Consider the following 57,671-nt stretch of genomic DNA (forward strand, 5'->3'; position numbering starts at 1 on the left):
AAGTAGTTCTAAGTCGAGCTTGGAAGGCAAAAGGAAGGGAGAGTCCATTCTTCAAAATTACAACCCAAACCCTGACTTTCACCAAATGTGACGATGAACCACGTTCACGCCATTTTACAGGATATGCTATGTCAATGAAAAATTTGGAAGAATTATTGGCAACTTTATCGCAATCCCGATAGATATCGGGATCGTTTTCAAAACATCTGTCCAAACTAAAGTGCAGATAAAGAAGCTAAAACCGCATATTGACCAAAGACTGCCAAACGCAAAATGGAATTTTGACCTTGAAGACATCGATAAAATTAACAGACATGGCACTTATTAATCCTTACATTCACTTCAACGGAAATGCCGAAGAAGCATTCACCTTTTACAAATCAGTATTTGGCGGAGAATTTACAAAAATGCTGCGTTACAAAGACCTGTCAAGCCCTGACTATCCGATACCTGAAAATGATGCCAATCGTTTGATGCACATTGCCTTGCCCATTGGCAAAAGTAATTCGTTAATAGGTAGTGACGTTATGGAAATGATGGGATGGGTAACGGAAAACGATAACAGAAACACCATCTCCATCAGTGCAGAGAGTCGTGAAGAAGCTGATAGATTATTCAACGGGCTTTCCGAAGGCGGTGCAGTTGAAATGCCCATTACCGACGGTCCTTTCGGTTCTTACTTTGGAATGTTTGCCGACAAATTTGGTGTTCAATGGATGGTGGACTTTACCCCAAACCGTTAGTCAGAAAGCTAAAGGGCCGAACAAACGGATAATGGCAGACAACAATGGACAACGACTGTTTGAGTTTTTGTTCGCTCAAAAGTAATTTACGTCTCCTCCAGGCGAAGGGGCAAAAGCCATGAAACAGTAAAAGTGAAGGTTGAACCGGTACTGTGAGTACGATTTTTAAAAATTAAACCGTACTCCCAAACTTACCTGCGGATGCAGAAAAAAAGGTTTTGATATTAATTCCACATAAAGGCCTGTTTCTAAAAATAGCGATAGCGGACTGCTGTCAACAAAATATTCGGCTCCAGCTAAACCTGTGCCTCCCAATGAAATCTTATCGTCAGATTCGTTTTGCCCAGGAGCATTTTTCGATTCGAAATAATAGCGTCGAGAGTTGATTTGTCCGCCAAATCCGTAATAAACTCGCACTTGCTCTTTCTTGAATAAAGCTGTATGCCATAGATAGTTAGCACGAAGAGAGAAGCCGGCATTTTGATAATAACCTTTTCCGTATTTACGGTCGCGGCCATAAAACAACCCGTACGTACCCACCGACACATCAAAGGCTTTGTTGTCTCCAAAATATTTTCGTGCGTTGATACCGGAAGGCTCGCCTAATTGAAATCCGATGGCCCAGTTGTTATATTGCGCAAACAAAGGGAAAAGAGAAAAGGCAGAAAGCAAGACGGTTAAAAAAAGCTTATTTTTCATATCAAGTGGGTTTGATTTATCTACATGACAACTCCGGGCGTTGAATCCCTTATTTTTAGGCCAAAATGGCAAACGCTTTCAAGGCGTCTACTAAAATTTTGTTCTCTTCTGCGGTGCCTACCGTTAGACGCAAACAGCCCTCGCAAAGTATCACTTTTGAACGATCTCGAACAATGATTTTTTCTTCTAATAAATACTTCATCACGGGCACGGCATCCTCAAATTGAACCAACAAAAAGTTGGAATCCGAAGGATATATCTTTTGAACTAACGGCAAGGTAGCCAAATTCGTACGCAAACGCTCACGCTCCGCCAAAATATGGCTTACCATGCTGTTCTTGGTTTCCACATGGTCGAGCGCTTCCAACAGCAACTGCTGAGTGGCACCGCTGAGGTTGTAAGGCGGCTTGATTTTGTTCAATACTTTGATGATTTCTTCCGAAGCAAAACATATCCCCAATCGCAAAGAAGCCAATCCCCACGCTTTGGAAAAGGTTTGTAAGACCACCAAATTGGGAAAATGGTCCAATTCAGTAACAAACGAAGGCTCATCGGCAAAATCAATATAAGCCTCATCCACCACAACCAACCCGCTGAAATTGTTCAGGATTTTAATAATCGCGTCTCGTTGCAACAGATTTCCGCTGGGATTATTAGGCGAGCAGACCCAGACGATTTTTGTTTGAGGAGTGATGCCTGCCAATACCTTCTCCGTATCAATCTGAAAGTCAGGGGTGAGCGGTACTCGAACTACAGGCACATCGTTGATATCGGCGCTTACCTGATACATGCCGTAGGTAGGCGGCATGAGCAGCATAGTATCTTTTTGGGGCGTACAGGTAGCACGGACCAACAGGTCAATGGGTTCATCGGAGCCGTTGCCCAGGAAAATCTGCAAAGGACGCACGCCTTTAATGGGGGCAAGTTTTTCTTTGATGGTCCACTGATAGGGGTCCGGATACCGATTCCAATGCTGACCGTTTACGCTTAGATAGGGATTTTCGTTGGCATCCAAAAAGACACCTTCTTTGCCCGTATATTCATCCCGCGCCGAGGAATACGGCACCAAATTTAAAATGTGTGGACGGAGGATTTTAGTTAAATCGAAAGTCATTGTGGTAAAAATTGGGAGAATTCTTTTAATAGAGTGTTGTTCTCTTGAACTATACAAATCTTGAATGCAGTAAAGGCTGATTGAGGACTTAATTTTCTGCGGATTCGTTGCTTTATTTCATTTTTCTCGTATTCCAGATACGTATCATCAAAATAATCACTTAATAGAACTCCAAAATCTCTAATTTCTTCAATTAATTTTTGCCTGATATTAGCCCCTTCTATCTCCTTATGATTGGTAGATCCATTGTATATCATTTGGAGTAACATGACTGTATTTTGAATAATTGGCTCATCAAAACGAGCGGTTATTTTGGCTTCTTCAAAAGGAAATGGTTTTATTTCAAATCGAATCATTTCTAAAATTTTATGCTTTGGATCTGTGCAATTGAGTATTAAGTCAAATTCTTTTTTCGCCAACTTTGTATTATTACAGTGCCCGCTTGACCAAAACAGATTGTTCCAATCAAATTTTAAATCTTTATTGCCTTTGTGCGGCTTAAAATGCTCTATATTAATTGTACTAATCCCCTTTTCTTCGCAGAGATAACATTTGTTGTGAAAATCGTTTTTGAGTCTTAGCTCAACATCATCGCAAGCATAACTGCCATCTTTTTTAGATTTCTCAATTTCTAAGCATTTAGGCTCGGGTTGAGAACGAACAATATTAATCATTAGGCCAATTTTGCTAATTTTATTTGTTGGATTTTAACTTGCAATTCAGGAGCTAAAAATTTAGGTAGTTCTTCAAAATACTTTTCAAGGAAATATAGTTTATCCGATTCATCATCATTTAAAACATCTTTTCCCATCAAGATCTCATATTCAGAAACTTGTCCTTTTAATTTCTCGGAGTATTTATCTTGCTCAAAATAACCTTCAATAATTCCATCTGCTGAATAACCTGACAAATCACTTATCCCTATTTGCTGTTTTTCCAAATCATAAATCACTGCATTATCAATCGAACTCAACACAAAAGGCGAATGTGTAGTAACAATGAATTGAATTTTTGGAAAGAAAGAAGTGAGAAAAGGAAGTATTTTCTTTTGTAAATCTATGTGTAAATGCGTTTCGATTTCGTCGATGAGAACAATACCTTGGAGGTCATACACTTGAGATGATTTATTTTCCATTCTCATAATGAGTTCTGAGACTATATCTAATATTGCAGCATAACCATCAGATAAATCAGTTAAATCAAACGAATCTCGATCTGGCAATTTTATTAGAAAATTGTAATTAAACCCTTTGCGGTCAAAACTCGTTTTTAAATTTGGCTCTCCAAAAATATCTTTCAATAAGTCCTCAAACTTTGTAAACCAAGTATCAATTTGACGAACCTTTTCGTAATCGTTTTCTTCGTGTGCAAATGATTTTTCTGTTCTTAAATAAACTAAGTAATCTAAAAAGATTCTATTTGCTGTTTCATGTTGGTGATAATAATCATTAATATTTATTTTCTTTATGGATTCTGAGCGATGATATTCAGGTTTACGTTTTGCCTTAAAGAAAGCAATAACAAATTCTTCTTTTGTTACTTTTTCTGGAAGTAATTCTACTTTATTGAAATAAAAAAAAGCATCCTCATTATCGTTAATATTAGTGCCGTATTGGATAATATCTTCTATTTTATCTGTATTACCTGAATCTATTTCATTCTGAACAAATTGCAAATTCGATAAATATATTAAATATAAACGTTCATTCAGCGCCTCCAAAATACTCGTCTTTCCACTCCCGTTCTTCCCCGTTAAAATCAAATGCTTACGCTCAGTTTCGGATAATGGAATTTCGAGATTCTCCAAATGGCGAACCTTGTTGATGCGGAGTTTGGTGACAAATATCTCTTCCATAGCGCTATTTATTCAAGTATATTGCAATTTACTACGCTCGTTTGCATTTGCAATGCGAACGCGGCGAGAAGGGCGTTTCAAACGCCCTTCTTAAAATTATTTCAAACTGCTCAAACGCAAACTCACGGCTCGCTTGTGGGCATGGAGAGATTCTGCTTCGGCCATGGCTTCTACCGTGGGACCCAAGGCTTTAAGACCTTCGGGGGTGATGTGTTGCACCGTAATTTTCTTTACAAAACTATCCAACGATACGCCGCTGTACGCCCGAGCGTGGCCGTTGGTCGGCAAGGTGTGATTTGTTCCCGAAGCATAATCGCCGCAGGATTCGGGAGTGTAATTTCCTAAGAAAATAGACCCGGCGTTGATGATTTTTTCACTGATTTCTTCGGCGTTATCTACGCTTAAAATCAAGTGCTCGGCCGCGTATTCGTTCAATAAATCAATGGCTTCGGCTTCATTTTCTACCAAAATGGCCTTGCTGTTTTCAATGGCTTTTCGGGCCAATTCCCTGCGCGGCAGATTTTCCAATTGGGTGGTAAGCGTAATGTTAACCGATGCAATGAATTTTTTGTCCGTCGAAACCAACAGCACTTGGCTATCGGCTCCGTGTTCGGCCTGTGACAATAAATCGGCAGCGACAAACGACGGAATGGCGGTACTGTCGGCATAAATCGCCACTTCCGACGGCCCCGCCGGCATGTCAATGGCGACTCCTTCTTTGGCCAAAAGCATCTTGGCTGCCGTTACGTATTGGTTGCCCGGTCCAAAAATTTTATACACTTTCGGAACGGACTCGGTTCCGTACGCCATGGCCGCAATCGCTTGTGCGCCACCTACTCTGAATAGCTTGGTAACACCCACCAACTGCGCGGCGTACAAAATCGCTGGGTGGTCGCTGGGGGTACAAAGCACAACTTCTTTGCAACCCGCCAACTGTGCCGGGACACCCAACATCAAAACCGTACTGAAAAGCGGTGCGGAACCTCCCGGAATGTATAATCCCACTTTCTCAATCCCCACGCTGCGCCGCCAACAGGTGACACCTGACATCGTTTCCACTTTCTCCACTGGTTGGTACTGGGTTTCGTGAAATTTACGAATATTGGCATACGCCTGCCGAATGGCTGCTTTCAGTTCTTCTGTCAATTTGGATTCTGCGGCCTCTACAACTGCTTTTGGCATCGAAATCTCAACGAGTTCGGTTTTGTCAAATTTCAACGCAAGTGCTCGCAATGCAGCATCTCCTTCTTTTTGCACTTTGGCAAGAATAGGAGCGACGTCTTTTTCGATGTTTGCAATGCTTTGCGTAGGTCGAGCCAGTAATTTTGGCCATTCACTGCGACTGGGGTAGGGTATAATTTGCATAATTAGCTTAAAAGAGACCTAATTCTTTTTTCATTTCTTCGTGAGAAACCCATTCCTTATTCTCCCGTTTTACCTTTTGTAAGTAAAGAAAATCCGTCAAATCTTCCACTGAATCAAAACCTCGAAGTAACTCTTCTAACGAAGCATAATCTTTGTAGGAAATAACCGCGAATTTAGGTTGATCATCCTCTTTTATGATTTGGGCTTGTAGTGTCATTGGTATATGTCTTTACGATGTCCAACATCTATCACATCAATAATTTTAAGTGTATCTTCCCTATCAAATAATACCCGATAGTTTCCAACTCTTAAACGATAACTGGATACAAAGTTATGAAGTGTTTTAACATTTGTTTTTAACTCAGGGGCTTCGGCAAGCTGCTCAATGGCCTCAATAATGCTCAAAACATCGGACTTAGGAAAATCCTTCAAACTTTTTACTGCTTTTTTTGTATACCTGATCCGGTAAGCCATACCTAAAGTATCAATAAATCATCTTCTCAATCGGAATCACCAAAATTCCTTCGGCACCGGCTTCGCGGATTTTTTCAATATTGGTCCAAAAATCATTTTCATTGATGACCGAATGAAGCGATACCCAACCTTCCGTTACCAAAGGTAACACGGTCGGTGCTTTCATGCCGGGAATGTATTGCATGATTTTTTCAACCGCATCGGCAGGGCAATTGAGCAGGATGTATTTGTTGTTTTGGGCTGCCTGCACCGCTTTGATGCGGAACATGACTTTGTCGAGCAACACTGCTTTTTCTTCGCTCAAATTGGGAGCAGCTATCAAGATAGCTTCCGAGCGATAAATCACTTCCACTTCTTTCAATCCATTGCTCAACAGCGTACTTCCCGAACTGACAATGTCACAAACGGCATCGGCCAATCCAATACTGGGAGCGATTTCGACTGAGCCGCTGATTTCGTGAATATCGGCTTCTACGCCGTTCTCTTTTAGGTAATTGCCCAAAATGCGCGGATAGGAAGTAGCGATGCCGCGACCATGAAGGTCCTGTACGCCATTCCATTGGGTGCCACGAGGAATAGCCAACGACAAGCGGCACTTTGAAAACCCTAATTTATGCACGACAGTCACTTCACGACCCGTTTCTACGTACACATTTTCGCCCACGATTCCCAAGTCGGCCACGCCGTCTTCTACGTAGCCCGGAATGTCGTCATCGCGTAAGAATAAAAATTCGGCGGGGAAATTGGCGGAAATAGATTTTAGTTTACCGGAAGAACTGCTGTCAAATTGAATACCGCATTCTTTGAATAATTTGATGGAATCATCGCTGAGACGTCCTGATTTTTGAATGGCAATGCGTAACATGAATTTGGAGTGAGGGGTGAAAAGTGAGTAGTGACACTGAGTCACTGCACGCTTAAAAGTATAAGTAAGTTTAATGAAAACGCATGAGCTGCATCAGTAAATCACGCGAAGGAAAAGTATCTACGCTCGCCCGCAGGCGTGATGGTGGTGATGTCGAAAAAAAGCGTAGTTCTGTGTTTTCACGAAGAATTGTACAAATTGATGCTGCAAATGTAGGGGAGCCACGCAGGATTGTCAAGGATTTGTACAAAAAAAGCAGAATTTACCCTAAAACAACCCCCAAATTCAGTTTTTGGGCTTTTCGGACCAGATAGCTTGCTACGGCTAAATCCTGAGCGGCATTGCCGACGGATTTAAAAACTGTTATTTCACCCGAAGAGGCACGTCCTGGTTTTGTTCCCAATACAATTTCTCCCAATTCAGCAAAAATAGAATCAGCTTCAAAAAGCCCTTCCTGAATGGGTAAAACTACATCGCCTGCTTCGGCTAACGCAGCGCTCCGTTGGTCAACTACTATTTTAGCGCTTTGCATGGTAAGTCCTGGAATTTCGCGGGCATCCGAACGATAAGAGCCAACGCCGTTGATATGAACGCCTTTTTTTAGGTATTGATGTTCAAAAACGGGAACGTTGGAGGTAGTAGCCGTGCAAATAATGTCGGCTTCGAGCAGTTGTTTGGGCTGAGAGGCAGCTTCCACGTTAATGCCCAATGTATTTTGCATTTCGATACAAAATGCCTCGGCCTTGGCCGTATTTTTTCCAAAAACCAATACTTTTTCCAGCGAACGAACTGCCGCGACTCCTTTTACTTGAGTTCGTGCCTGCGCACCGGTTCCAAAAACAGCCAGAACACTTGCGTCTTTTCGTGCCAACAAATCAGTTGCTAATCCGGACGCAGCGCCCGTCCGCAAAGCCGTTAAGTATTCTGCATCCAAGAGTGCCAACGGTTGCCCGTTTGTTCCGTCCATGATTAGCATCAGCCCGTGAATCAATGGAAGGTTTTGGATAGGGTTATCTCGAAAAATAGTCACCATTTTCAAACCCACCGCTTCTGTGGATGGCAGGTACACTGGCATAAACAAGGTTTGGGCATTTTGCTCCGGTTGCGGCAAATTGACCCGCAAAGGCACCACCGCCTCCCCCGACGAAAGACTCCGAAAAGCATCTTTCATCAGTTCGATGGCTTCCGACATGGTAAGAGCTTCTTCAACAACTTGGCGAGAGAAATAACGGAGAGTTTCCATTGGATAGAACACTGATTTTTAAGATTCTTATGATTGGTTAAGCCGTTACCTCAGAAAAAATCCCTTTCCCAACTCGTCGTCGGGGTCGAGTAAAAAAGTGTTTTTCCCACAAATATGGGCATTGCCTTCTACTTCGGGAACGATGGCTTCGTGTGGACCAAACGTAGTTATTGATTTGACCGAAGCTACGAATTTACTGCCAACAATACTCTCAATCACCATCGGTTGCCCCACCGCTAATTCTCCGCGTGCATGATGCAACGCTACCCGCCCGCTTACGCCCGTTCCTGTGGGGCTTCGGTCCACTTCGCCGTCGGCAAAAATGCAGACATTACGGCTGTCAGTGCCTTCAGAATGTCCTTTACCGTAAAATATAGTTCCGTAAAGAAAACTTAAATCCGGCTCAAACGGATGAACAATTTCAAATTGCTCCATAACCGCGTTTTTGATGGCCATTCCTTTTTCAATCAACGTGCGGTAATCGGCCATGGTCATCCCAATTCCTAATTTATTCGCATCCACGTAAGCATAAAAAGCCCCGCCGTAGACCACATCAAACAGCACATCTCCCAAGCCTTCTACAAATAGGATTTGGTCTTTGAGCAGTACAAATGAAGGAACATTTTCAAATTTGACGGATTGAACACAGCCGTTATTGATGTTGGCGAATGCTGTAATTAAACCGGCAGGTGCATCAATCCGGACTGTAGTGACGGGTTCCATTGGCTGAATCAAACCTAATTCAACGGCTACTTTGGTAACTGCGATAATTCCGTGACCACACATGGAGCTGTAGCCTTCATTATGCAGGAAAATGACCCCAAAATCTGCGTTTTCGGTCACGGGTTCGGTAAGGATACAACCGTACATATCGGCATGACCGCGCGGCTCCCACATCAACGCTTTCCGCAGGTAATCAAGGTTGTTTTTCAAGAAAGCGCGACGTTCCAAAATTGTTTTTCCTTCAATAACGGGCAGCCCACTCGTAATAATTCGCAAAGGTTCGCCGCCCGTGTGAGCATCAATCGCGGTGATTTGGAGCCAATGAGGAGGTGGATTCCAAAGATTTAGGGAAGCGAGGCGTTCAGAAAAAGAAATCATAAAAATAATCCTGTGTTGTACTATTTTTGAAAGTGAGTCGAAATAACTAAATTTCGGACACTTTCCTAAAAAACGTACAAGATGAAAATAGGTATTTTACCATTTAGCGTATTCATAACTCTTTTAATAAGCTATCAGTCAATGGCTCAATATGGGGGCTACGGCGGTGGCTATGGCGGCTACGGTGGTGGATACGGTCGTAACAGTGCGATGAACCAACTCCCTCAAACACCCAAAAAGCCACCTACCTCTGATCAAATTGCGGAAGAACAAACCAAGTGGATGAACAAAAAATTGAAGCTTACGGAAGATCAGGCAATATCCATAGAAATGGCCAATTTGGACCATGCTTTACAGTTGAGCGATTACCAAGAGGCATTTATGAAAACCCACGCTAACATACGCCCGACACCGCAGGAAATTCAACAGATCAGAACGACCGTTGATAAATGGCAGGCAGACAAAGACGCTAAATTTCAGACCATTCTGACTCCTGAACAGTGGGAAATTTACCAAAAGAAAAAGAAAGGGATGCCCCATACGACTCAATAAAGGCCTGATTTACGTAAACCGCAATGGATTAAAAGCATTGATATTCATTGCGGGGATTTTACCGGTCACTACCTCTGAAACGAGTTTACCCGTGGCTGGCCCCAGACTGACTCCCATCATGCCGTGTCCCGTGGCGAGAGTGACGTTATCAAACCCTTTGACCCTTCCAATGTAGGGCAGGCCGTCGGGAGAACAGGGGCGCAGGCCGCTCCATACTTTTTCTTTTTCAGGCAGAGCCACTTCGATTTCGGGGTAATAATTGTTAATGCCCTGCACTATCCCCCTGACCCGGTTCATGTTGACGGTCAAATCCGTTCCGGCCACTTCCAGCGTACCGGCAAAGCGCAAATCACCACCCATAGGAGTAGCGGTGGCACGCGCTTCGAGCATAATGGCAGGGACTTCAATGTTGTTTTTTACGTTTTTAAGCATAAAACTGTACCCTTTTCCTCCCTGTAAAGGCAACGAAATGCCCAGTTTCTCCGTTAAAATCGGAGACCAGGCACCGGCAGCAATGATAAGTTCTTCGGTTTCATGTTTGCTGTTTGCCGTTTGAACCGCCGTTATTTTATTACCTTTTCTCTCAAAGCCAATGACTTCTTCGTTTTCCAGTACGTTGACACCTTGCTTTTTTAAGTAAGCCAACAGGTTTTTAATCAACAAATTAGGAGTAATATGAGCATCGCCAGGGTAATACACGCCTCCTCTTACATCTACGCGTATGTGAGGTTCGAGGGCTTGTACCTGTTGGCCGTTCAGAATTTCTGCAACTACGCCCGCACGGTTAGCCAAATGAGCTTCTTCGGCCATTTCGTGTTCGGTGTCGGCATTTTTATACAGCATCAACAATCCGCGCTCGTGCCAGCCAAAATCGACCTCTCCCGAGGCTGCTAATTCTTGAAACAACGTTTTACTCAACAGACTGATGTCCCGTAAAATAGGAATGGAGCGCTGTACGTGTTCTTCGGTCGAATGTTTCCAAAACAACATCCCCCAACGCATCAAATCTAAACTCAATCGTGGTTTTACGTAAAATGGACTGGTGGATTTGAGCATCCATTGTAGGCCTTTGGAAATCATTCCTGGTTGAGCCAAGGGTACGATGTGGCTCGGAACAATCATCCCCGCGTTTCCAAAAGAACAGCCGTCAGAAAAATTGCCTTGTTCAATAATAGTGACCTGATGCCCTGCTTTTTGAAGGTAATAAGCCGAAAACAGGCCGCTTACGCCACCTCCGATGATTGTAACTGAGTTCATTCTTTTTGTTAGTTGGGATGTCGAATTTTCGGGGTCAAAGTTACAACGCTCCTCGGGAGTTTCGGTAGGCTATTTTTGATGAATTTTGATAAAATATTGACTTATCCTAAAGGAGTTATTTTATAAAATTGCTTGCCTTGTTCAGATTTGTCGTATTTTTTGCTAAACAGGGCAACAGATTTCCGATTGTCATTGAAAAAACGAAACCGTATCTCGACGCTGTTAAAGTAGTTTCCAACGATAAAGAATTGCCCATTCGAGTTGTTTTGGATGTTAGAGCAGGTCATGCGTTGATGTTGAACACCTCCATCAATAATTTACAACTTCCCCAAAAAGTAGTAAAAGCACAGTTGGGCGTAGGATTGGCAGGGGTTATTAACGGCCACATTGGGCGTGTGCCTAAAGTGCGCATTGGTAATTATGAACTGACCGACGTACTGACCACTTTTTCCGACAGCAGTGCATTTGGGGTGAAAATCACCGATCAATTTCCCCAAAGAGACAGCAATTTAGGAGGGGAGTTGTTGAGCCGTTTTAAGGTGACTTTCAATTACGAAGCGGGCTATATCGTCTTAAAACCTAACAAAAGACGATTTAAAGATGCTTTTGAACACGATATGAGCGGAATGGACGTGCGAGCTAAGGGAAATGGTTTTCGGCAATATTTTGTGGCCAATGTGGTCGAAAATTCACCGGCGTTTCTGGCAGGGTTGCAGGAAGGGGATGAGTTGCTTTTTATCAACAATGAATCGGTGGAAGAACTCGCGCTGTCAGAACTGTATCAACGGTTTCAGCGCAAAGAAGGAAAAGAAATGCACGTGGTTGTGCGCAGTAACGGGCGGTTGGTATCGGCCGATTTTGTGTTGAAACGTTTTATTTGAAAATCAATGGAAAGAAACCCTTAACGCATTAAATACACGGTTCCTCGTTTTTTATCTGTTTTGCCATTTAAATAACGCAATCCAATCAAGAACGAGTAAGGGCCATCTGCGGCTATTTTATCCTCGTACATACCGTCCCAAAGGGGAGTATCCACTGACATATCTTTGCCGGAATGAATTGGCTCACCCCATCTGTTGAATACAATAAATTGCTCAATTCGCTCTAAACAGCCGCAAAAAACTTTGAAAGTGTCGTTTTGTTTATCTCCATTTGGTGTAAAAACGTCCGGAAAGAAAAATGGGCAAGGTTTTACCGTCACTTTAATCGGAATACTCCTCTCGCATGACGTACCCTTATTGTAGGTAATGGTATAAGTAATATCATCCAGTGGTTTTACCATGATATCGGGGCAATTTATACACCCCACAGTAGGCAACCAATCATACGAAAAATCACCTGCGACGTTGGGCTTCCCGGTCAGCAAAACACTATCTCCCAACATCAAAGAATATTGGGTCTTTTTGATGAATTCTTTATCGGGAAGTGGTTCAAAAACTGTGAGATGAACGGTAACAAGGCTATCACAATCACGGGGACGCTTGACTCCTACGAGATGTACTCCACTTTTCTTCAAAGCTGTATTACCAACCATGAGGCTGTCTCCTTGGCAAATGGATTTTGAGATACCTATTCTTGGTAAAAGGCGTACACTAAGGTCAATTGTCGTAACACTGTCACAAAGGTTTGCTCGTTTTATTCGCCTTGTATAGACCCCTCCGTGCTTTATTGCTGTATCGCCCAGCATGTAAGTTTCTTCTTCACACATCGTTACCTTAGCGGCATATCGCGTGAGTGCTACAACCATTAGCGTAGTATTCACAATGCTGTCACATTGGTTTATCCTTTTTAAGGTATCACTGTAAACCCCTGATTTGTTGTAGGTACGGCTTCCTACTTTCACTACATCTCCTTCACATATCGTTAATTTTTGGTTTAAGAGTCCTCTTGAGTTTACTTTTAGGTGAACCGTAACGATAGAATCACAGTAACCCGCACGGGGTATCCTTACGTAGGTGGTTTCGCTTTTTGTCGCCCTGATTGTTTGTCCTGAAAGCTTTAAAATATCGCCTTCGCAAGCGGTAAAAGGATAAGACACCACTTGCACATCCGTAGCAGGGTTGAACTCAAACCGTATTTCGCAATTTTCGTCTAAGCTTGAAAAAGGCTTTACCTTCACAAATACCGCACTATTTTTATTGAATTTAGTCTTGATTTGGTTAGTCTTTTGGCCATTAAACCACTCATAAGCAGCAAAACCATCGGGCGCTTTGAGGATGATGGTAGAATCTTCCTGACAATATACTCCCGTTCTGATTTCTGACTTGATGAGCTCCGCGTCAAAATAGGCATAGCCCCAATGCCCACCTTCTGTACAGTCTTGCGCACGGATGGAAATGGTAATTTTTTTGCCAATATATTGGCGCAAATCAATGCTGCCTGTAGTCCAGTCTCGATAAATAAGGTTACTTTTTTCTTTAAATCCCGGGATTCCGCGCCCCGCAGCTACTTCATAAAATCCGCAGGGAGCCTTCTCTCCATCTATCTGTACAAGAATCGAAAAAGCAGGTTGTTTGAAAGTAGGATGACCGGGGTCTTGCAACACAACGGCAAACTTGTACTGAAAAAGGCTTTTTTCCTGCGTAGCAACAAATGTGGTACTGATCTTATCATAATAAGAACCCGTTGAAGAGTTTCCGATACGGGCTGAATAGCTACTCCCGGCCGCCACCGTGGCAATGCCAACTCTGGGATCCGGTCCGTCTGCCGCAGAAGTGATTTTATGCCCCATATTAAGCGTACCTGCTCTTTCATTACGAAACAGCGTTACAAATCCATTTTCATGCACATTTCCATATGATAAAGTCCATCCTTCAAATGTACCGCGTTCAAAACCGATGTTGTCTTGAGCCAGTGCGGCACACGAGGTCAAAACTGTCAAGAGCCAAGGAAGCGTTTTCATACGTAATTAGTTAAATTCCAACACAATGATAAAGCCAAGAGCGTACTTCAAAGGGCTTTTTCTTAGGACTGATTAAATTGGAGTCCTAAGTTTTTTAATTTCGTGGATAGCGGGTCATATGGCACGTGTCAGTATATCCAGAAAACCAAACCAGCCATTTACCTTCGTATTTTACAAAAGTTCCCAGATTAATTTTACTGGAAAATTCTTTGTTTTGATAGGTGAATTCCACAAAAACAGCAGGAATTGTCTTTGAAGGATCCACTTTGCTCCCGCCCATTGGCCTGAGATTGTAGGTCATTAGACCATACAGTAGGGAAGACCAGTTAGAAATTCCCTGTTGAGACAAACATTCACGGTGTTGGTCAAAACGCAGTAGCGATAAATAATCCTCTTCTACCCCATTGTCAGGGTGCATACAACGCATCCATGTCTTTTTATCATTATTCTTGAGGGCTTGCAACAGAATTTTTGCCAGTTCTTCAGGCGAGTTCGCTCCTAACAGACTCCCGCTTCTTACATAAGAAATGTTCTCGTTTTCATCGTCGTTCTCTTTCCCTTGAGTCTTTCTTTCAAGTGCAGTTTTTGACGCGTAAGAAACCCAATCGCCAAATCTTGGAGGCATCGTATATCTATCATTACTTTTAAAATCTGGACTTTCAGAAAATAAGAAGACCTGATTGTTATCTAAAATGCCTACATAAAGTATATCAGACTTGTGGTCAATTAACAACGCGGATTCATATCCTTCGCAGTTCTTTGTACGACAGGCGCTAATAAAAGTGTAATCATTTTCGGTCCGAATAGGTGTTTCCTTTTGAAAGTAACTCACAAACTTTTTAAATAATGATTCTCCAATCAGCCTTTTGATTCGTACAGGCAAGGAATATTTTTCCAATAAGCCGACTTCAGCGGGATATTTATTTTGATACCGTTCAATATAAGATAGCTTCTCACCCACAGGATTTATACTCGCTGTGGGTTCTTTAGTTTGAAAAACAGAGGGTGTTACAACTTGTTTGAACAAACCGCTATATTCTGCATTAATTAGGTGTTTAATCAGAGTATAGGGGATTTTAATACTCCATATTCCTTCCGAAAAAGATTTGGCTTCGTAGTTATTATAAATAAAATCAAGCGAGTTGTTGATCGTAGTAAAGTTGAGTGCCAATTCAAAGCGACATTTGTCAAACAGATAATTGTTGCAAAGCGAAGCGGTAGGGCTTAGTTTTTCGGTTTGGCGAAATACGCGTTCGGCGACTTGACGCAGTTCAGCATGACCACCTGCTATCAGAATCTCTTCCAATTTCAAGAATTGTTGACTGTTACGGTCATAAATGTGGTAAACTTCTCCATATTGAGCATGAGCAGCCCCGTCGTTGTCTTCGCTCCAATCAGCTTTAAAAAAAACAAATCGCGCATTTTGCCTGATGACTTTGATAGTGAGCGAGTAGCCTTGATTAAAACCTGATAATCCAAAATCTTCACCTTTGTAGTCAGAGGGGGTGTGTTCTGCCATATAAGCATCCGCTGCCGCTTCAAAAGATGTTTTTTTGATAAATTTATTTCTCAAAATGGCATTCAATCGCTCATCGTTAAACACGGGATATTCATAACTTACCGTGACAGCCCCTAATCCCTTTCCCGCTTTTTTGCTTTTTAGTTTGTGTTCCCGCTCCGCTTTGCGCATGGTGTAGGTAAGACCATTTGTAGTAGTAGCGGGAGTAGGCGGCAAAGAGCGGGTACTTGCTTTTTCCACTTCCACCAATTGCGTTTTTTTACCAATACTTTGGGTTGTACTGGTGGCTTCTATCTTAATTTTACTCAACTCTGCTACCCCTTCGAGAATAGATAAAGTATCAACGTGAATGGCTTCGTTACTCCTGTCTTGGCCGGTAGCAACCCGTAAATTCAACTCAAATCGCACCAAGTATTTCCCCGTTGCGCTTTTTCCTTGCACGGGTGCGGCCAATAGTGCCTGCTTGATGGATTGGTCAAACCCTAACTCACGGTAGCCGCAGGCCGCCTCTACTTTTGTCACTTTGCCGTCGGGGCTTACTTCAAAAAAAGCGTGGGCTCGGTCAGATACACCTTGCTGAATCGCCGCCTCGGGATAGCGTACGTTTTCGAGCAGGTATTTGCGGAAAGCATAATCGGTTTTGAGGGATTGACCAATTGCTTCAGAAAATAATAAAAGCAATAGGGCTAAAACAAGTACTGGTTTCATAAGATATTCTCTTAGAATTTATAAGAGTGCAATTATTATGATTGCAAAAATTGCGGTAATGAGAAGTGTGACAAAACCTAAGGCAATGCCTGTAATAGACCATCCCCGACCTGTGCCATTACCTTCACTTACCTGTTTTTTTCCAATAAATCCAAGAATGATGGAAGCTGCGGCGAATAAAATGCCAAGCACGATTGTTAACAAAAAAAGAACTACGCTCAAAATCCCAAAAATTCCTGCGAGTAACGCCATCGTGTTGACAGAGTCTCATTGAAGACGTTTTCCAGTAGTGGCTTTTTGTATCTTTCTGGCAATAATCTTCTTTGCTGTTTTTTCTTTGAAGGAAGGTTTTTTATTGATTTTGGGTTCTGTTTTTATTGCTTCCGGATAGTAAGCTGGTTGATTAGCAGAAGTGAAAGCGACTGGAACATTCTCTGTACTGCTTGCTATAAGTACAGGGGTATCATACTCAGCGTTTTTTTGATCATTTTTGGCATAAGTTACCTGTTTTTCTGGTAATGAAGCCTTTGCATTCACATAATGAAAGGTCGGAGCAGGAATTTGTTTCACGTAGTTGTGCTTTTGACAGCCAAATAGTAAAAGAAATACACCGATGGAAAGTGTTTGTAAATTTTTCACAACTTTAGGTTTAAAATTAAGTAAATGGTTGATTTTTAGCTATTTGTAGAATTCGACTGTTACTTCACATTGTTACGCAGTGAAAAATCATAGAGTTTCAACGACGAGGTGAATTCGCTTCCTTTGTTGTAGAAAAACGCGTATTCTCCCGCTGCAATTTCCTGATCGAAATAAATCTTATAGAGCGTATTGCTGATTTTTTTGAATCGAAACGGCACTGTCCCTTCCGAAAAACCCGAAGAACTGCTTACAGACGTTTCGCGGCCAATCACAAACTCGCGCCCACGGTTGTTAGGCTTGACGCGCATCAGCGTGAAGTCATTGGGACTGGCTACCCCGTCAAAGATAGATTCTGCCACTTCGTTCATATTTTTGCGCGTTGTGCCGCTAAACACAAAATAAAACACCGGGCGGTTGTCTTCAATGATAAAATTGGCGCTCGGATTCGCTAACCCTACGCGTTGCGAAGTTCCTGACAGCCCTTTGGTAGCGGAATTGGCCACCGCTTCACCTAATCCCCCCGATTTGGTTTGATTGGTGGTGGTAGGCTCCAGTTCTTCGTATTTAGGTAGATTGTTTTTGTACTCTTCATAATAAAGACCGGGGTCGCCAAACTTCCCACGGACAGGCACGGGAAAATCAGGGTGTGGGGCGAGTACTCCTGCAATCAGGTTCGGATTGTTGCTTTGCAGCGTAGCCCGTTTGGGGACCATCATCACTTTTACTAACTGATCAGGTACTTTGGCCGTTTTAAGACCAATGAGGGCTTCCGTCGTCAGGCTAAAGTCTGATTCTGAATACTGGATTTTTTTGGTAATCACCTCCCGCGACACCCCTCCTAAGTGCAGATCAATGATGTCTTGATTGCGCAAAATGGGTAACGGGGAGGAGGCCAGCATCATCGCATCAACCACTGCATCGGGCACTCGCGATTTTGTCAAATCAATGATACCCTTCGTAGTCATGTCAAAGCGAGCGGGGCTGAATTTGATTTTGTCTAAAATCAAATCGCGCGAAATTTTGGCCGTTACCATTGAAATTACGCTCTGGTTGTTGATGGTTTCCTGTGCGGTAGCAGTGAAAACAGACAAAGCGAAAAGAAGTAAAAAAACAGGCAGTTTCATAATAAAAAGAATGGTTAGGTGATATGTTTTAGGGTCGAAAATCAGAAATCGAAGAACGGTATCAGTCGGGCACTTTCTTGGTATTGTTGGCAATACTGACCAGGGCGCGCAGCATTTCGGCCAAAAAGCGGGTAAAAATAATGATGGCAAAACCTACGAGTGGCCACACAAAAATGAATAAAAAGCTACCGCCCGTCAGAAAACCGATGCCCATACTGCGGCCTAAATAATTACTTTCACTACCGAGTAAAACAGCAGTGATGATTGAAATCCCCGTACCGGCGATAGCAATGTAAGTACCCGTTGATTCGCCGGCGGTCTGGATATAGTGGGAAAACACGGGGGTAGCTATAAAGTCATCGCCTTGAAGGGTGGTAGCCAACACTTTGTCTTTTCTATCCCACCAAAGTTGAAAGATGATCCATGAAGTGAAAGACATGAGTGCCAATACGAGCAAAAAAGCAAGGGTAAACTTGAACGGCATATCGAAAATGTTATTTTTTAAGCCAACAAAAAGCAGTACCACCGGCAACAGTAATATGGAAATGGCATTGAGGGCATAGAACCAGTAAAAAGGCTTTCTGAAAAAATTCCCGCTGTCAATATAATCAAGATATGGCCGGATGAAATGAAAGAAAAAAGAGTGTTTCGTTTCAGTCGTTTCCATTAAGTTTTCGATGGACTCGCCCGCTTGCTGAAAACCCTCCGGCGAGATGTTTAACTGACTGACTGTGGCTTTGAGTTGGAAGGCCGTTTCCTTTAGGCCGGAGGCCGCATCCTGTAAATTGGAAAAATCGGGCATTTGCGCCGATAACGCCACGCGGTTCTGTCGTACTTCATGCGGATGAAGAAGCACTAAATAGGCCAAGGCCAATAAGGACAAAAGGTGCAGATAAAAGCCGAATTTGATAAAGTCAAAAACCCCCGGCGCAGGCGGTAGCGGCGGGGCAGCCGAAGGAATCAGTTGGCCGAGTGTACCGGATGTGGTTTTGAGGGCTGTCTCCAGTTTTGAAACGGCGGAAAATAAACTGTCATCTCCCAAAAAACCAATGAGTGATAGACCCAACAGAGCCACAAATGTCCACAAAGCCGCGTTCCAGGGAAGCCCTAACGCAAACACCACCATCAGAATAACAGCCCCTGCCATGTGCAGTATTCCTAAATCAGCATTTGCCAGTTTAAATTGGGTCATGGGAACGGAGAAACCGGCCATACCGGAATAATTCAAATCACCGTAGGGAATAAACAAACTGACCAGCAACAGCACCGAGGCAATCACGCCCGGTAGGTTGTGAATGAATTTGGTGGTAGCATATCCCTGATTTTTCGGCGGTGAGTCAAAAGGATGCGGGCGTAGTGATTCTGCGGAAGGAACAGAAACCGTAGGAGGGGCTGTTCCAATTACCACAATTTCTTTGGCCGAATTGCCCTGCGCCAAAAAATCAATTTCCTGTCCAATAGCGGGGACTATGCCGCCAAAACAATCCGCTTTGGAAAAATAGTAGCGATTGTTGTCGGCACCCCGGATAAATCCGGCATCTTGGGTGGGGTCATAAAAGAGGAGTGTTCCCTGCATGGTTCGAGGTTTAAAGAATAAATTATCCTTTGGTAATGACCATTTCAACGCGTCGATTGCGCTCGCAGGGGCTGGGGCACACCAAGCGCGTGTCGCCGTAGCCTTTCACCTCAATGCGTGTTCCGCTGATACCTTTTACTATCAAATATTCCCGCACGGCATTGACCCGCTCGCGGGAAAGTTGCAGGTTTTTAGCAGCATCGCCGATTTTGTCGGTATGCCCTTCCAGAAGAATAGACACGTTGGGGTTTTGGCGCATCCATTGGACGACTTCGTCCAGTTCGGCGTTGGATTGCGGGAGTAAGTCGGCTTTGGTCAGTTCAAAATAAACCGATAGATTGATGGGGATATTGAGTGACCTACCGGCAAATTTGCCGCTCTCAGGAGCAGATTGCTGTACCGGCGGCGGATTAGGGGCAGGTTTGGGAGCGGGCGGACTTGAACGGGTCGTAGGCGATGTGCGACGGGGTGCGCGTGCTCGTTTGGTGCTTCCCAGCAGATTAAATCCTAACCGGGCGGTGAGATTGAAAACCGCATTGCTATAGCTTACCCTATTTTCGCCGACAATGCGATTATTGGACACGAATGTATGCAGCTCGCTGAAAATGATCGGATTAATAATAGGCAAGTGGACAGACAAGGATAACTCTAGGGGAAACTGCTCAGCTGTTATACCAATCTCGGGAGTAATCAACCAATTATAGGGAGGAACATTATCGGACATTTTAATAATGGTACCGCTGCCATTATCTATATATCGAATCTCGGAACGGTCGGGCAGTGAAACAGAATTAGTACCTCGTAAATATCGAAATCGTTGTGTCCTAATCGCACCCACTCTTACAAATAATTGCATAGTACTCGTTCGTTCTACATTCCAATAACGCCCCACAGAAGCACTCACCCCCGTAGAACGCAGGTGCCGGCGGATGCTCGGTGTACAGGCCACCGGAATATAAAAGTTTCGGTTGGAAGGGTAGTTGAGCGTAAAGGTCTGGGCCTGTATCGATGCGTTGACAAATAACATCCAACCGGCCGTTTGATAACGATTGGACAAGCGATACATCAGCCCTGCGCCATAATGATTATTGACTCCCTTACAATCTACCAAGTTGCCTCTACTGTCATAACATTCAGGGTCTTCGATATTCTCCGGAATCAGGGTATAGCCCCCCCCAATGACTCGCACCTGCGGTAGGCTGAGGGTGTTGTTTACGCCATACATCCCCAAAACAGAGAACATCCCCCGCCGTGGAACGGTCGTTTGACCGTAAGTGAGCAGCGAATGAAGCAATAGTAAGGTAAATGTGAGTTTGCGGTTCATGGGTAAAGGTTATTTCTTCTTATACATATACACATCACAAGTGGGCTTATATTTAAAACCTACAGCCTCATACGCTTCGTGGGTGAAGACATCTAATATGGCATGAGCGCGGGGATCTTCATCCGGATTTTTGTAATCGTACGTCCCCATCGTATTGTCACCGTAGGTATTTATCAACTTCTTGGTAGTACGACTGTAAGCACATTGAGAATTTTTGACATCATCACTTTTACCTCTGAACAAATAATGACCTCCATGAAAACAATCAGCGGTAAATGCATTTTCCAAAAAACCATAGTCCCACACATTTCCTTCTTCATCTTTTACCTCTCCTTTTTTAATCGTTGGCACTTCAGGCATTACTTCCGGGCAGCGGTTACAGTAGTTTCGATCTTCATGTTGCTTGCGACTCATTGTAACGATATTAACCAAAAAATGGCCTGTGTTGTCAGAAGGGTTTTGGTCATTAATTTCAAACTCAATGATACCATCTCGGTCAGCAATGAAATAATTTCCATATTCTTCATCCAGATTGTAATTATCAATAACTGCTTGAGTCCCACTGCACTTTTTGCCATTGGACATTAAACTATAATTGTCAGCAGCAATAAGCCTTCCGTTAAACCGCATCAGCAGTTGGCCAAACCGATAATCAGCGTACTTCTTCCAAGCTGAAGTGTAGGTAAAATAGACACTTCCCGGATCGCTTAATACTTTCGTGATATCAAACCCCTTATTTGTTCCATTACCATTCACTGAAGTGCCGTGTTTTTTGTCAACCAATACCAAACTTTCTGTCCCAAAAAATACAAACTCACCTGCCTTTACACGAATACTGGTAGTAAACTTACCATCAAGATTTGCCGCTATCAGTCGGGATGTGTTTAAATCGTTTAATGTTATTGTATCACACCCACCCGTACAGCCCTCCTCCGGGCAATCCACTTGAATATCCCAGAGCGTTTCACCTTCGCAGCCCGACATATAAATCTCCAATTCACGGCTTTTTGCGGGATCATAATTCACGGTAAGCGTGCCTGTGCCTGGCACATAACCGGCAGCTCGGTCAAAACAAGCTTTACTTGAAACCGGCGGTCCAGGCTTGGTATCGGTAGAGGCTACCCACTGACCATTGTAGCGAATGTCCAACCGGTCGGGCAGGTTATACATTTGGTAATGGATTCGCACCTTACCGGCTTTATTTCCCAATACCAGCGTTTTTTGGTGCAAACCGCGTGAGCCGTTGGCTTTGTAGGGTTCGTCAGCACTGCAAATGTTTTGACTGGAGGTAATCTCCGTATCCATCTGAATGGCGTTGGAGGTTCGGCCGTTGCGGTCGTAAGCAGCATATACCAAAATCGTATTTCCATCCAACACATTCTTCGGAAAATTGACCGAAAATACGTAGGTATCGGTGGTTAATTGACCACCCGAAGCGGCCAAATTCCAATGGTTGTCGGCCCCCTTTACCTGTAGATAAATCCCGGCAACGGGCAGTGTACTGCTGAATACAAACGGCACGTATAGTGAAGCACCTTTGGTGGCACTGGCCGATGGTTGTGCCTTCGTAATTCGAAACGAAGTACTGACATTCAGGGGCATATCTCCACCTTTGTTGGTGCCGTCTATGCGCAGGGAGCGGCTAAACCCGCTGGGGTCTTTGGCTGGGTCAATAGGCTTTTCGTAAGGTAGTCGCACATCATTCGTTTTGCACGATAAAAGGCAACTCAGTACCACAAGACAGATGCGTGAGATAGATTTCATAATCTGGAAGGAAGATTTATGCTGTAAAGAATTCCCAAATGAACTACCGCGTTTTTTACCTGACTTCCAGTATTGAATAGATTGTACGTAGCCTGTGTGTTTAGCCGTACATGCCAGTGAGGCTGGAAGCTATACAACACACTCATTTGAGCGGAAGGAACTATTTTGGTCGTAGATTCCCACAACGGATACTCATCTCGCTCTTTTGGCGTACTTTCTTCGCGGTCTGTTTTTCCGTTTGTAGTTACCTTGTATTGACTTTTTGCAATTTGTTTGGCATTATGGTCCGAAAAAGCCGCAGCAATACCTATTCCGAGTCCCCATTGCCATTTTCGACTGATTTGCCAATTGATTTCTGCAGGCACGTCTAGCACATCAATTCGGTACTGATTTTTGGTTGTCAGACGGGTATCATACTGGACTTCGGGGTGACGGTAATTGTCCTGTCGCGTATAGGTGAGTCCCCGCTGCGTGTAAAGTATGCCCGTCGTAAACCGAAACGAAGGGTTGAGTCGGATGCTTACCAGCAAACCCGTATGCAGCGTGAAACGCGGCCAAATACTGCCTTTGAAGCGGTGCGCCGAATCACCGCTCGGTTGCTGTAGTTGTTTGCGGAGGGTATCTATCTCCCGTCCAAACGGATAAGCTGCACTCGGGCCTACTATGCCGTATAGGGTTACTTTCGGCATAGTAGCAGTGCCAGCATATTGCTTTTTCTGCTTTGTTTTGTTCACAGAAATTTGCTGTTGAGGTGATGGCGATGGAGGAATGGCTGTAGCAGGCGCAGCCACCGCAGCAGCCTGCTGACTTCTTTCGATTCGCTCTACTGCAATACGCCGAATGGCACGCACCTTGTTGGGTGCATCGGTGAGGAGCCGATAGCTGATTTCCTGGCTGTTTTCCGATAAAATCGTACACTCAATCACCGCCTTATCGGTGCGGTAAATGAAATCTGGTTTACTGACTTTAGGTATTGCCGGCGATTGAGCTATACTTACGCGGGTTGCCAATAGAGAAAACAGTAGGAGCAGTAGATAGTTTTTCATTTGTTATAGTGTGTTAAGCTACCTACACAAAACTCGGCCCGCCGGCCTTCCGCAAAGCCACCGATAAGCGTTGCATAAATTCTTTAGCGTGGTCAAATGAATTACCTCCTGAGAATTTAACCTTATGGATGGGATACTGTAAATCATCCATTTCGATAAGGACTGTACCCGTCCGAAGCCATCGTTCCCCCTTAGGTTGATGCGTTTCCGAGCGAATACCTGTCACTTGACTGACTGGGTAAGTACGCCCATTGATAGTAATTTGCCCTGCTGAAAAGTTTACACTAACACCGTTTTGAGCGAATGTATTTTCGTCTAACGTGACGGTAGGTTTGGGCTGATGGTTTTTGAAAAGAATGATGATGAAAACAAGGACGACGATAAAGATTAAGGCTTCCATTGGAGTAGTGGTTGGGTCTAAATTGAAATGGGATTTAACTGACGGTCAAATTGTTATATAGACAAGATGAGAGTTCATTGCTTATCATATTTAATTCTGAATTTACCATTTGTGACCGAAACCTTTGTACGCTTGGTTGTATTACAATTATCAAAATATGCAGTATTCCCTAAAGCTTCAAAGGAGAATTCACCCTCAATGATATTTTCACTATCATTAAATTTTGTAACAGTTAATATACCTGGGTTGGTATCTCTTGTCCAGTATCTGTCTAACAGGCAATTGCCTAAATACAAGGCTTCTCCATTACCAAGAATAGTAGGTGAGGTTGTAGTAAAATCGAATAAGTCAAACGTAATTCCGTCAAGGTTAAAATCTTTACCGGCAGTTGCTTCAATCTTCAATTCACGAAATCGTGAATAATAATTTGCTTTTATTGTAGCTGCTTTAAAATCTACTCCATTTGCTTTCCATGTCATAAAAAACTCTTTATCGACTGATTCATTTTTAGAACAGCCGCTTACAATACAAAAGGCAATTAACGTGATAAACACTAAAATTTTATTCATAGCTACAAGAGTTTAAAAGTGAAAAATGGTTTTAGCAACAAATTGAAAACTGATCTCATTTTTAGGTAAATAACTCGTTATCATTTCACCGCAAAGAAATACGCCGCCCGAATCCCCACGGTAATGTGTCGCCCATAGTAATCAGAAGAATTGGCCGGTATGGGTACCCAATTAGAGAGTGAAGGCTGCAAGTTGATAGAAAGCTCCAAGATTTGCTCTCCGACCGACCATTGTTTGGCAATGTTCAGATTGGCACTCACGTCAAACGGTTTGACGGTATCCACCAAAGGGTCATTGCCGATATTGAGCTTTTCTGAATTAGTGTCTGATTCTCCACCTCCCGTAATCAAAACAAATGATTTAGCACTCACAGCCACTCCGATACTTGGGCCTATACGTACTTTTACTCCGCTTTTCCCCAGCCCTACCCCCACCAAAAGAGGTATTTCCAAATACGTAATGTTCGTTTTGGCAGATAGCTTACCTGTCACAGATGTACCCCATACACTGCTGAACTTAGTCACCATTTTGGCGCCGCGAAGATTCATCAACAGGCCGGTTTGAAAACTTAGCCAATCATTTGGCGAATACTCCAGTAGCGCACCCGTTTGGGCACGTATCACAGGCATGAAGACAGTCGTTCCTCTAATTCCTGCGGCCTGATACAATGCATTGGAGTAATCGTTCTGAGTAGCTTTTGATAGCCCCGGATAGCTGCCGTTGAGGCCGACAATCGGCGCAATTTTGACTTCCTGCGCCAAGGAGACGAGGCTGAAGATTGTTACTAACGAGAGAAGTAAGAGGTTTTTCATGATTTTTATTGTTTTATATGCTTCAACAAGTCAAAACTAACCGCCTCTCCTTCCTCCCACAACCACCCTTGAGTATTCGCTGGGTTTGGGTAAGTAAGTGCCCCATTTGCCGTTGTAAGCGTTTTTTAAAGCCACGGACACACTGTTAAAGAGGACGATGACTCTAAAGTAAAAAACATCATATTGTGACGGCGGAAGAACTTCCCAACAGCGCTATATTATTTCCGAAAAGGGGGGATTTATTTCCGAATCGAATGAGTCCGGAAAAACTTTTGTAAAATCAAGGTTGAGTGGCGTTGTAACGGTAAAAATTTTTCAAATAAGAGTGGCTTACTATTGCTTCGGATTGCTTAAATTTACTCAAACCTTGTCAGAGGTTCTGTTTCTTCCCTTAACACAAAGCCTTATGACTCGATTCTTCTTTCTCTTGGTGGTTGTCTGCCTTCGGGCATTTGCTGTAAATGCCCAAACCGCTAATAAGCCTATAAACCCCAAAAGCCCCTACGGACGACTGCTTGAAACCCAAAAGGAGTACGAAGCCGCCATGAAAAAGGGGGACTCATTAGAAGTAGCCGAGATGTGCTATATTATGGGGAAGCGGTATATTGGTCTTAAAGATTATACAAAAGCCCAGCAGTGGTTTTTAAGAGCATTGCGTATCAGAGAGCCGCTGGGTCTGTCGGAAGACATCGGGAAAATATATATACAAATGACCGGATTCCCCGTCCATTCGCCGCTTTCGGCTACCGCCTTACACTATCAATATGTAGCCTATCTCAATTTCCGGGCGGGCAAATCGCTACGCAGTCAAATGGAAGCCAACAAACTGTTAAGTCATTTTCATGTAGATACTTGGAAACTTGGCCGGCCACTTCCTTATTCTACCTCTATAGGTTCATTAGACAGTGCCGTTTATTATGCGGAGCGGTATCTCCACTTCGCAAAAATTGAAGCTGATTCCTTTAACGTTGGGGCTTCTTACGGTCTTTTAGGCTACCTATGGAAGTTGAAAAACAACCCACATAAAAGCAATGAATATCGGCAAAAAGAACTGGAAATATTCACCAAAGCAAAACTGGTGAATAATATTATGGGTCTTTACATGGGTATAGGGGAAGATTGGTTGAAACAAAATAAACCTTCATTAGCCAAGCCGTGGCTGGATAAGGCATCTGCTTTGTCCGGAAGCGTTTCAGATCATACCTTGGATGAACTGTTGACGAAGGTATATGGTCTTTATTATGAACAAACTGGACAATGGGACAAGGCGTTTCGGTATCAAAAGAAAAATCTGGAACTGAAAACCCGGGAGTTTGATATACAATTGAGCCAAGTCGTTCAAAATTTAATTTTGCTGGATGAGTACGAAAAAAAGAAAGCACAGTTTGCCGCGCAGCAAAAAGAAATGGCGTTGCAAAAAAAACTCAGCATCGTCATCGCTTTCATGTTTTTAGGTGCTGCCTTATCGGGGTTCTTGTTTTATTTGTTGTTTGCCAAATACAGAAAGATAAGCCGGCACAATGCGCTGCTGGTGCGGGAGCAAAGCCACCGCACAAAAAACAACCTGCAATCCGTTTTTGACTTGTTGAACCTGCAACTCTACCAACTCACCGACCCCATAGCGGTGAAAGCCTTGGAAGAAAGCCTGATGCGCGTAGAGGCCATGTTATTGGTGCACCAAAGGCTGTATCAGGGCAGTAAGTTGATGGAGGTCAATCTTCAAAAATACCTCCCTGACCTGATAAAGAGTGTGTTGAGAAGCTATCATTTGGAGGCCACCGACCTCGTTTGTAAAATAGACCCGATTTGGCTTCATACCGACAAAGCCATTCCGTTGGGCTTGATTGTCAACGAACTGACGACCAATGCCTGCAAGTATGCCTTGACGGACAATCCCCGTCCGGTACTCAAAGCAAGCTGTTTTTTGAAGGGTGGGAAGGTCATGCTTCATTTTTCAGACAACGGCCTTGGGTTTGTCCCCCATCCGCTTCAAGACTCCTTCGGTCTGAACCTGATCGGTATGCTGACCGACAAACTGAATGCTGACGGAAAATTCAGCAAAAACAAGGGTTGTTGCTTTGCATTATCTTTTGAGCATAAAATAACACCAGTGGTGGATAAAGGAGAACAAACGTTAGAAAATCAACTTACTTAGCGTGATGGAACCCGGAAAAAATGTGCTGGTGGTGGAAGACGACCGCCTGCTTGCAGAAAACATCAAACAAACCCTTAAAAAAGAAGGGTTTTCCGTTTCGGGCGTAGCGAGAAATTTGAAAGAGGCGGTCGACATTATGAAACGAAACGTGATTGACATTGCGTTGATTGACATTCAACTCGACGGCCCCGAGGATGGGGTAGCTACGGCTACTGAGTTGCTTCGGATTAAATGGATACCTATCATTTATATTACCGCCCATACTCCCCTCGAAATGGACGAGCGAATGAAGAAAACGCTGCCGGCGGCGTTTTTGGAAAAACCGTTGCGAGTAAGGGAATTAGCGGTACAGATTGAACTGGCCCTTCATAATTTCGGGGTGGGGAATCTGCCTTCCGCCTATCAACTTCCATCAGAACAACTGTTTCTGCCGGCAGACAAAGGCCATATCGGCGTGAAAATCAGGGAGATTCTGTATCTCAAAGCAGATCGGGTGTATTCCCAATTGTTTTTATCCGAAAAAGAGTTTTCCAGAATTTATCCCGGAAGGACGTATGGGCACGTGCTCATTTTATCCAATATGGGGAGTGTTTTTCGTCGGTTGCCCGCTGATTTTTATCTCTTGTCGCGTTCGCTGGTCATTAATCTAAATCATTTAGCCCGCGTTGATTCCAATCGGCTTTTTATGCAACAGCACGAAATCCCCATCCCCGAAGGAAGACGCAAGGATTTAATAGACCGCCTCGCAGTGGTAAAAAGCCAATAAACCCCTTTTATATGCCTATTTTTATACTGTTTGCAGTGACATTCTGCCTGATTTCGACCATATCAGTGGCACAATCCCCCTCGGAAATGGTAGATTCTCTTAAAAAAGAAGTACAAAAGCACCCTGCGCAAGATTCGCTGCAGGTCAATCGATTATTGACAATAGCCGATGGTTTAGCATACACTGAGCTTGATGAGGCCATGCAATACGCCAACCAAGCGGCGGAATTAGCCGAGAAGTTGCAATTGTATGGGGGACAGGCAGGCGCACAACGACAGAAAGCTGTCATTTATATGAACAAAGGGGATTACCTCAATGCCATTGATGCCTGTCATCGAGCGCTTCAATTATCTGATAAATTGTTTGAAAGAATCAAAGACGACAAAGGCCAAAGCCTGTTTAATGCTACAATCTACAATGCCTTAGGGGCAATCTATTTAGATATTGAGCAACTTGATAAGGCGATTGATAACTTTTCAAAATTGGTAACCATCGCCCATAGATTGAACGAGCCCCGAGAAGAAGCCGTAGGTTTAGGTAATATCGGAGAAGCCTATACACGCAAAGGAGCGTACAGGAAAGCCATTGCGTATTTCGATAAGGCGGTGACAATTGCTCAAAAAAGCAACGACTATTTAGTGTTGGCTTTTGTACTCGGCAACAAGGGGGTAGCCTTAAATTTCTTGGAGAAATACACGTCGGCTCTACCCGTATTTGAGGAAAGTATTAAAAACGCTGACCAAGTAAATGATGTCCGATTCAAAACCATATCAATAGCAGGGTTAGCACAGTGTTATTTTCATTTTAATCAATACGACCTGTCGGAGAAATACGCAAAAAGTGCCTATGAATTGGCCAAGCCAATGGGCTTGATACAACAGCAAAGAGACGCTGCCAAGGTGTTGAGCATGATTTACGAGAAGCAAAATAAAAGTATGCCTGCTCTATCTTATTTTAAAGAATCGGTCACCTTGAATGATAGCCTCATCAGCAAGGCGAAACAACTTGAACTGACGCGCCGGGATATGAAGTTTGAGCAGGAACAACGGGAAATAATACTTAATGCCGAAATCAAACAAAAACAAACCGAACGCAACGCTGTGTTGGGTATCGGAGCCATTTTGTTGGTAGCCGTAGCAGTAAGTGCCTTTTTTTATAAAAGTAAGCGCGATGCGGATTTAGCGACTTTGATTGCTTTTCAAAAGCAACAAGAAGCTGAATATCAAGCACGTTTTGCCGAATATCAGGCTTTGGTACTGGAAATTGAAAACAAAGTATTACGGGCGCAGATGAACCCCCATTTTATTTTTAATGCGTTAAATTCCATAAGCAGTTATATCACCAAGAATGACTCGGAAAATGCGAACGAATATTTGGCAAAGTTTGCGGAACTGATGCGCCTTGTTTTAGAAAATTCGGACGAGAAGTTAGTGTTACTGAACGAAGATTTAAAAGCATTGAGGCTTTACATGCAGTTGGAGACACTCCGCCTTCCGGGGAAATTCAGCTTCGAGATAACGGTTGACAAAAACATTGATTCTGACGAATTGTTGTTTCCGCCACTTATCCTTCAACCTTTGGTTGAAAATAGTATTTGGCACGGAATCGCCAATAAAGAAGGGACAGGGAAGATAAAAATAGTAATCAGTAAAGAAGGAGAGAAAATGTACTGTGCGGTAGAAGATAACGGGATAGGCCGTAAGAAAGCGGCCTCTTTGCGTTCTCCCGTACAATTGGGGAGAAAATCAATGGGAATTGAACTGACAAAAAAACGAATTGCCATTTACGACAACACGCAGAACCCTGAAAATACTATATCCTACACAGATTTAGAAGAAGGTACCAGAGCAGAGATTAAACTCCCGCTAACACTCCAATTTTAAACTTATGATAAGGGCAATTATTGTAGACGATGAACGACATTGTATAGAGCAACTCAGCTATCTACTGGCCAGACATTGCGCTGAAAGCGTCAATTTAATGGGTGCCTTTGAGTCCGTAGAAGAAGGCGCACAGGCTATCCGTCAACTTAAACCTGAGTTGATATTTCTGGATGTGCAAATCAAAGGCAAAACAGGATTTGATTTGCTAGAAGAATTTTCTGAAATCAACTTTGAAGTGATTTTCATTACAGCTTATGAAAAGTATGCCCTTCTGGCATTTAAGTTCAGTGCGGTTGATTATTTATTAAAGCCTGTTCAGGGAGAGTATTTAGAGAAAGCAGTTGAAAAACTACAACATAAGTTTTTACTCAGGGATACTGCAAAAGCCAATGTTGAAGCTCTTCTTTTTAATATGCAAAGTAAGTCTTTCAAGTCTAGGCGTTTGGCAATTCCAAATATAAAGGGATTTGAAATGATTGAGATTGACGACATAATTTACTGCGAAGCAGACAACCGTTATACTGATATTTTTTTTAAAAGTAAACCAAAAATTACCTCTACAAGACTTTTGAAAGAGTATGAAGAGCAGCTATCCTATTACGATTTTTTCAGGGTTCACCAGTCGTATTTAGTCAGTTTCAAATACGTAGCAAGCTATAATAGTAAAGCTGGTATTGTTAAAATGACAAATGACAAAGAAATTGATGTTTCTTTGAGAAAGCGAAAGGAATTTAACGACTGGATAGAGGCACATTGATAAAGTGCCAAAAACAATGGAATTACTGCACCGGAGGACGGCGCACGACTCGTAAACTTTAAAATTTACCTTACCGACATTTCGCTCCCTTTGTCTAAGTCCCTGACTTTTCCAATCTTTGTCTTTTCAACTTCAACTCAGTAAGAATGCTCAAAGCCCGCCAAATTGTCCGTAACTACGGAAGTTTACCCGTTTTAAAAGGAATTGATTTAGAAATAGCCAAGGGCGAATTAGTGACTATCGTTGGTGCTTCGGGAGCAGGGAAAAGTACATTGCTGCATATTTTAGGCACACTCGACCGCCCCGATGCCGGGCAGGTATTTATCGGTGATACGGATGTGTTTGCCCTCAAAGAGAAAGACTTAGCGACTTTTCGTAACCAAAAAATCGGGTTTGTTTTTCAGTTCCATAATCTTTTGCCCGAATTTACGGCACTCGAAAATGTGTGTATGCCGGGCTTTATTGGAGTCAGAATTCAGGAGTCAGAAGTAAGGAGAAAAGGAGGGGAGCTTTTGAAAATGTTGGGATTGAAAGACCGCCTCAATCACTTGCCGTCGCAACTTTCGGGGGGAGAGCAACAACGGGTGGCAGTTGCAAGAGCTTTAATTAATGACCCTGCCATCATTTTTGCCGATGAGCCCAGCGGAAACTTAGATTCTCGCAATGCCGAAGATCTTCACCAACTTTTTTTTCGCCTGCGAAATGAACTCCATCAAACTTTCGTGATTGTAACGCACAACGAACACTTAGCCGCCTTGGCCGACCGAAAACTGGAAATGGTGGATGGGGGGATTAGTTTATAAGTTTGCAGTTTATACGTTTAGGGTTTACAGTTTACGGTTTAGAGATAACGGTAAACTGTAAACTTAAAAACAGTAAACTAATTAGTGCTCTCCGCTCAACTGCATCATGGCTTTTCGAATGGCTTCGTTTTTGTGCTTGCGTTGAAGTACCGTTGGGGCGGCCATGCGCTCTTTGCAGTCGAAAGACGGGCAGCGTTCGCAGGTTTCATTTACTTCGCGTTGGGGGATTTCAGAAGCGTTCAGAAATTTAATTTTAGCCCGCACATTATCGTCCAATCGAATTCCCATCGATACACTTACGTTCAGATTAGGCGTTGGCGACATGGGTTTGGCAAAAGACACCACAAAATACTTGTCTTGGGTATCCATGTAGTGCGAAACCTGGGTCCGGCAAAGCGTATGGGCATACTGTCCTTTTTCCTGTAATTCAGCCAATTCCTGTAAAATCGTCAACGCAACCCAACGGCGACAGTAATGTTCATCGCGCACGGTATGCGGGTTGTGCTTGCGTGCGATGTGCATTTCTTTGGTCAAATCGAATCGATTTTGTCCCGCAAAATTATTGAAACGTAAAAAGAACAATTGGCTTATGCCGAAATACTTAGGTAAGATATTGCTCAGGCGATAGCAGAAAGATTCGGGAGTACTGTTAAAATAGGCAATCATATTGACCAATGCTTCGCCGTCAAAATGAGGTTGCTCAAAAAACGCAGCTAATTTTTTCGCTAAAATAGGGCCTTTGATGATAATTGCACTGGCAAAATAAGATGCTTTGTAGTTGTTGAGAAGTTGTTCAAAGGATTCGGCCTCCACCAAATGCGTGGTGTTCAGGCGATTTTTGAGCTTCATGTATTGATACCCCAGCTCGCGTCCGTAAATAAATGCGCGTTGGTTGGCGTCCAACTGTGGGCTTATTAACAGCCGTAGTTTATCGCTTCTCTGAACCAATAACGACCGAATCCCGACGAGTTCGGGATATTTCTTTTCGTCTATGAACTGTATTTCGTAGGGATAATTTTTGACCAACAAATCAGCCAGGTACTTATCATCCAAAATCACTTCTTCGGGGACTTCGTAGTGCGCCAAAAACTGCTCGGCTTCCTGCTCTAAATCCTCAAAATAGTTGTCGTACATCTCCTGATACGTTCGCAACGCCGAGAAGTAAAACTGCTCGACTGACATGTTGTAATTTCGGGCAATTTCAATCAGGGTGCCGATAAAGGCACTGAGTTTGGTAGGAGCATCCGACAGCATTTCCAGCAAATCGGCAGGATCTATACCAAATAAATCAAGCGGAAGTTCGGTTAGGATATTGGATTGCAATAATTCTGAAATAGGCTCTAATTTTTTGCTTAGTTTTATCGAGACCAATGAATCATACTCTACATCAAAAGCCCTCGCAAGGGCGATAATTTTGTCAGATTTTGGATATTTTTTCCCTTTTTCAATTTCGTTGATATAGGAGATAGAAAGCCCAGTTAGCTGAGACAAGTCACTGAGAGAAAGAGACTTGTCAAGGCGAAGTTGTTTGAGTTTAAGCCCGAAAACGAGGCGGATATTGTCTTGGTTAAGTGGCACTTTTGAGAATTGTAAGTTAGGGTTTTTGAACTGGAATGGATATGAATTCTATTTCAATAGGATGATAAAGGTAAAATTAGTACTTTTTCCTAAAAACGTAGTATTTTAAACGTGTTTCCCATATCCTCCTCCTCCCGGAGTTTCAATGCAAAGACGGTCGCCTGCTTCTACCATGATACTGCAAATTCCGCTTAGTGTTTCGGCGGAGCCATCGCTTCGAGTAAGTGTCTGACGTCCTATAAGTCCGTTTTCACCTCCCTGCAACCCATACGGAGAAACCACACGGTGTTGGGTAATGAGCGTGACACGGAGCGGAGCCAGAAACTCAACGTGCCGTACGACGCCATCGCCGCCTTGCCACTGGCCTTGGCCGCCCGAATTTTTTCTCACCGAAAATTCGCGTAAACGGACGGGATATCGGCGTTCCAATTCTTCGGGGTCGGTAATGCGCGTATTGGTCATGTGTTGGTGGACTGCCGACCGACCGTTAGCGCCTTCGCTTGCACCCGTGCCGCCGCAGATGGTTTCGTAGTAGCCAAAGCCGGTACTGCCGAACAAAAAATTGTTCATCGTTCCCTGACTGCACGCGGCCAACCCAAAGGCTTTCAATAATGTATCTACCAATCGCTGACTTACTTCGGTATTGCCGCCTACTACAGCAGGGCATTGCGTGGCGTCATCGCTGAAAACAGGATGCAGAAAACTGTCGTCGGGCAAAATGACTTTTACGCCCTGCATCAAACCTTCGTTAAGTGGAATGTTTTGATTGACCAACAATCGTAACACGTACAAAATGGCGCTGTAAATGATGGATATATTGGCATTGAGATTGTTGGGATGGCGAGAGGATGTGCCCGTAAAATCGAAAACTAAATCCGATAGAGACCGGTTTATGGATACGTTTATTTCATATCCGTCATCAAGCGATTCATTGGCGGTAAATGTTTGATTTTGAAAAGGTTTAAGCACTTCCTGCAATGCTTCAAAAGCACTGTTTTTCAGCAGTTGCATGTATAGATGTACTTTTGTCAGGCCATGCTGAGCAACTAAGCTTTGCAGAGCACTTTCTCCCGAGCGCAGGGACGCTAACGCCGCGTTGATGTCGGCGATGTTTTCGGTGAGAGCACGAGTTGGATAAGGGCCTTGGGTAAACAATTCTTTCATTGTTTCCCATTGCATTTCGCCGTTTTTGACCAAATAAGTTGGTAAAATGACCACGCCTTCTTCGGTTAAAGAAGTAGCGTCGGGCGGCATAGAGCCTGGCGTTCGACCGCCGATTTCGGCGTGGTGAGCGCGGTTGATAACGTAGCCAATGAGTTCATTTTCGGGAGTAAAAACGCCTGAAAGTAACGTTACATCGGGCAAATGCGAACCGCCATATTTGGGATGATTGGTAATAATGACATCTCCGACTTCAATTGCGATTTTCTCGCGTACGAGCCGCGCACATACGCCCAGACTTCCCAAGTGCACGGGGATATGGGGGGCATTGACCAACAATTCGGCATCTGAATCCAGTAAGGCACACGAAAAATCCAGTCGCTCTTTGACGTTGACGGAAAAAGCGGTACGCTGTAATTGCGCGCCCATTTCTTCGGCAATCGCCATAAAACGATTGGTAAAAAGCTCTAATTCGATGGTTTGGTTTTGTGTTTTTGAGGAGCGAGTGCCGCCCCAGTGCAAATCCGGAACAGCGTCGCGCAAATCACGACCGGTAAATTCCACTACGGCATCTAAAGTGGGTGTGATCACCACTTGCCAGCCTTCGGGAATGAAACTTGTAGAAGAGGGATTGAGCAACACCGCAGGCCCATTAAAATAATCTCCCGCACCAAGTTGGCTCCAATCATAAACCTTACAGGTTTCCGAAAACCTGTAAGGTTTGGCTTCTTGCTGCGGACTGTAAAGCGGAACGCCGCCCGCCGTAAACTGTAAAGCGGAACGCCGCCCGCCGTAAACTGCCTTTTCTGCAATAATTACCTTTAAACTCTCTACTTCGATCACCAGATTGTCGGGACAGTAACCGAAAATCTGACGGTATTTTTCGTAAAATGCAGTTTGTAAGTCATTCCATTGGTACTCACTTTTCCAGGAAACTTCAATGGTGCTTTCCTGTCCTTTGAAGCGGAGATAAAACAAAACAAGATTGTTTTTATCGTCAAATTCAGTGACGCCTTCCTCCGAAAGCAAGTTTTTACCTTCGGTTATCAGAGTAGAAAGGAGGGGTTCAAAAGCACTTTCAAATTCGGTAAACGGTTTTAAGATTTGCCTGGAAACAATGCGTTGAGCACGCGCCTGCCCCATACCGAAAGCACTCAATAAACCGGCATCATAGGGTAAAATAACAGTATTAATCCCCAGAATTTCGGCCAGTTGGCAGCCGTGCAAACCTCCCGCTCCTCCAAAAGTAAGCAAAGGATATTCTTTTGGGTCAAAGCCTTTGGTAACCGAAATGCGTCGAATGGCCTCGGCCATTTTTTCGTTGGCAATTTGCTCAAAACCACGTAACAACTCCATTACTGGAAGCTGGTGTTGAGTTTGCGTAAAAATTTGAGTTTGAATGGTGGCTAATGCTTCCTGTGCTTTCTCAAGTCGAACCGGAATTCCGAAACGGGAAGTATCTAACTTACCCAAGAGCAAATTGACGTCAGTGATGGTAAGCGGACCGCCTCCGCCATAACAGGCCGGACCTGGATTGGCTCCCGCGCTTTCAGGTCCGACGCGCAGTTTATGACCGTCAAAATAGCAAATGGAACCTCCTCCTGCTGCCACGGTTTCAATGGCAAGCGTTGGGTTATGAAGTTCAATTCCTTCGATTCTTGTGATAAATTCTAAATCCAATTTCCCGTCAAAACGGGCCGTATCGGTACTGGTGCCGCCCATGTCGAAAGTCAGACAGCGCTCAAAACCAAGACGTTGAGCAATGGCTGCCGCACCTACCATGCCACCCGCAGGGCCACTTAACAAGCTGTCCTTGGCAGAAAAAGCAGCGGCACTTACTAATCCACCAGCACTCGTCATGACTTTTACAACCCCATCCGTTTTTTTTAATAAGTCCTCCTTCACAGGGGTAGATTTAGACGATCTGCTGCGCGGTGGGGTTTGAAAGGAACGGGTGATATTGGTGAGATAATCGGATAGAATGGGCTGCAAATACGCATTGACCAACGCCGTTTGGGTCCGTTTGAGGTAGTTAATACCCGCGTATAGTTCCGCAGAGCTGCTTATGTATTCGTGTCCCTGTTCTTGGAAACAGTGCTGAAGTTGTTGTTCGTGAATAGGGTTCAAATAACTGTGCAACAGCGAAATAGCTATCGAATTGTCTTTGGGTTGAGTTAGTTTGGTTACATCAAGGGGCTGTAACACGTGCCCCGCAGCGTCCAAGCGTTCTTCTATTTCTACCACTTCATTGTACAAAAGAGTAGGTTCTGGAATGGCGAGTTGAAATAAATTGGGCCGTTGTTGGGTGCCGATGCGGAGTAAATCTTTGAAGCCTTGGGTAACAAACAGCGTCACTTTGGCTCCTTTTCGTTCCAAAAGTGCATTCGTTCCTTTCGTAGTGCCAAGGCGCATGGAAAGCGGTGGAAATGCAGCTGAAAGAAGGGTTTCAGTGACAATACGCGTAGCCAGCACAGGTGCTTCTTCGTGCGTAGTGATTTCAAAGTCAACTTCTTCTGAATATGCGTCCGACGGTTTTGAACCGTCAGACGCATATAAATCATGCGCTAAAATCAATGTATTTCCCTGAACATCGGCAATCTTGATGAACTCATTTTGACCAACCACCCGAAAAGAAAACCCTTTGACAAGTTCAGTGTCGAATGCCCACGAAGTAATAATTTGGAAAGTAGTTGGCGAGATTTTTTTTGCAATTCTACCCCTTAAAAAACTACTGCTGAGTACTTTGGTGCGTTTGAGTTCGCCCGAAGGGCTGAGCGCCAAACAATCAGTAAAAGTACCACCTGTATCAATCCAAATTTGCCACATAAGTATTAATTGTGAATGACGGGGCCGCCCGTGCGGTGATTAATTTTTTAATTGCCAATCGCTAAATGTAAACTGAATAGTGTTTATGCGTGGCGTTTAAAGCAAAGTGAGAAAGCACTGAAGTAAATAAAAAACGCAGATTTACACGGATTTTTGAATCTATGCAAATCTGCGTTTTTAAGATTTTAAATTTATTGTCGCCTTCCTGCAATTCGGTTTTGGGTAAACCACAAAAACAAACCCGTCACGCTGAGAAGATAGACTACATTGCGGGAATCTATCAAACCGCGCCCTAAATCGGCGTATTGTTGGTCCAGCGAAATCCAAGAAAGAGGATAAGCAAATTCACCCCAAAAATCCAGGCGAGCGACTGCCCCAATGCCTGCAAAAAGCAAAAAGCACACAAATACCGCAAGTACAAAGGCCACAATTTGGTTGTCGCTTAATGACGAAGCCCATAACCCTACCGCCACAAAAACCGCCCCCAACAGCAACAGGCCGATATAGGACCCAAATACAGCTCCTGTATCAATGTTTCCGACGGGGTTGCCAAGTTGGTAAACGGTATAGTAATAAAGAAGGGTAGGGGCGAGGGTAAGTACAACAAGAGCCCAATCGGCCAGAAACTTTCCGACAACCAATCCCCAATCACTCAGAGGTTTTGTGAGCAGCAATTCAATGGTACCATTCCGTACTTCTTCGGCCAACGACCGCATTGTAATGGCGGGAATCAGGAAAAGCAATACAAAAGGCGTTAAATTGAAAAAAGCGCCTAAATCAGCATAACCGTAGTTTAGAACGTTGGTGTCGGGGAAAACCCAAATCAAAAGCCCTACGGCCGTCAAAAAAACGGCCATCACAATGTAGGCCGTTAAAGAACTGAAAAAGGAGTTGATTTCTTTGTTGAAAATAGCAAACATAAAACAATGGACTGTTGACTGTAAACGGTGGACTTGCATTATTCTAACTCAAACGGTTTATCCTTCTTCATAATTGCGGAAATGATGAGAGAAACAACGAAACCAATAATAATGGACATAATAATTCCAATGACAAAGGTGATACCGGGACTTGTAAATTTGGCGGTCATCTCCATTGCCGCTTCGATTTGTGCATCGTCCATGCCTCTGTTTTCCAATTGTTCCCGCGACTTATCTAAAATTTGCTGCTGAATCGTCGAATCAATAAATTCGTTGTAAATGTATCCGTAAGTACCTGAAATAAATCCCGAAATACCTGTTAAAAGTGTTCCGATTCCCAGACCTTGTCCGTAGGTCATAAAGCCTCCGTTAGCAGTGCGAAACTCTTTCATAGCCAAGACAATTGCTACGATGGGAATGATGAGTCCCAAAGAAGAAATGCCCTGATTGGTCATTTGGCCGGTGACGTACAAAACAGTTAAAAAGACAATGGAGGCTACCCCTGAAATAAGACCCCATTTAAGAGAGGCACGAGCTGTAGTAAGTTGTTGTTCCATACGAATGAAGTTAAAAGGTTGATAGTTGGGGTAAAGGTAAAAATCCCGCAGGAATAAGTGAAAATTTATAGATGAATGGTCTAAACTTAAATGTGAAAGATTTAAAATTTCTCCGTGAAATACATTAATGCACAGCAAAATAGGACGTAAACGGAAAACGGGCCCGCTCGCGCGGTATAAAACTCTAAACCGACAACTGTTTTACTACACTTTCCGTTTGAGTTCAAAATGTTGGCCCAAATAGAGTCGTCGCACCTGAGGGTCGGCGGCAAGTTCTTCGGGAGTACCTTGTTTAAGGATTTTTCCTTCAAATAATAGGTAGGCACGGTCTGTAATGGAGAGCGTTTCGGATACATTGTGGTCAGTAATGAGAATTCCGATGTTTCTGTATTTCAATTTTGCCACAATCGTTTGAATATCTTCTACGGCAATGGGGTCAACTCCTGCAAAGGGCTCGTCCAATAAAATGAATTTGGGGTCAACGGCCAAGCATCGAGCGATTTCCGTGCGTCGCCGTTCTCCGCCTGACAGTACCATCCCTTTGTTTTTGCGAACATGATTCAGGCTGAATTCTTCCATCAATTCCTCGCATTTGGCTTTCTGTTCGGCTTTCGATAAATCAGTCATTTCCAACACGGCAATGATGTTTTCTTCTACCGTCAGTGAGCGAAAAATGGAAGCTTCCTGTGCCAAATAGCCGATACCCAATCGGGCTCGCTTGTACATGGGTAGGTCAGTAATGTCCTTGTCGTCCATGTAAACGTGGCCGCTGTTGGGTTTTACCAGCCCGGTGGCCATATAGAAGGAAGTTGTTTTGCCGGCACCGTTAGGGCCGAGCAGCCCTACAATTTCGCCTTGCCCTACTTGATAACTTACGTGGTCATTGACCAGTCGTGAGCCGTATTTTTTGATTAAATTTTCAGTTCTTAAAATCACAATATTGCTTGATTTTTACCTATAAATCGTCTCTTTCTATGCCGCATTCCTTGAGAATTCTGTAGAATAGCCCTTTTCCTAAATCCTTTCGTCCATGTATAGGTATCGGAACTGACTTTTTGAGAAGATCATTTTTGTAAATATGATGACTGCCTTTAATTCTGTCAAGATGCCATCCGTTTTCTTCCAACACTTTAATGATTTCTTTGGCATTGTACCCCATAATTAAACAGCGACAGAGTGAAAATGACCGGTATTACGTTCAATGGGGATGATTGTCTCAATTTTTGTTTTTTGCTGTTGTAATATTGCATTGTCATCAGGAATAGGATATCCGTTTTCCGATCGAGATTCGATGATACCTTCAATAGCCTCTTTTACCATTTCTATTGCTTCTTCCAGCGTTTCTCCGTAGGTAATACATGGGCTTAAGGTAGGGACTTCCGCTACATAAAACCCTTCGCTGTCATCTTTGGTAATAATTATTTTATACAACCTTGGCTTTTCCATGTCGTTCATTTTTTAATGAAATTAGTCTTCCCACTTCAAATCTTTCAAATACAGTTGTAACGTTGTCTTGTCCCGAAACGTATTTTCTTCGATGGTATAGGCAATAGAAAATGGTTGTCCCTTGACCAATTTTGGATAAAACTCGGCCATGCCAAAACCAATAGCGGTAAAAGGAGTGCTTCCCGGAGATGTTGTCTGAAATACCTCGAATTTGAGGTGTTTTTCCTTCATAATGGTAGGCGTGCCGCTCATTCTGACGTTATGGCTTGCAAAAATAGGAGTCATGTTTTCGGGGCCGAAAGGTGCCATTTGCTTCAGAATATTGTAAAATCGTCCCGTGATGGCATTCAAATCCAAATCCATATCAATGTCTACTAACGGAGTAAGTTGTTCGGGTAAAAGCCGTTGGCTGACTATCTCATTAAACCGTACCCGAAAGGCCGCTACATTGTCTACCGGTAACGAAAGCCCTGCGGCGAAGGTATGACCGCCAAATTGTTCCAATAAATCGGAACACGCCTCAATCGCTTCATACACATCAAATCCCGGTACCGACCGCGCCGACCCAGCCGCTTTTCCGTGTGAGTTGGTCAAAATAATGGTTGGGCGATAAAAATGTTCAATGCACCGACTCGCTACAATCCCCACTACGCCCTTGTGCCAATCTTCTTTGTAAAGGACCGTGCTGCTGGCATTCAGCAACCAATTGTCGTCCCGAATCATGTTCAGGGCTTCGTCGGTAATACTCGTGTCAAAAGTGCGGCGGTCGCTGTTGTGTTTGTTGATTTCTTGGGCAAAATCCTCTGCTTCGGCCTTGTCCTGGCAGAGTAACAGGCGAACGGCCTCTTTGGCGTGGGCAATGCGCCCGGCAGCGTTGATACGGGGAGCCAGTCCAAAAACTACATTGGTAATGTCAAGTTCGTTGCGCAGTCCGGCGATTTCGATAAGGGCGTTTAAACCTACCCGTTTGCGCTTATTGAGTTCTTTGAGTCCGAAAGCAGCCAATATTCGATTTTCCCCTGTAATGTGTACGATGTCGGCAGCGATACTGACTACCAACAAATCCAGCTGTTCCATGAGCTCCGTTTCCTCACCAAAACCCTGCTGACAAAGTGCCTGCAACAACTTGAAGCCTACGCCGCATCCAGTCAATTCTTTATAAGGATAGGGGCAGGCTTCGCGTTTGGGGTCGAGCACTGCTACCGCAGGAGGAAGGTTACTGTCGGGACGGTGGTGATCGCAGATGATAAAATCAATACCGCGTCGCTTGGCTTCAGCCACTTTGTCGGCCGATTTGATACCGCAGTCAAGGGTCACGATGAGTGTAAAACCATTGGCTTCGGCGTAGTCAATTCCTTGAGAAGATACTCCGTACCCTTCGATATAGCGATCCGGAATGTAGTATTCAAGGCGGGAATAATATTTTTTTAAAAATCCATAAAATACAGATACTGAGGTGGCTCCATCTACGTCATAGTCCCCGTAGATGATAATTTTTTCCTGTTTTTCAAAGGCTTGCAATAGCCTTTCCACGGCCTTGTCCATGTCTTTCATCAGGAAAGGATTGTGGAGTTGTTCGAGAGAAGGCCGAAAGAAAGCTTTGGCTTCTTCAAAATTATTAATTCCCCGTTGCAAGAGAAGTTGCCCTAAAAATGGATTAACATTAATGGATTTGGCAAGGGCATTCGCTTGTTCTTGTTGCTGTTGAGAAAGGGTTTTGCGGTATGTCCAACGTTTGGTATTCATATTTTGCAAAGTAACGAAAATCCGGGCAAATCCGTTAAATTCGTGTGGGCAGTGTTGTTCGTATTTAGATTTTTTAACGTAATATTGCCCAAATAACAAAGGATTTTTACTTTTGTTCTATAATGAATCCTAACTTCAAAAAACAGCTTGCCCGTTTGGCCTACCTGCGTAGTGCCTGTTCCTTTGTGCCTTAATTTTCCTTCTTTTTGTAACCCTGTAAGGGGCTAATTCCCTGTAATAAAGCCGCTTTTTTGCTTTAATTCATCTATTATTTTTACTTCCAAAAATCAACAAATTACCATGCAAAATGTATTAGTCATTGGCTTGGGTAAGGTGGGATCATTGGTAGCCACTTTACTTAGCAAACAGTTTAAAGTCAAGGGTTTGGATAAACGAAAGTCCTCTAATCCATTGCCTTTTGAAATCCTTGAAGGTGACGTAACCGACGAGGCTTTTATTGAAAAATCATTGGTTGGTTTCGACGCTGTGGTGTCGTGTATGCCGTATAATTTAAATCTGCCTATTGCGCGGGCTGCTTACCAACTCGGCATTCATTATTTTGACCTTACCGAAGACGTACCTACTACTGCGGCTATTCGAATCATGGCCGAAACGCACCGGGGCGTGATGGCGCCTCAATGCGGTTTGGCGCCGGGATTGATTGGAATTGTCGGAGCCGATTTGGCTAAACGATTTGATAAACTTCGTGACATTGAATTGCGAGTGGGGGCCTTGCCGTGTTATCCCAACGGGTTGTTGGGCTATTCGTTTACGTGGTCGCCAGCAGGGGTTATCAATGAATACATCAACGATGCGGAGGTGATTCACAACGGTGAGCAGAAAATGGTTTCTTCGCTTGATGGCATCGAAGTAATTAACATTGAAGGGCAGGAATTTGAGGCATTCAGTACATCGGGAGGGTTAGGAACCATGTGCGAAACCTATCTCGGAAAAGTGGATACGTTAAATTACAAAACCATTCGCTATCCCGGTCACGCCAAACTGATGCGGTTCCTGTTATATGAATTGATTTTGAAAAATCGACGCGAACAGTTGGAAGAAATTCTTACTGCGGCCAAGCCCCCCGTTAAAGAAGATGTCGTGTATGTGTATGCGGTAGTGGAAGGTTGGCAAGCCGACGGACTGGCGCGGGAAGAATTTTATCGTGCTTATCACCCACGCATGATAGACGGACAACATTGGCGTGCTATCTCTTGGACTACTGCTGCTTCCATTGCCGCCGTGGTGGAAATGGTCGCCGCAGGTACTCTTCCCCAACAAGGTTTTCTCAAACAGGAAGAGATTCCTTTTGAGGCATTTTTAGCCACAGAAAACGGGGCTTTTTTCAGAACAAATAATTGAAAACGTAGAGGGAGGGCAGGCCCTCCCTCTACACAAGAGTAAATATCTTTTTCATCAACATCCATTTTTCGCCTTCTTTGGCCATCGGAAGAGCCTGTTGGTAGTTCCACATCAGGTTTTCCCATTCCTGTACGTTGGGGTCGGCTGCATCAGCGGCGGCTTTTTCTTCAAATGAAAAATCATCGGTGGTTTCCATAATCATAAACAACCGATTGCCAATTCGGTAGATTTCCATGTTGGTAATTCCCGAATCGGTGATGCTTTTTTCTATTTCTGGCTGAAGTTTTACGTGGTATTTTTCGTATTCAGCAATGAGCGTTGGGTCGTCTTTCAGGTCAAGGGCAAGGCAATAGCGGAGCATGAATTCTAATGGTTTTGGTAAATACGTTATCTAAAAAAGCACCAAATAGATTTTCCTTACTTTTGTTTTCGTTCTTCAATACAAAAATCTTAAACCATTAAGGGATTAAGTGAATTGAGTTCTCAATGAATCTTCACTTCTTAATGGTTGACATAAGCTGTTTTATTCAGGTAAAGCCTTAAAAAATTCATTTACAAATGGTCTCATGCTTTTTGTAATATTGTCCGTAAAGAAATTTATAAGCAATCCCTGTGGCTTTTGGAGTAGCTTCATATAGGTTAATAATTGGGCTTCATGAACGGGTAAGAGATTTTCAATCGCTTTTAATTCCACTACAATACAATTATTGACCAACAAGTCTAATCGCAAGTCAACATCCATTATTAACTGGTCATAGACGACAGGTACGTTCATTTGCTGTTTGACTATACATCCGTTTTTTTCTAATTCATATTTCAGGCATTTTTCATAAACACTTTCAAGTAAACCCGGACCTAATGATTTATGAACTCGTATGGCCGCGCCTATAATTTCGCAGGAAAGTTGGGTAACTTGTTTTTTAGTCATTGTTGGGGGAAATTTAAATGAATATCAACAAGAGATTGAGACTCATTTCATCTTCAATGGTAATGACGAAACCCTAACAAATCCTTGGCAATTGCTCCCCTACTAACATATTGACAACGCGCTTGCCGCCAATTCTGCTTTGCCAAACCACCTGTTTGGGATGCTCAACAGTTACTTCTCCGATGATAGCTGCATTTTCACCGGGAGGAAGTTGCCGTAATTTGCTCAGAAAATCATCCGCAATCGCAGACGAAACAAAGGCGATAAATACACCTTCATTGGCCACATAGAGCGGATCCAAGCCCAATAATTCGCACGCGCCGTAGACCTCGTCAATGACCGGAATGTCTTTTTGGTGAATAGCCATGCCCAATCGGGCATCACGCGCAATTTCGTTGAGTGTGGTAGCTACTCCGCCTCGCGTGGGGTCGCGGAAGAGGTGAATATCAGTGCCAAATTCGTCCAAAAGTGCCTTGACTGTATGATTCAAACGGGTGGTATCGCTTTCAATGGAAGTTTCAAAATCCAACCCTTCCCGCACCGACATGATAGCAATACCGTGCGTCGCGATGTTTCCGCTTACAATGATTTTATCGCCCGATTTTAGATTATTGGCGGAGATATTGGCTTTGGGGTGTACCTGCCCAATGCCCGATGTGTTAATGAAAATTTTGTCACCTTTACCGCGCTCTACGACTTTGGTATCGCCCGTGACAATCTGAACGTCGGCTTTTTCGGCGGCGGTTTTGATGGAAACCAAAATCTCCCAAAATTCAGGCATGGTTAACCCTTCTTCCAGAATAAAACTAAGGGAAAGGTATTTGGGAATAGCGCCGCACATGGCCAAGTCATTAACGGTGCCGTTGACGGCTAATTCACCGATGTTTCCTCCTGGAAAAAATACGGGAGAGACGACGTAACTGTCTGTTGAAAAAGCCAATTGTCCTGATAATTCAAAGACGGCTCCGTCGTGGTGTTCGTCCAATAAAGGATTTTTGAGTAAATTAAATACGCCTGATTCAAGCAATTGATGGGTCAATATTCCGCCACTGCCGTGCCCTAACGTAATGACGTCAAAATCCAATTTGGGCATGGGACAGGAAAGATTAACAATGGAGTTTTTCATGGAAAGCAATGATTAAATTTCGACTTCTTCTACAGTTTCGGCAAAATGATAGTAGGCTGCACAGGCTCCTTCGGAAGAAACCATTGGGGCTTCCAACGGATTAAGCGGTGTACAGGCTTTACCAAATTGGGAACACTCAAACGGCTTTTTGATGCCTTTCAATACTTGCCCCGCAATGCAATCGGCGCATTCAAGGGCTTTGGGTATGTTGACGGAGAATTTTTTATTGGCGTTATATTCCGCTAATTCCCCTTTTACGCCCCAGCCGCTCATCGGGATAGTGCCTATGCCGCGCCATTCGCGATCTTCGGTTTCAAAAACCTGCCGAATCACTTTTTGAGCTTCCGGATTTCCTTCCGATTTGACCACGCGGCTGTACTGATTTTCGAGTTTGTATTCGCCTTTTTCCAGTTGGCGCACGACCATCAAAATTCCCTGCAATAAGTCAACGGGTTCAAAACCGGTGACGACCATCGGAATTTTATAGTTCTGAACAATAGGTTCGTATTTGCTGATTCCCATGATGGTACAGACATGGCCCGCAGCCAAAAATCCCTGAATTTGAGCCTCTTCATCGTTGATAACGGCTTCCATAGCGGGAGGTACCAAGACGTGCGATGCCAAAATGGAATAGTTTTTTAACCCCAAACGCTGCGCATGAATGACGGAAAGAGCATTAGCAGGGGCAGTAGTTTCAAAGCCTACGGCAAAAAAACCACCTCACGGTCCGGGTTTTGTTGGGCCACTTTGACGGCTTCGAGCGGAGAATACAGAATCCGAATATCAGCACCGTTGGCCTTGGCTTCAAGCAGGCTTCGTTGTGAGCCAAGAACGCGTATCATGTCGCCGTACGAGCATAGAATCACTCCTTTTTCTTCTGCCAAATACGGCGCTTTATCAATGAGATTTAACGGAGTAACACATACCGGGCAGCCGGGGCCATGCACCATTCGGATGAATTTGGGGAGGATATTGAGGATACCGTTTTTAACCAAACTGTGCGTTTGTCCTTCGCAAACTTCCATGATTGTCCACGGGCGTGTCGTAATTTTGTGTAATTCGTTGATGTATTGCTCAACGATTTCGGGGTTGCGGAATTCAGATAAATATTTCATGTTTTATCTTTACCATTAAGAAGTTAAGATTCATTAAGACGTTATAGCACGCTTATCTGTTAATGTTGCGGGAGAACGTATTTATTTTCCAACATGCCCACTGTCCAAAGGAACTGTTTTCATCGTTAGGAGAGAGTTGGCGGTGAAAATAAAGTTCAAATTCTGCGGAAGCATGGAGGTCGATTAAATCTACCAAAAGTGTATTTTGAAATACGCCGCCGCTGAATCCTATTCTTTTGATATTCAGTTTTTTAGCAATGTTTTTTATGTAAATGGCCAACGAATAATGAAATTTAGCGGCGATATACTCTACGGACTTTTGAGCCAAAATATCCATCACAATTTCCTTCATTAATGTTTGGGTTGGTATTTCATTTTCCCAACTTCTATGTCCTAAATAACTCGTTTGAAAAATGCTTCCGTGGTATTTGACATAGTGCTTGGCGCTGCTTTCCAGCCGAATAGCCGCTTCGCCTTCGTAGCTGATTTGGTCGGCTAAACCCAAGAGCGAGGCCACTGCATCGAAGAGCCGCCCTACGCTGGAGGTTTGGAGCGAAGAAGTGTTGCCCAAGGATTCGGTTATCATTTTTCGATATAATTTCCATTCGGTTGGGCTAAATTTTTTCGCTAAAATGGCCTCCGCTTCGATAATAGTGGCACAAGCAGCCAAGGCTGAAATTCGGGGTTGACGGGGCATTTTATCACCCAAAATGAACGGGAAATAATCGAAATGACTCTCCCGTGAGAATTTGTAGTTTTGGTAAACAAAGAACTCGCCTCCCCAGATATTTCCGTCAGTGCCCAATCCCGTTCCGTCCCAAATCACACCCAAAATCGGCTCAGAGGAATGAATTAAATTGTTTTCGGCAAGCACAGCTCCAAAATGCGCTTGGTGGTGTTGGATAGCCAGAACAGGAACGTTCCATCGCGCCGTTAGGTCTTTTCCCAATTGGGTAGAAAAATACTGCGGATGGCTGTCTGTTACAATTTGTGTTGGTTTAACCTCAAAAAGTGAAAGAAACCGGTTGAGGGTTTGGCGATAACTTTCCTGCGTATCATAACTTTCCAAATCACCTAAATATTGACTGACGTACAGGTTCTTTTGGTGCGTGAGGGTAAACGTACTTTTCATGTCAGCGCCCATGGCCAACACTGAATCTTGCGGTATGTCTAAGCTCGGATGGGTAAATGTGGGCGCAATTCCCCGTGAACGGCGGAGGATAATGGACCTGTTTTTTGAGAAAGTAACCACGCTGTCGTCTTGAGGTACCACAATTTCGCGGTTGTTTGTCACTATCCAATCCGCAATGGTACCAAGCTCATTGAGGGCTTTTTCGTCCGAAAAAATGATGGGTGAATGACTTACATTGCCGCTTGTGGCTACGACTGGTTTGCCAAATTTGCTCAGTAAAAGAGCGTATAAAGGTGTGTACGGTAACATAACACCTAATTGAGGCAAATGAGGCGCTATCTCGTCTTTTGCTAAACCCGACGCCAATTTCTCTTTTACATCTGCCAATACAATCGGACTTTCGGGACTGTTGAGTTGATTTAAAATAGAATCGGTCAGGTACACATCTTGGCTGAGTACTTCCGCATCGGGGTACATCAAGGCAAAAGGTTTGCTCGGGCGGCACTTGCGTTGTCGTAAGGTTTTTATCACTTCCGACTGAGTAGCATCGCAGGTGAGCAGGTAGCCGCCAACGCCTTTAATGGCCACGATTTCACCTCTTTGCCAAGCGCGCACCACTCGGTCTATAATCCAATGATTGTCATTGAGTTGCGAAGAAAATTGCGTTTTGGGGCTGAACAATTGCATCGTGATGCTGCAATTGTCGCAGGAAATGGTTTGGGCAAAATAACGTTTGTCCGTCGGCGTATTGTATTCGCTTTGGCATTCTGGGCACATCTCAAACGAGTGCATGGAGGTGTTGGGCCGGTCGTAAGGGAGTTTTTGAATCACCGAATACCGAGGCCCGCACAGCGTACACGTAATAAAAGAGTAACCGAATCGCCGATTGTTGGGGTCAAACAATTCATTTTTGCAACTTTCGCAAAGGGCAAAATCGGGACTTAAAAGCAAATTGGCTACGCCGGTTTCGTTGCTTTCCCGAATGGAAAATACCTCAAAAGACTTGGCCTTTACCTTCTCAAAATGATGATGTGTGATACGTGCCAAGGAGGGCGGATGCTGAATGAGGTGTTGGTAGAAATTGGAAATCACCTCTTCATTACCTGACACTTCAATATGTATACCGTCGAGTGAATTGTTGACCCAACCCGTTAGTTTCAGCAAATTGGCCAATTGATACACGAACGGTCGAAACCCCACTCCCTGTACTTGCCCGGAAATGTGAATTTTGAACGTAGAAAGAGGGACGGATGAAACAGATTCGTGCATGATCATTTGGGAAAACCAAAGATATTCTGCTATCAAAGAAGAATAAAAGACAAAAGTCAGGTTTAAAAAATAGTTGCCAAATCTGATTTTTGTCTTTTATTGAAAAATATTGCTTGATTTTCAGTTCAATGGATTATTGAGCGCTTGAGTTTTTTGCTGTGTTATTGAGCGCATCGATATTTCTGCCCTTGGGAAGTTTATAAATAAAAAACAGGAAGACAAATAGTGCCTTCCTGTTTTAAATATGAAGTTATTGGTTGATTATCTACCGAAAAGGCCACCCAACATACCGCCTAAGCCACCGCCGCCGGAGTTGCCGCCACCGCCAAGTAAACTACCGCCGATACGCATTACATCGTTCATGTCCAATTTGCCATCAGCCATGGCATAGCCGATTTGATTGAAGTCAAAACCGCCTTGTTGTTGAGTCTGTTGAGCTTGACCGCCACCCAGCAAAGAACCCATAATTCCACCGAAATCCATGCTATTGTCGTTCGGATTGCTGGTTTTAGAGATCATAGAACCCAATACTCCGGGCAATACCTGAGCGATGATATTACCGGCAGCACTGTTTGAAAGACCAAATTTTTCCATCAAACTTCCAATTGCATTTTGGGCAATACCCGCTACGATAGGATTATTCATCAAGCTGCCACCCTGACCGCTCTGTCCGGATAAAAGTCCCATTAAGCCGCCAACGTTACCACCTTGTGCTTCGTTTTGCAGACCACCCATCACCGATTGCAAAACGGTTTGCATAGCATCATTGTTATGTTGGTTGGGGATTGCAGGATTTTTTACAATAGCCTCTTGTGAATGATCTTGGATAAGACCCATTAATTGCTCTAACATTGTCTTGAAAATTTTTTTAAGTTTGGTTCAAATTTAGAAATAATTTTAAGATGGAAAACAATCAAGAGGAGAATCTTACAAGCCCCAATCAAATTGATTCCGGCATTGAGACGAAATGGCTTGGAGAAGTCACAAATTTGTTAAAAAATTTATTATACCCCAGCGAATCCGACGAGCCAATTGAATGGATTAATTTTAAGTCGTCCGGGTCACCTCCTTGGACCATCAGTGATTTAGAATTTTATCAAGGCCTTCCTCCGAATGTGGCTGTGGAAGAAATTACCGCAGAGGATTTTTGGGAGCCCGTTACCACAATGGAAGATTGGTACGGAGAAGATGAGAAGGCCCAAACGACAAAATTTCTGGAATTAAAATCCATATTGGAAGCTCATTTAAAAAACTTTCAAGGGTTTAGAGCCGGCCAAACAGAAGTTGATTTGTACTTGCTGGGACAACTCAATGAAAAAGAATGGGGAGGTTTAAAAACTAAGTTGGTTGAGACTTAAAACAGTTTGTAGTTTAGGGTTTACAGTTTGTAGTTTATTGTCCACCGTTTACGTTAAATACGTAGAGTTTTTAACAAGACAGAATCCGTGTCCATTATGTATCAAGATTCCACATCCACCCAAATTAATGAAGCGATGCAGCGGGCTTACGCTGCGTTTTTAGAATATCGCCGTAAAAGCGGACAGGAGAAGGCCACGTTTATCAGAACTATAGCCGACGAAATTGAAGCACTCGGCGAAGTCGTCATCGAAACGGCTATGCGCGAAACTCACCTGCCTGCTGCCCGCCTCTTAGGAGAGCGCGGACGTACGTGCAACCAACTCCGCAACATTGCTGAGGTAGTGGCCGAAGGCTCGTGGTTAGAGGCGACCATCGACACCGCCCTGCCCGACCGTCAGCCGTTGCCTAAACCTGATATTCGCAATCTATTGGTGCCGATTGGGCCCGTGGTGGTATTTGGCGCGAGCAATTTCCCTTTTGCCTATTCAACTGCTGGTGTTGACCCCGCTGCCGCGTGGGGTGCAGGCTGTCCCGTAGTGTTGAAAGCCCATCCCGCTCATCCCGAAACTTCTGAAATGGTAGCGGGCGCTATTTTGAAAGCAGTTGAAAAAACAGGAATGCCCGCGGGTGTTTTTGAACACATTCACGGTGCTGATTTTGAAGTAGGGAAAGCGCTGGTAATGCACCCCAAAACAGCGGCAGTGGGCTTTACAGGGTCGTTTGGAGGAGGAAAAGCATTGTTCGATTTGGCCAATCAGCGGCCCGTACCGATTCCTGTTTTTGCTGAAATGGGAAGTACCAATCCCGTGTTTTTATTGCCCGACGCGCTCGACAAAGAAGCTGAAAAATACGCCAAAATGTATGCAAGCTCAATTACGGGCGGTATGGGTCAGTTTTGTACCAAACCGGGTCTTCTTATCGGGATAGAGGGGGCCAGCTTAGAAACTTTTAGTGCTATTTTGGCCGCAGAAATACGTCAGATTCAACCCGTTGCGATGCTGCATCCGGGCATCGCCAAAGCATTCAGAACCAAACGGGATGATGTTTTAGGCCAAGAAAATGTAACTGTAGAAGCAGAAACTGTATTGAGCTACGGCCAAGACGACGGAATTCCTTCAGTAGCGTCGGTGACAGCGGCTCAGTTTGTTCAAAACCCTGCCTTGCATCAAGAGGTTTTCGGGCCGTTTTCGTTACTTATCAAATGCCGGGATAAAGCGGAAATGCAGGAAATTGTCGAGCATTTGGAAGGGCAACTAACGTGTACCGTTATTGGTACAGAAGCAGACCTTTCGGAAGCGGCCGATTTACTGTCAGCCATCAGTTTGTTGTGCGGGCGTTTGCTGCTCAATGGCGTACCTACGGGCGTAGAAGTATGTGCGGCTATGCAGCACGGAGGGCCGTTTCCTGCCAGTACCGATGGTCGTTTTGGCTCGGTGGGCCCGCACGCCATTAAGCGATTTGTGCGGCCTTTGGCTTTCCAAAATTTTACCAATTACTTGCTCCCTGATGAGTTGAAAGACGGAAATCCATTGGGAATTTGGCGGATGGTGAATGGACAATTGGGGAAGGCCTAAAAATCAATTATATCTTTAAAGCCCCGAATTTTGATTTTATCTGATATAGTCCCGTTTTTAAACGGAGTTAAATCAAAGCAAAAAGCCTTGTAATCCAGTCGTTTGCACCAATCATTAGTAGTAAATACCACACGCCCCTCAAAATAAGGGGCGGTGGTATCTTCACGGAGATTATTATCTATGTACAATTCAAAAGTATGATTAGGGTCGCAGCCACCGCCGTAAGCAAAAGTAAGCGAGAGAGTGTTGCCTAACACTTTTGCTTCCTGAATACTGAACAGTTCGGCACTTGTTAAGGCGTCAAGATTGTTCGTGATTTTTACTGAAGAGCACTCACCTTCGGTTGCCGCAGAAATGTCGTCTTGTTGGCAACTCCCCAGCATAATAATTAAGATGAGTGATAAGAGCGAGTAAGTTTTCACGGCTGTTTTTCTATTGTTTTTCAAAAACATAATCTCCGGAACCGAAAGGGTTCAAGATTAAACGTTTATCGGTAAGTGACATAAGCTTGGATAACTGCCCATCGCTTGAAGTTATATATCCTGACCATTGTTAGAATTGATTTTCATCTTCAATGACGCAATTTTGGGGTCATTGGTTGGAAAATCACGATACTAATCTGTTTCTACCGGAAAACAAAAAAGGCAGAAAATGACGCAAAGTTTGAAATGAGATGTTCCTGCAACCGTTCAATAAATTTTCTTACCGTTCTTGTTCCCTTTTCTTACCTTCATCCATTAAGCGTTGAAAAGACCTTTTCATTCCCTTATTTTCGTTTCACATTTAAACCTTAACTACTCACATGATACCTGTTATTGTAATTCTCGTTTTGGCATTGTTGCTCGTTTGGATGACCGTTAAAGTAGTGCCTCAACAAACGGCTTTTGTAGTCGAAAGACTTGGAAAATTTTATGGGGTGTTGCAGCCCGGTATTAACTGGGTGATTCCTTTTTTAGATCGTGTGGCTTACAAACACAGCTTAAAAGAAAAAGCGATTGACATTCCGGAGCAAATCTGCATTACCCGCGATAACGTACAGGTGCGTGTGGACGGAGTTCTCTTCCTGCAAGTGATTGATGCACAGAGAGCTTCCTACGGAATTGGAGATTATATTTTTGGAGTAACACAATTGGCCCAAACTACGATGCGTTCGGAAATGGGTAAAATTGATCTGGATAAAACGTTTGAAGAACGGACCACGGTCAATCAGGCGGTAGTACACGCAATTGACGAAGCCGCGATTGGCTGGGGCGTAAAAATGTTGCGTTATGAGATCAAAAACATTACACCGCCGCAGAGTGTATTGCACGCAATGGAAAAACAAATGCAGGCAGAACGTGAACGTCGGGCGTTGATTTTGCAGTCGGATGGGGAAAAAATGGCCGCTGTCAACGTCGCCGAAGGGCAAAAACAAAAAGTGGTATTGGAATCGGAAGCGTTGAAAACGCGCCAAATCAACGAGGCCGAAGGACAGGCAGAGGCGATTAAGTCGGTAGCGGAAGCTACTGCCGAAGGGATTCGGTTGGTAGCGGCGGCAATTCAGGAAAAAGGAGGGATGGATGCCGTTCAACTCAAAGTGGCCGAGCAACTGGTACAACAGTTTGGAAACTTAGCAAAAAGCACGAATACAATGATTTTGCCAGCCAATTTTGGAGATATGTCTTCGATGATTGCCACGGCAATGAGTGTAGTAAAACAGCAAAAATAAAATGGAAATTTCACCTACCCAACTTTGGATTATTATTGGAGCGGCAATGCTTATTGCTGAGCTCCTTTCCGTATCGTTTGTGTTTGCTTTTTTAAGTTTGGGCGCCTTAGTGACGGCTATATTAACTTGGATGGGTATCCTTCCTGCCATCAGTGCGCAGCTCCTTTGCTTTTCGATTGTATCCGTAGCGTCTTTGTTTGGGTTGCGTAAACCGCTTAAAGCCTTGATAAAAAGGGATAAATCCCTTGAATATTCAGAATACGTAGGTGATAAAGCCACCGTGGTGAAGGCAATTCCGTTACAGGGAGAAGGTCGGATTTTTTATCGAGGCACCGAATGGATTGCAATAGCTAAAGACGGTCAGGAAATCCACAAAGGCACGCAAGTGATTATCAAAGAATTGGACGGCATTAAGCTGATAGTTGGAGAATAGAAAGAGTTTTTGATCAATAATTTTAAACGGCCTTGTTATTGGAATAATAGCAGGGCTGTTTAATTTTATATATTCTTTAACCATGTATTTTAAGTGCTAATGCATAATGAATCCTCGTGAAGCGGTTAATGAATGTTTGTGGTTCGCTGCTATGAGTATTCATTATTTCTTTAAAATCAATGAATTACGTCAAAAAACATCATAAAGATTTTGTTCTGTTACTAATTACATTGTTAATTAAGTAACCACTGCGAGGAACTGCTTGAAAATTAAAGTTAATCATTTGTTAATCAATAATTTGAATATTAAAAAATGCCACAGTAATTATCAAATACCTTGATATGAAAACGGAAACTGTTTATGACAATTTTTAGGCAGAGAGTTTTGGGTAACATCTTTTATGACTTTTGTTGATGATAGTTCTCCCTAACAAAGAGGGCATTTCAGTTTTGTAGTTATCTTGCGTGTGATACAAAAGTATGCCCTCTTTATTTTTCGCCCGCAAAACACTTTTGACCATTACCAAATTTCTTTATTCAATGAAAAAATTACCTATTCATTTATTTCTCTATTGCCTATTCGCTTTTGGAGCGTATGCACAAAAAAGACCTAATGTAGTCTTGATTTTCCCAGATAATTTAGGAATTGGCGAAATCGGATCTTATGGCGGCGTGCGCGGAGTGCCAACGCCTAATATTGACCAAATTGGAAAAGAGGGCATTCGATTGACCAATTTCAATGTCGAATATTCATGTACACCTTCACGAGCAAGTATCCTGACGGGGCGATATGCTACGCGCACGGGCGAAACCTACGGGGAGGGATTGACTCATTGGGAGGTAACCATTGCTGAAGGTTTACGTTCGGTGGGCTATGCTACAGCCCTGTTTGGCAAATGGGATTTAGGTGGCGATGACGATTGGCTCGGCAAACGTGAACCTACACAACAAGGCTTCGATGAATGGTACGGAATCCCGACTACAAGCCACTGGTCGCAGTTTACTTCATTTGAAGGTTTTAGTGCTACAAAAGTGCCTGTGCCATACATTTGGGAGGGGATTGATGGTAAAACTTCTCAAAAAGTCAAGCCTTTTGATTTGCAAACAAGGCGTACGCTTGATCGTGAAGCAGCCGAACGGGCCGTTCGTTTTATGGAAACCAATGTACAAAAAAATAAACCGTTTTTTCTGTATTATCCCATGACTCAACTGCATTTTCCTGGCTTGCCACATCCCGACAAGGCTGGCACAACAGGGGCTGGAGATATGGGTGATTCGATGGCTGATGTTGATTTTAATACTGGAATTATTCTCAATGCCCTAAAAAAATTAGGCATCGAAAAAAATACATTGGTGATATGGTGTTCGGATAATGGTGCGGAATTACGGAGACCTTGGAGAGGTAGCACTGGGGCTTGGCGAGGGTATTACAATTCGGCAATGGAAGGTGGAATTCGTACGCCTTGTGTGATTCGTTGGCCAGAACGCATCAAAGCAGGACAAGTTTCAAACGAAATGGTACACGAAATGGATTTGTTTCCTACCATTGCGGCGGCGGTGGGTAGTCCTGAAATTATACCTACTGATAGAGCCATTGATGGTGTCAATCAGTTGGGGTTTTTAGAGGCAAAACAAATTAATTCTAACCGTGAAAGTGCTATTTTTATGAATTCGACAGGCAAAGTGATGGCTGTAAAATGGAAAGATTGGAAGTTTTGGTACTATTTCAAAACAGAAGTGCCAGACCCAAATCCTGATAATTTGGTACGACTTTTTGAGTTACGAGCCGACCCTGCCGAAGAAACCGATATGAAAGATTATTATCCTTGGGTTGTTAGTAAAATGGATAAAATAGTGAAAGAGTATGAAACTTCACTCATCAAATACCCCCGTGTGCCTGCTTATCAAGCAGATCCTTACACGCCACCGTCGGTAGGTTTGGGTAAGGCGGTCGAGGTGTATGCACGTACCGATAGGGCAGCCTTGCCCAACCGTACAGAAGCTATTGCAAATCCTGATTTTACGGGTGCTTGGTCAACTACAGTTTTAGACACACGTTCGCCATTAATAACAACCGAAAGATCAGTCGTGCCAACTTTGGGGAGTGGATGGGGCGATAAAATAGATATTCGCCAAAAAGATGATTTGCTTTTGGTTGAAAAAGTCTTTTTTACACCACGAGATTTGCAGCCATTAATTCGCCTAAAATATGCTTTGAACGGGTCAAAAACAGAGAATAATGTCAATTTAGGACATTCTGACAATATGGCCACTTCCATCTGTAAATGGGAAAATAATCGCTTAGTGATAACAACTATTTATTCATATTTAGACTCAAAAACAAAGCAAAAGCAGGAGTCAAAAGTAGTTCAAACGATGTGGTTATCAGCAGCCACAGCCGCACCTTGGGAGCCTGTTTTGATAGTAGAAACCAACCGTGAAGCGGTTGCAGAAGGATTAAGTGCTATCAACAGAACTGTTTATACGCGTGGGTATCGGTAGCAATAAATTTGAAAATGTGCTAATTTGAAAATAAATAGTTTTAGTTTTCAAATTAGCACATTTATCTATTCATAATTTTACTTTAAAGGCTGATAAATCGTAGCCTTTGTATCTACTCTAATAACTAATCGGCAATCGCCTGCTTGACCACGAGTCTCGTCGCAAATGCCATCTTGGAAGGCATCAAAACGGCGGCCATCTTGGGTATTGACCACAAACTTCACCTGAAAAGTATCGCCTGAACGGATCGACGACAACTGAATCCCGCAGGCTTGGGCAGCTTGGGCAGCTGTGATAGTAACAGTAGAGGGTAATGTCTCGACGGTGCGCAACAGACGGTCACCGGGGGTAGCCAGACGGCTTGGCAATGCGGCATAGGCTGCATTGGGATATGCACAATTAACACCTACACCACAAGTGGTCATACCTGCGCTTAGTGTGACACGCGGGTTGTTGAAACCAATCCATAAATCGATTGATTTTACGGGTACGCCACGCCCAAAATCTTCCCCTTTGAGGTTGAATTCAAAATCAGCAGTAGCCAAGTTGCTGAAATTAAAGAAGGATTTATTGCGATTTACTTCCGCAATAGCTACTGCACCATCGGCAGCTACTGGAATAGCGTCTTTGGTTTGGCAAGACTCAGCAACGGTAATAATACCGCCTGTTGAGACCAATAAAAACAGATATATGAGTGTTCTTTTCATTTTTAAGTTTGATTATGAATGACGTTTGACTTTAGACGTTTGACGTTGGATATTATCGTTGTCTAACATCCAACGTCAAGAGTCAAAATAGATTTACAAATCCCAAAAAACTGGAGTAACAAAGTTGTTTTGGGCGGGTGCATTGGGGTTGGCCGTTAACTCGCGTGTTGAGTACAAAAACCGCAATGGAAACGGATTGACAGGCGAA

Annotated in this window: 54 protein-coding genes and 1 pseudogene (1 of these 55 running past the window's edge); 15 read left to right on the forward strand and 40 right to left on the reverse strand. The window is 43.6% G+C overall.

Annotated features, from left to right (window positions below; translation table 11 throughout):
- Both Q0081_RS13750 and Q0081_RS13755 read left to right on the forward strand, forming a co-directional pair.
- On the forward strand, window positions 1–182 hold a 182-nt coding region (locus tag Q0081_RS13750; RefSeq protein ID WP_298354303.1), incomplete at its 5' end, for a hypothetical protein.
- Window positions 183–314: 132 nt separating this feature from the next.
- On the forward strand, window positions 315–743 hold the full coding sequence (locus Q0081_RS13755; RefSeq protein ID WP_298354305.1) for a VOC family protein: 429 nt from the start codon (window positions 315–317) through the stop codon (window positions 741–743).
- A 165-nt stretch (window positions 744–908) separates the two neighbouring features.
- On the opposite strand, the gene Q0081_RS13760 is transcribed toward Q0081_RS13755, so the two are convergent.
- The 10 genes from Q0081_RS13760 to Q0081_RS13805 all read right to left on the reverse strand — a co-directional run bounded on the left by Q0081_RS13760 (window position 909) and on the right by Q0081_RS13805 (window position 9,459).
- On the reverse strand, window positions 909–1,442 hold the full coding sequence (locus Q0081_RS13760; protein ID WP_298354308.1) for a hypothetical protein: 534 nt from the start codon (window positions 1,440–1,442) through the stop codon (window positions 909–911).
- 55 nt (window positions 1,443–1,497) lie between these two features.
- Window positions 1,498–2,556 carry a histidinol-phosphate transaminase gene (gene hisC / locus Q0081_RS13765; RefSeq protein ID WP_298354311.1) on the reverse strand — a complete coding sequence of 353 codons (1,059 nt, stop codon included), beginning with the start codon at window positions 2,554–2,556 and terminating at the stop codon, window positions 1,498–1,500.
- Entirely contained in the window at window positions 2,553–3,230 is a 678-nt protein-coding gene (locus Q0081_RS13770; RefSeq protein ID WP_298354314.1) for a hypothetical protein, read from the reverse strand. The genes hisC and Q0081_RS13770 overlap by 4 nt, the downstream gene beginning before the upstream one ends.
- Window positions 3,230–4,411 carry an AAA family ATPase gene (locus Q0081_RS13775; protein ID WP_298354317.1) on the reverse strand — a complete coding sequence of 394 codons (1,182 nt, stop codon included), beginning with the start codon at window positions 4,409–4,411 and terminating at the stop codon, window positions 3,230–3,232. The genes Q0081_RS13770 and Q0081_RS13775 overlap by 1 nt, the downstream gene beginning before the upstream one ends.
- 96 nt (window positions 4,412–4,507) lie before the next feature.
- On the reverse strand, window positions 4,508–5,776 hold the full coding sequence (gene hisD, locus Q0081_RS13780; RefSeq protein ID WP_298354319.1) for a histidinol dehydrogenase: 1,269 nt from the start codon (window positions 5,774–5,776) through the stop codon (window positions 4,508–4,510).
- Window positions 5,777–5,783: 7 nt separating this feature from the next.
- Window positions 5,784–5,993, reverse strand: coding sequence for a prevent-host-death family protein (locus Q0081_RS13785; RefSeq protein WP_298354321.1), 210 nt, complete (start codon window positions 5,991–5,993; stop codon window positions 5,784–5,786).
- Window positions 5,990–6,250: a type II toxin-antitoxin system RelE/ParE family toxin gene (locus tag Q0081_RS13790; protein WP_298354323.1), complete on the reverse strand. Its 261-nt coding sequence runs from the start codon at window positions 6,248–6,250 to the stop codon at window positions 5,990–5,992. Before Q0081_RS13790 ends, Q0081_RS13785 begins: the two co-directional genes overlap by 4 nt.
- A 10-nt stretch (window positions 6,251–6,260) precedes the next feature.
- Entirely contained in the window at window positions 6,261–7,115 is an 855-nt protein-coding gene (hisG, locus tag Q0081_RS13795) for an ATP phosphoribosyltransferase (RefSeq protein ID WP_298354326.1), read from the reverse strand.
- Between the two features lie 262 nt (window positions 7,116–7,377).
- Window positions 7,378–8,358, reverse strand: coding sequence for an ornithine cyclodeaminase family protein (locus Q0081_RS13800; protein ID WP_298354329.1), 981 nt, complete (start codon window positions 8,356–8,358; stop codon window positions 7,378–7,380).
- Window positions 8,359–8,403: 45 nt separating this feature from the next.
- Entirely contained in the window at window positions 8,404–9,459 is a 1,056-nt protein-coding gene (locus tag Q0081_RS13805; RefSeq protein WP_298354332.1) for a proline racemase family protein, read from the reverse strand.
- Between the two features lie 81 nt (window positions 9,460–9,540).
- On the opposite strand from Q0081_RS13805, the gene Q0081_RS13810 reads away from it, so the two are divergent.
- A complete protein-coding gene (locus Q0081_RS13810; protein ID WP_298354335.1) occupies window positions 9,541–10,011 on the forward strand; it encodes a hypothetical protein in 471 nt (156 codons plus the stop codon).
- 9 nt (window positions 10,012–10,020) lie between these two features.
- On the opposite strand, the gene Q0081_RS13815 is transcribed toward Q0081_RS13810, so the two are convergent.
- Window positions 10,021–11,268: an FAD-binding oxidoreductase gene (locus tag Q0081_RS13815; protein WP_298354338.1), complete on the reverse strand. Its 1,248-nt coding sequence runs from the start codon at window positions 11,266–11,268 to the stop codon at window positions 10,021–10,023.
- Between the two features lie 137 nt (window positions 11,269–11,405).
- Between Q0081_RS13815 and Q0081_RS13820 the strand changes: the two genes are divergently transcribed.
- Window positions 11,406–12,149 (forward strand): PDZ domain-containing protein, encoded by a 744-nt coding sequence (locus Q0081_RS13820; RefSeq protein ID WP_298354341.1) that lies wholly within the window; start codon window positions 11,406–11,408, stop codon window positions 12,147–12,149.
- A 20-nt stretch (window positions 12,150–12,169) separates the two neighbouring features.
- Here the strand turns inward: Q0081_RS13820 and Q0081_RS13825 are convergent, their stop codons facing one another.
- The 12 genes from Q0081_RS13825 to Q0081_RS13880 form a co-directional block, all read right to left on the reverse strand.
- On the reverse strand, window positions 12,170–14,170 hold the full coding sequence (locus Q0081_RS13825) for a gliding motility-associated C-terminal domain-containing protein (RefSeq protein WP_298354344.1): 2,001 nt from the start codon (window positions 14,168–14,170) through the stop codon (window positions 12,170–12,172).
- 94 nt (window positions 14,171–14,264) lie between these two features.
- A complete protein-coding gene (locus Q0081_RS13830) occupies window positions 14,265–16,397 on the reverse strand; it encodes a hypothetical protein (RefSeq protein ID WP_298354349.1) in 2,133 nt (710 codons plus the stop codon).
- A gap of 18 nt (window positions 16,398–16,415) precedes the next feature.
- Window positions 16,416–16,649: a DUF4190 domain-containing protein gene (locus tag Q0081_RS13835; RefSeq protein ID WP_298354352.1), complete on the reverse strand. Its 234-nt coding sequence runs from the start codon at window positions 16,647–16,649 to the stop codon at window positions 16,416–16,418.
- 15 nt (window positions 16,650–16,664) lie between these two features.
- Window positions 16,665–17,036: a hypothetical protein gene (locus Q0081_RS13840; protein WP_298354355.1), complete on the reverse strand. Its 372-nt coding sequence runs from the start codon at window positions 17,034–17,036 to the stop codon at window positions 16,665–16,667.
- 59 nt (window positions 17,037–17,095) lie between these two features.
- Entirely contained in the window at window positions 17,096–18,160 is a 1,065-nt protein-coding gene (locus Q0081_RS13845) for a hypothetical protein (RefSeq protein WP_298354358.1), read from the reverse strand.
- Window positions 18,161–18,221: 61 nt separating this feature from the next.
- Window positions 18,222–19,736: a hypothetical protein gene (locus Q0081_RS13850; RefSeq protein WP_298354361.1), complete on the reverse strand. Its 1,515-nt coding sequence runs from the start codon at window positions 19,734–19,736 to the stop codon at window positions 18,222–18,224.
- 22 nt (window positions 19,737–19,758) lie between these two features.
- On the reverse strand, window positions 19,759–21,060 hold the full coding sequence (locus Q0081_RS13855; RefSeq protein WP_298354364.1) for an OmpA family protein: 1,302 nt from the start codon (window positions 21,058–21,060) through the stop codon (window positions 19,759–19,761).
- 9 nt (window positions 21,061–21,069) lie between these two features.
- Window positions 21,070–22,824, reverse strand: coding sequence for a hypothetical protein (locus tag Q0081_RS13860; protein ID WP_298354367.1), 1,755 nt, complete (start codon window positions 22,822–22,824; stop codon window positions 21,070–21,072).
- Complete coding sequence (locus tag Q0081_RS13865; RefSeq protein WP_298354369.1) at window positions 22,821–23,870, reverse strand: outer membrane beta-barrel protein; 1,050 nt, start codon at window positions 23,868–23,870, stop codon at window positions 22,821–22,823. The genes Q0081_RS13860 and Q0081_RS13865 overlap by 4 nt, the downstream gene beginning before the upstream one ends.
- Window positions 23,871–23,892: 22 nt before the next feature.
- Entirely contained in the window at window positions 23,893–24,270 is a 378-nt protein-coding gene (locus tag Q0081_RS13870; RefSeq protein ID WP_298354372.1) for a hypothetical protein, read from the reverse strand.
- 74 nt (window positions 24,271–24,344) lie between these two features.
- Entirely contained in the window at window positions 24,345–24,839 is a 495-nt protein-coding gene (locus Q0081_RS13875; RefSeq protein WP_298354375.1) for a hypothetical protein, read from the reverse strand.
- Window positions 24,840–24,919: 80 nt separating this feature from the next.
- The gene (locus tag Q0081_RS13880) at window positions 24,920–25,651 is read right to left on the reverse strand and encodes an outer membrane beta-barrel protein (protein WP_298354378.1); all 732 of its coding nucleotides are present in this window, start codon (window positions 25,649–25,651) and stop codon (window positions 24,920–24,922) included.
- A 406-nt stretch (window positions 25,652–26,057) separates the two neighbouring features.
- Here Q0081_RS13880 and Q0081_RS13885 point away from each other — a divergent pair, with 406 nt between their 5' ends.
- The 5 genes from Q0081_RS13885 to Q0081_RS13905 all read left to right on the forward strand — a co-directional run bounded on the left by Q0081_RS13885 (window position 26,058) and on the right by Q0081_RS13905 (window position 32,015).
- Window positions 26,058–27,806 carry a sensor histidine kinase gene (locus tag Q0081_RS13885; protein ID WP_298354380.1) on the forward strand — a complete coding sequence of 583 codons (1,749 nt, stop codon included), beginning with the start codon at window positions 26,058–26,060 and terminating at the stop codon, window positions 27,804–27,806.
- Between the two features lie 4 nt (window positions 27,807–27,810).
- Window positions 27,811–28,572, forward strand: a complete 762-nt coding sequence (locus Q0081_RS13890; RefSeq protein ID WP_298354383.1) for a response regulator transcription factor — start codon at window positions 27,811–27,813, stop codon at window positions 28,570–28,572.
- Between the two features lie 11 nt (window positions 28,573–28,583).
- Window positions 28,584–30,455, forward strand: coding sequence for a tetratricopeptide repeat protein (locus Q0081_RS13895; protein WP_298354386.1), 1,872 nt, complete (start codon window positions 28,584–28,586; stop codon window positions 30,453–30,455).
- Window positions 30,456–30,459: 4 nt separating this feature from the next.
- Entirely contained in the window at window positions 30,460–31,212 is a 753-nt protein-coding gene (locus Q0081_RS13900; protein ID WP_298354389.1) for a LytTR family DNA-binding domain-containing protein, read from the forward strand.
- Window positions 31,213–31,358: 146 nt separating this feature from the next.
- A complete protein-coding gene (locus Q0081_RS13905; protein WP_298354392.1) occupies window positions 31,359–32,015 on the forward strand; it encodes an ABC transporter ATP-binding protein in 657 nt (218 codons plus the stop codon).
- Window positions 32,016–32,096: 81 nt separating this feature from the next.
- Here the strand turns inward: Q0081_RS13905 and Q0081_RS13910 are convergent, their stop codons facing one another.
- From Q0081_RS13910 to recJ, 8 genes are all read right to left on the reverse strand, one after another.
- Window positions 32,097–33,593 (reverse strand): XRE family transcriptional regulator, encoded by a 1,497-nt coding sequence (locus Q0081_RS13910; protein WP_298354395.1) that lies wholly within the window; start codon window positions 33,591–33,593, stop codon window positions 32,097–32,099.
- Between the two features lie 105 nt (window positions 33,594–33,698).
- Complete coding sequence (locus tag Q0081_RS13915; protein WP_298354398.1) at window positions 33,699–37,580, reverse strand: hydantoinase B/oxoprolinase family protein; 3,882 nt, start codon at window positions 37,578–37,580, stop codon at window positions 33,699–33,701.
- A gap of 191 nt (window positions 37,581–37,771) precedes the next feature.
- Window positions 37,772–38,500 carry a gliding motility-associated ABC transporter permease subunit GldF gene (gene gldF, locus Q0081_RS13920; RefSeq protein ID WP_298354401.1) on the reverse strand — a complete coding sequence of 243 codons (729 nt, stop codon included), beginning with the start codon at window positions 38,498–38,500 and terminating at the stop codon, window positions 37,772–37,774.
- Window positions 38,501–38,538: 38 nt separating this feature from the next.
- A complete protein-coding gene (locus Q0081_RS13925) occupies window positions 38,539–39,057 on the reverse strand; it encodes a DUF4199 domain-containing protein (protein WP_298354402.1) in 519 nt (172 codons plus the stop codon).
- 204 nt (window positions 39,058–39,261) lie between these two features.
- Window positions 39,262–39,993, reverse strand: a complete 732-nt coding sequence (gene lptB / locus Q0081_RS13930) for an LPS export ABC transporter ATP-binding protein (protein WP_298354404.1) — start codon at window positions 39,991–39,993, stop codon at window positions 39,262–39,264.
- 19 nt (window positions 39,994–40,012) lie between these two features.
- Window positions 40,013–40,216 (reverse strand): type II toxin-antitoxin system HicA family toxin, encoded by a 204-nt coding sequence (locus Q0081_RS13935; protein WP_298354407.1) that lies wholly within the window; start codon window positions 40,214–40,216, stop codon window positions 40,013–40,015.
- Window positions 40,217–40,218: 2 nt separating this feature from the next.
- A complete protein-coding gene (locus Q0081_RS13940; RefSeq protein ID WP_298354409.1) occupies window positions 40,219–40,512 on the reverse strand; it encodes a type II toxin-antitoxin system HicB family antitoxin in 294 nt (97 codons plus the stop codon).
- A 12-nt stretch (window positions 40,513–40,524) separates the two neighbouring features.
- Window positions 40,525–42,249, reverse strand: a complete 1,725-nt coding sequence (gene recJ, locus Q0081_RS13945; RefSeq protein ID WP_298354411.1) for a single-stranded-DNA-specific exonuclease RecJ — start codon at window positions 42,247–42,249, stop codon at window positions 40,525–40,527.
- Between the two features lie 300 nt (window positions 42,250–42,549).
- On the opposite strand from recJ, the gene Q0081_RS13950 reads away from it, so the two are divergent.
- Window positions 42,550–43,611, forward strand: a complete 1,062-nt coding sequence (locus Q0081_RS13950; protein ID WP_298354414.1) for a saccharopine dehydrogenase family protein — start codon at window positions 42,550–42,552, stop codon at window positions 43,609–43,611.
- A 28-nt stretch (window positions 43,612–43,639) separates the two neighbouring features.
- Here Q0081_RS13950 and Q0081_RS13955 read toward each other — a convergent pair whose 3' ends face one another.
- The 6 genes and pseudogenes from Q0081_RS13955 to Q0081_RS13985 all read right to left on the reverse strand — a co-directional run bounded on the left by Q0081_RS13955 (window position 43,640) and on the right by Q0081_RS13985 (window position 50,033).
- The gene (locus Q0081_RS13955) at window positions 43,640–43,972 is read right to left on the reverse strand and encodes an L-rhamnose mutarotase (RefSeq protein ID WP_298354417.1); all 333 of its coding nucleotides are present in this window, start codon (window positions 43,970–43,972) and stop codon (window positions 43,640–43,642) included.
- Between the two features lie 162 nt (window positions 43,973–44,134).
- Window positions 44,135–44,539 (reverse strand): GxxExxY protein, encoded by a 405-nt coding sequence (locus Q0081_RS13960; protein WP_298354420.1) that lies wholly within the window; start codon window positions 44,537–44,539, stop codon window positions 44,135–44,137.
- A gap of 73 nt (window positions 44,540–44,612) precedes the next feature.
- Window positions 44,613–45,665: a hydrogenase expression/formation protein HypE gene (hypE, locus tag Q0081_RS13965; protein ID WP_298354423.1), complete on the reverse strand. Its 1,053-nt coding sequence runs from the start codon at window positions 45,663–45,665 to the stop codon at window positions 44,613–44,615.
- A gap of 12 nt (window positions 45,666–45,677) precedes the next feature.
- Window positions 45,678–46,780: pseudogene (gene hypD, locus Q0081_RS31880) on the reverse strand (hydrogenase formation protein HypD).
- 52 nt (window positions 46,781–46,832) lie between these two features.
- Window positions 46,833–49,181, reverse strand: a complete 2,349-nt coding sequence (gene hypF / locus Q0081_RS13980; protein WP_298354429.1) for a carbamoyltransferase HypF — start codon at window positions 49,179–49,181, stop codon at window positions 46,833–46,835.
- A 261-nt stretch (window positions 49,182–49,442) separates the two neighbouring features.
- A complete protein-coding gene (locus tag Q0081_RS13985) occupies window positions 49,443–50,033 on the reverse strand; it encodes a hypothetical protein (RefSeq protein WP_298354431.1) in 591 nt (196 codons plus the stop codon).
- A 50-nt stretch (window positions 50,034–50,083) separates the two neighbouring features.
- On the opposite strand from Q0081_RS13985, the gene Q0081_RS13990 reads away from it, so the two are divergent.
- Window positions 50,084–50,539, forward strand: a complete 456-nt coding sequence (locus Q0081_RS13990) for a nuclease A inhibitor family protein (RefSeq protein ID WP_298354434.1) — start codon at window positions 50,084–50,086, stop codon at window positions 50,537–50,539.
- A gap of 57 nt (window positions 50,540–50,596) precedes the next feature.
- Window positions 50,597–52,114, forward strand: coding sequence for an aldehyde dehydrogenase (NADP(+)) (locus Q0081_RS13995; protein ID WP_409034063.1), 1,518 nt, complete (start codon window positions 50,597–50,599; stop codon window positions 52,112–52,114).
- Here Q0081_RS13995 and Q0081_RS14000 read toward each other — a convergent pair.
- Entirely contained in the window at window positions 52,111–52,536 is a 426-nt protein-coding gene (locus tag Q0081_RS14000) for a hypothetical protein (RefSeq protein WP_298354440.1), read from the reverse strand. The two genes, Q0081_RS13995 and Q0081_RS14000, sit on opposite strands and share 4 nt — an antisense overlap.
- A gap of 380 nt (window positions 52,537–52,916) precedes the next feature.
- Between Q0081_RS14000 and Q0081_RS14005 the strand changes: the two genes are divergently transcribed.
- The 3 genes from Q0081_RS14005 to Q0081_RS14015 all read left to right on the forward strand — a co-directional run bounded on the left by Q0081_RS14005 (window position 52,917) and on the right by Q0081_RS14015 (window position 56,756).
- Window positions 52,917–53,822, forward strand: a complete 906-nt coding sequence (locus Q0081_RS14005; protein WP_298354445.1) for an SPFH domain-containing protein — start codon at window positions 52,917–52,919, stop codon at window positions 53,820–53,822.
- A gap of 1 nt (window position 53,823) precedes the next feature.
- The gene (locus Q0081_RS14010; RefSeq protein ID WP_298354448.1) at window positions 53,824–54,255 is read left to right on the forward strand and encodes an NfeD family protein; all 432 of its coding nucleotides are present in this window, start codon (window positions 53,824–53,826) and stop codon (window positions 54,253–54,255) included.
- Window positions 54,256–54,794: 539 nt separating this feature from the next.
- Window positions 54,795–56,756: a sulfatase-like hydrolase/transferase gene (locus tag Q0081_RS14015; protein WP_298354450.1), complete on the forward strand. Its 1,962-nt coding sequence runs from the start codon at window positions 54,795–54,797 to the stop codon at window positions 56,754–56,756.
- 77 nt (window positions 56,757–56,833) lie between these two features.
- Here Q0081_RS14015 and Q0081_RS14020 read toward each other — a convergent pair whose 3' ends face one another.
- Both Q0081_RS14020 and Q0081_RS14025 read right to left on the reverse strand, forming a co-directional pair.
- Window positions 56,834–57,463: a hypothetical protein gene (locus tag Q0081_RS14020; protein WP_298354453.1), complete on the reverse strand. Its 630-nt coding sequence runs from the start codon at window positions 57,461–57,463 to the stop codon at window positions 56,834–56,836.
- Between the two features lie 93 nt (window positions 57,464–57,556).
- Window positions 57,557–57,671, reverse strand: partial view of a SusD/RagB family nutrient-binding outer membrane lipoprotein gene (locus Q0081_RS14025; RefSeq protein WP_298354455.1) — the 3' portion only. The gene runs 1,469 nt beyond the window's last position; only the last 115 of its 1,584 coding nucleotides appear in the window; its start codon lies off the right edge, out of view; the stop codon is at window positions 57,557–57,559.

Origin of the sequence: Runella sp., from assembly GCF_027484545.1 — a bacterium.
Taxonomy (GTDB): domain Bacteria; phylum Bacteroidota; class Bacteroidia; order Cytophagales; family Spirosomataceae; genus Runella.

What these genes read in the sequence shown, in the direction of transcription:
- Q0081_RS13755 (WP_298354305.1), top strand. Translation starts at nt 315, where the DNA reads ATGGCACTTATTAATCCTTACATTCACTTCAACGGAAATGCCGAAGAA.
- Q0081_RS13760 (WP_298354308.1), bottom strand. Translation starts at nt 1,442, where the DNA reads ATGAAAAATAAGCTTTTTTTAACCGTCTTGCTTTCTGCCTTTTCTCTT.
- hisC (WP_298354311.1), bottom strand. Translation starts at nt 2,556, where the DNA reads ATGACTTTCGATTTAACTAAAATCCTCCGTCCACACATTTTAAATTTG.
- Q0081_RS13770 (WP_298354314.1), bottom strand. Translation starts at nt 3,230, where the DNA reads ATGATTAATATTGTTCGTTCTCAACCCGAGCCTAAATGCTTAGAAATT.
- Q0081_RS13775 (WP_298354317.1), bottom strand. Translation starts at nt 4,411, where the DNA reads ATGGAAGAGATATTTGTCACCAAACTCCGCATCAACAAGGTTCGCCAT.
- hisD (WP_298354319.1), bottom strand. Translation starts at nt 5,776, where the DNA reads ATGCAAATTATACCCTACCCCAGTCGCAGTGAATGGCCAAAATTACTG.
- Q0081_RS13785 (WP_298354321.1), bottom strand. Translation starts at nt 5,993, where the DNA reads ATGACACTACAAGCCCAAATCATAAAAGAGGATGATCAACCTAAATTC.
- Q0081_RS13790 (WP_298354323.1), bottom strand. Translation starts at nt 6,250, where the DNA reads ATGGCTTACCGGATCAGGTATACAAAAAAAGCAGTAAAAAGTTTGAAG.
- hisG (WP_298354326.1), bottom strand. Translation starts at nt 7,115, where the DNA reads ATGTTACGCATTGCCATTCAAAAATCAGGACGTCTCAGCGATGATTCC.
- Q0081_RS13800 (WP_298354329.1), bottom strand. Translation starts at nt 8,358, where the DNA reads ATGGAAACTCTCCGTTATTTCTCTCGCCAAGTTGTTGAAGAAGCTCTT.
- Q0081_RS13805 (WP_298354332.1), bottom strand. Translation starts at nt 9,459, where the DNA reads ATGATTTCTTTTTCTGAACGCCTCGCTTCCCTAAATCTTTGGAATCCA.
- Q0081_RS13810 (WP_298354335.1), top strand. Translation starts at nt 9,541, where the DNA reads ATGAAAATAGGTATTTTACCATTTAGCGTATTCATAACTCTTTTAATA.
- Q0081_RS13815 (WP_298354338.1), bottom strand. Translation starts at nt 11,268, where the DNA reads ATGAACTCAGTTACAATCATCGGAGGTGGCGTAAGCGGCCTGTTTTCG.
- Q0081_RS13825 (WP_298354344.1), bottom strand. Translation starts at nt 14,170, where the DNA reads ATGAAAACGCTTCCTTGGCTCTTGACAGTTTTGACCTCGTGTGCCGCA.
- Q0081_RS13830 (WP_298354349.1), bottom strand. Translation starts at nt 16,397, where the DNA reads ATGAAACCAGTACTTGTTTTAGCCCTATTGCTTTTATTATTTTCTGAA.
- Q0081_RS13835 (WP_298354352.1), bottom strand. Translation starts at nt 16,649, where the DNA reads ATGGCGTTACTCGCAGGAATTTTTGGGATTTTGAGCGTAGTTCTTTTT.
- Q0081_RS13845 (WP_298354358.1), bottom strand. Translation starts at nt 18,160, where the DNA reads ATGAAACTGCCTGTTTTTTTACTTCTTTTCGCTTTGTCTGTTTTCACT.
- Q0081_RS13850 (WP_298354361.1), bottom strand. Translation starts at nt 19,736, where the DNA reads ATGCAGGGAACACTCCTCTTTTATGACCCCACCCAAGATGCCGGATTT.
- Q0081_RS13855 (WP_298354364.1), bottom strand. Translation starts at nt 21,060, where the DNA reads ATGAACCGCAAACTCACATTTACCTTACTATTGCTTCATTCGCTGCTC.
- Q0081_RS13860 (WP_298354367.1), bottom strand. Translation starts at nt 22,824, where the DNA reads ATGAAATCTATCTCACGCATCTGTCTTGTGGTACTGAGTTGCCTTTTA.
- Q0081_RS13865 (WP_298354369.1), bottom strand. Translation starts at nt 23,870, where the DNA reads ATGAAAAACTATCTACTGCTCCTACTGTTTTCTCTATTGGCAACCCGC.
- Q0081_RS13870 (WP_298354372.1), bottom strand. Translation starts at nt 24,270, where the DNA reads ATGGAAGCCTTAATCTTTATCGTCGTCCTTGTTTTCATCATCATTCTT.
- Q0081_RS13875 (WP_298354375.1), bottom strand. Translation starts at nt 24,839, where the DNA reads ATGAATAAAATTTTAGTGTTTATCACGTTAATTGCCTTTTGTATTGTA.
- Q0081_RS13880 (WP_298354378.1), bottom strand. Translation starts at nt 25,651, where the DNA reads ATGAAAAACCTCTTACTTCTCTCGTTAGTAACAATCTTCAGCCTCGTC.
- Q0081_RS13885 (WP_298354380.1), top strand. Translation starts at nt 26,058, where the DNA reads ATGACTCGATTCTTCTTTCTCTTGGTGGTTGTCTGCCTTCGGGCATTT.
- Q0081_RS13890 (WP_298354383.1), top strand. Translation starts at nt 27,811, where the DNA reads ATGGAACCCGGAAAAAATGTGCTGGTGGTGGAAGACGACCGCCTGCTT.
- Q0081_RS13895 (WP_298354386.1), top strand. Translation starts at nt 28,584, where the DNA reads ATGCCTATTTTTATACTGTTTGCAGTGACATTCTGCCTGATTTCGACC.
- Q0081_RS13900 (WP_298354389.1), top strand. Translation starts at nt 30,460, where the DNA reads ATGATAAGGGCAATTATTGTAGACGATGAACGACATTGTATAGAGCAA.
- Q0081_RS13905 (WP_298354392.1), top strand. Translation starts at nt 31,359, where the DNA reads ATGCTCAAAGCCCGCCAAATTGTCCGTAACTACGGAAGTTTACCCGTT.
- Q0081_RS13915 (WP_298354398.1), bottom strand. Translation starts at nt 37,580, where the DNA reads ATGTGGCAAATTTGGATTGATACAGGTGGTACTTTTACTGATTGTTTG.
- gldF (WP_298354401.1), bottom strand. Translation starts at nt 38,500, where the DNA reads ATGTTTGCTATTTTCAACAAAGAAATCAACTCCTTTTTCAGTTCTTTA.
- Q0081_RS13925 (WP_298354402.1), bottom strand. Translation starts at nt 39,057, where the DNA reads ATGGAACAACAACTTACTACAGCTCGTGCCTCTCTTAAATGGGGTCTT.
- Q0081_RS13935 (WP_298354407.1), bottom strand. Translation starts at nt 40,216, where the DNA reads ATGGGGTACAATGCCAAAGAAATCATTAAAGTGTTGGAAGAAAACGGA.
- Q0081_RS13940 (WP_298354409.1), bottom strand. Translation starts at nt 40,512, where the DNA reads ATGAACGACATGGAAAAGCCAAGGTTGTATAAAATAATTATTACCAAA.
- recJ (WP_298354411.1), bottom strand. Translation starts at nt 42,249, where the DNA reads ATGAATACCAAACGTTGGACATACCGCAAAACCCTTTCTCAACAGCAA.
- Q0081_RS13950 (WP_298354414.1), top strand. Translation starts at nt 42,550, where the DNA reads ATGCAAAATGTATTAGTCATTGGCTTGGGTAAGGTGGGATCATTGGTA.
- Q0081_RS13955 (WP_298354417.1), bottom strand. Translation starts at nt 43,972, where the DNA reads ATGCTCCGCTATTGCCTTGCCCTTGACCTGAAAGACGACCCAACGCTC.
- Q0081_RS13960 (WP_298354420.1), bottom strand. Translation starts at nt 44,539, where the DNA reads ATGACTAAAAAACAAGTTACCCAACTTTCCTGCGAAATTATAGGCGCG.
- hypE (WP_298354423.1), bottom strand. Translation starts at nt 45,665, where the DNA reads ATGAAAAACTCCATTGTTAATCTTTCCTGTCCCATGCCCAAATTGGAT.
- hypF (WP_298354429.1), bottom strand. Translation starts at nt 49,181, where the DNA reads ATGCACGAATCTGTTTCATCCGTCCCTCTTTCTACGTTCAAAATTCAC.
- Q0081_RS13985 (WP_298354431.1), bottom strand. Translation starts at nt 50,033, where the DNA reads ATGTTAGAGCAATTAATGGGTCTTATCCAAGATCATTCACAAGAGGCT.
- Q0081_RS13990 (WP_298354434.1), top strand. Translation starts at nt 50,084, where the DNA reads ATGGAAAACAATCAAGAGGAGAATCTTACAAGCCCCAATCAAATTGAT.
- Q0081_RS14005 (WP_298354445.1), top strand. Translation starts at nt 52,917, where the DNA reads ATGATACCTGTTATTGTAATTCTCGTTTTGGCATTGTTGCTCGTTTGG.
- Q0081_RS14010 (WP_298354448.1), top strand. Translation starts at nt 53,824, where the DNA reads ATGGAAATTTCACCTACCCAACTTTGGATTATTATTGGAGCGGCAATG.
- Q0081_RS14015 (WP_298354450.1), top strand. Translation starts at nt 54,795, where the DNA reads ATGAAAAAATTACCTATTCATTTATTTCTCTATTGCCTATTCGCTTTT.
- Q0081_RS14020 (WP_298354453.1), bottom strand. Translation starts at nt 57,463, where the DNA reads ATGAAAAGAACACTCATATATCTGTTTTTATTGGTCTCAACAGGCGGT.